Genomic DNA, 55,749 nt, shown 5'->3' with positions numbered 1-55,749 from the left:
GCACGGACCGCGTGGAGGCGCTGCGGAAGGCCGTGGGGCTGTAAGCCCTGCGTGGCTCGTCGACCAGGCCCGGCTTCCCTTCGGGGAGCCGGGCCCCGTCGTGCGGGGGGCTGGCCAGGGTGTCGCCAAACGGATCCGGCGGCGCTCACGGTCGGTCTCCAGGATCCTGACCGGAAGTTCCTGCCCCTCCCGGACGGCGCCTTTGGCCAGGTCACAGACGTGCACCAGTCCCTCCGTGTCCTCGGCGATGCACACGAACGCGCCGAACGGGACGAGCTTGGTCACCCGGCCGGGCAGGACGTCACCCACGCGCGCGGTCAGACGGTGCCAGGGGTCTTCCCGCAGGGCCTTGAGGGACAGAGGGCCACCTGTCCCTGCAGAGGTCCGCGGCGAGTACCTCGCCGGTGACCGGCTGCCCCGGTCCGGCCACGTTCTCCGGGTGATCGATGCGCGACCACGTCAGCTCGGGAACACGGATGAAACCCGTCCCGGGCCAGAGGGGGTGCACAGGCTCCCCGTCGAGGTGCACGAACACCCCGAAGTTCCGTACGGCGGACACCGTCCCCGTGAGGACGTCCCCGGGCTCGATGCCGAGCAGGAAGCGGCGCAGCGGCTCGTCCTCGCAGGCCTTGGCGGACAGCCAGACCCGGCCCTTGCCGTCATCGGGGCCCATGACCTCGGCCGTGATCCGCTGCCCGGGCGCGACGGCTTCCGACGGGTCCTCCATGTGAGCCCAGGACAGTTCGTGGCGAGGGATACGGCCCGCCGGAGCCTGCGGGCCGTCGCCGTCGAGGCGCACGACGACGTCCCGCCCGTCGAAGCCGGCCACCGTGCCGGTCCGCGCCTCCCCGCGCCGGACCGCCTCGAGGCGGGTGCGCAGCTGGTCGAACGGGGTCGGTGGCGGTTCGGTCATGGCCGTGAGCCTGGGCCCGGCCTCCCGGACGCCGGGGGCGTTTGTCAGTGCCGTTTGGTAAGAATGCAAGCGTGAGCAGCGAGAAGGGGCAGGGGGGCGGCGGGGCCGAGGGGGCCGCGGCGGCGGAGCAGCTCGCGCTTGTCCGGGAGGGTGTGCGGCAGGGGAAGGCCAAGGCGCCGCGGGCCAAACCGCGGACGTGGCGGGGGGCCGCGCTGGCCAAGGAGTTGCCGGTCGCGCGGGTGCTGGTGGACAAGGGGGTGCTGCATCTCGACCGGTACTTCGACTACGCCGTGCCCGAGGAGCTGGACGCCGAGGCCCAGCCCGGGGTGCGGGTGCGGGTGCGGTTCGGGGCCGGGCGGGGCCGGGTGCGGGAGGGGCGCCGTGAGGGCGGGGGGCTCATCGACGGGTTTCTGATCGAGCGGCGGGCCGAGTCCGACTACTCCGGGCCGCTGGCGGCACTGGCCCAGGTGGTGTCGCCCGAGCCCGTGCTGAGCGGGGAACTGCTGGGGCTGGCGCGGGCCGTCGCCGATCGGTACGCGGGGAGCCTCGCCGATGTGCTCCAGCTGGCCGTGCCGCCGCGCAGCGCGCGGGCCGAGCAGCGGCCGTCGCCCGCGCCGCTGCCGCCTCCGCCGGCCCCGGACCCCGGGGCGTGGGCCCGGTACGAGCGGGGGGCGGCGTTCATCGAGTCGCTGGCCTCGGGCGGGGCGCCCCGCGCCGTGTGGAACGCGCTGCCCGGGCCCGGCTGGAGCGAGGAGCTGGCGCGGGCCGTCGCCGCGACGCTCGCCTCGGGACGCGGCGCCCTCGTCGTCGTACCGGACGGGCGGGCCGCCGCCCGGGTCGACACCGCGCTGACCGCACTGCTCGGCGCGGGGCGGCACGCGCTGCTCACCGCCGACGCCGGGCCGGAGAAGCGGTACGCGCAGTGGCTCGCCGTGCGGCGCGGGTCGGTGCGGGCCGTGGTCGGGACGCGGGCCGCCATGTTCGCGCCGGTGCGGGACCTCGGGCTCGTCGCCATCTGGGACGACGGGGACGACAGCCACAGTGAGCAGCACGCCCCGCAGCCGCATGCCCGGGACGTGCTGCTGCTGCGTGCCGGACTGGACAAGTGCGGCTTCCTGCTGGGCGGTTGGAGCTGCACCGTGGAGGCGGCGCAGCTCGTGGAGAGCGGCTGGGCCCGGCCCCTGGTCGCGGGGCGGGAGCAGGTGCGGCGGACCGCGCCGCTGGTGCGGACCATCGGGGACGGCGACCTCGTGCGGGACGAGGCCGCCCGGGCCGCCCGGTTGCCGACGCTCGCCTGGCAGGTGGCCCGCGAGGGACTCCGGCACGGGCCGGTGCTGGTGCAGGTGCCCCGGCGGGGGTACGTGCCGCGTATGGCCTGTGCGCAGTGCCGGGCGCCCGCGCGCTGCCAGCACTGCTCCGGCCCGCTCCAGGCGCAGGACGCCGGGGCGCTCCGGTGCGGCTGGTGCGGGCGCGAGGAGGGTGCCTGGCACTGCCCCGCGTGCGGGGGCTTCCGGCTGCGCGCCCAGGTGGTCGGGGCGCGGCGGACCGCCGAGGAGCTGGGACGGGCCTTTCCCACCGTGCCCGTGCGGACCTCCGGCCGCGAGCATGTCCTGGACACGGTCCCGGCCACCCCCGCGCTGGTCGTGAGCACACCGGGGGCCGAGCCGGTCGCCGAGGGCGGCTACGCGGCGGCCCTGCTGCTGGACGGCTGGGCCATGCTCGGGCGGCCCGATCTGCGCGCCGGTGAGAACGCGCTGCGGCGCTGGATCGGGGCCTCGGCGCTGGTACGGGCGCAGGGCGAGAAGGGGACCGTGGTGGTCGTCGCCGAACCCACCCTGCGGCCCGTGCAGGCGCTGGTGCGGTGGGACCCGGTCGGGCACGCGGCGCGGGAGCTGGCCGAGCGGGCCGAGCTGGGGTTTCCGCCGGTGTCGCGGATGGCGGCCGTGTCAGGGACGGCGCAGGCCGTGGCGGAGTTCCTCAATACGGTCGAACTGCCCTCCGATGCCGAGGTGTTGGGGCCCGTGCCGATTCCGGTCACGCTCCCGGGAGGGCCCCGGCGTCCCGGGGCACCGCCCCCCGGGGAGCACTGGGAGCGGGCACTCGTCCGGGTGCCGCCCGGCAGCGGGGCCGCACTCGCGTCCGCGCTGAAGGCGGCGCAGGCCGCGCGCATGGCGCGGGGCAGCGGGGAGGCGCCGGTACGGGTGCGGATCGATCCGCCGGACATCGGGTGAGCCCGGAGGCGGGGTCGTCGTGGCCCCGGCATGCGGCCGCCCTCCCGGATGCATGTGCCGGGAGGGCAGGGTGAGGGTGGGGCCGGACGCCCGGGCGTCAGCCGTTGCGCGGGCCGGGGAAGGCCGTGGGCCTGGCCTCGTCGCGGAGGGTGGGGCTGCCCGCGGTCGGCTGGGTCGGCATCGAACGGGCCGCCGGGACCGTCGGCACCGTGGGCAGGCCGGTGTTCACGTTGAGCGTGCGCGTGCCCGACGGTTCCGTCGCGCGCTCGGCCTCCGCGGCGGCCTGGGCCGCGGCGCGGCGGGCGCCGTAACGGCGGTGGACCGCCTGCTTGGTGACCCCGAGGGCGGAGCCCACCGCGTCCCACGAGAAGCCGAGTGAGCGGTCGAAGTCCACGGCGGCCGTGACCAGGGTTTCGACACTGTCCCGGAGTTCCTGGGCCAGACGGACCGTCGGGGCGGGGGCGCGTCCGTAGACGACGAAGCCCGTGGAGGGGCCGGAGCGGCGCGGGCGGTAGACGTTGCCCAACTGGGCGGTGAGCGTGCGCAGTGCGTCCACCTGCCGGCGGACCCGCTCGATGTCCCGCACCAGCAGATGCAGGCTGGCCCGGGCCTGGGCGTCGTGGGTGGCGTGGTCGGCCATGAACAAGCCTCTCGAACCGGCGTTGAAAGGAATTGGGCCGCGAAACGGCCCGATGTGGTCAACTCTCTCTTGACCAACGCGTGTGCGCTCCGCTGGTAACGGGGTGGGGGCGTGTGGGCTTGGGCGTACGCCGTTCTCCCACCCCCGCGCCACCTGTTTCGAGTTGGTCGAGAGGCCGGGCGCTCCCTGGGAGTCGCTCGCCGTCGATGGCTTCCCGTTCGCGGTCGGTGATACGGCATAGACTTGTGCGTTGCCCGTCAATCACCGCCCGAGAGGCCCGTTGCCACCCATGAAGCTGGTCTTCGCCGGTACCCCCGAGGTCGCCGTTCCCGCCCTGGACGCCCTCCTGACCGCCGGGCGGCACGAGGTGGCCGCCGTCGTCACACGGCCCGACGCCCCGGCCGGGCGGGGACGCAGGCTGGTCGCCTCTCCCCTGGCCGAGCGGGCGGCGGAGGCGGGGATCGAGGTGCTGAAGCCCGGCAAGCCGCGGGACCCGGAGTTCCTGGAGCGGCTGAGGGAGATCGCGCCCGACTGCTGCCCCGTCGTCGCCTACGGCGCCCTGCTGCCCAGGGCGGCCCTCGACATCCCCGTCCACGGCTGGGTCAACCTGCACTTCTCGCTGCTGCCGGCCTGGCGCGGGGCGGCTCCCGTGCAGCACGCCATCATGGCGGGGGACGAGATCACCGGCGCCTCCACCTTCCTGATCGAGGAGGGGCTGGACTCGGGGCCGGTCTACGGGACGGTCACCGAGGAGATCCGGCCCACCGACACCAGCGGTGACCTGCTGACCCGGCTGGCGTTCGCGGGCGCCGGACTGCTCGCCGCCACCATGGACGGCATCGAGGACGGCACGCTGAAGGCCGTACCGCAGCCCGCCGAGGGCATCACCGTCGCCCCGAAGATCACCGTCGAGGACGCCCAGGTCGACTGGTCGGCCCCCGCGCTGCGCGTGGACCGGGTGGTGCGCGGCTGCACCCCGGCGCCGGGCGCCTGGACCACCTTCCGCGGCGAGCGGCTCAAACTCATCCAGGTCAGGCCCGTGCCGGAGCGGACGGACCTCGCGCCGGGACAGCCGGCGGCCGGCAAGAACAGCGTCCACGTCGGTACGGGCTCGTACGCCGTCGAGCTGCTGTGGGTACAGGCCCAGGGCAAGAAGCCGATGCGGGCGGCGGACTGGGCCCGGGGCGTGCGGATCGCGGACGGGGAGACACTGGGCGGCTGAGGCCCCCGGCCACGACGTACGCTGGGCATCGCACCCCGACCCACACCCGGAGCACCTTTTTCGTGAGTGACCAGCCGCGTCGGCCCCGTAAGCCCGCCAAGCCCTATCGCCGGCCCCAGAAGGACCCCGTCCGCATCCTTGCCTTCGAGGCGCTGCGTGCCGTGGACGAGAGGGACGCGTACGCCAATCTCGTCTTGCCGCCGCTGTTGAGGAAGGCGCGGGAGAAGGGGGACTTCGACGCCCGGGACGCGGCGCTGGCCACGGAGTTGGTGTACGGGACGCTGCGGCGGCAGGGGACGTACGACGCCGTGATCTCGGCCTGTGTCGACCGGCCGCTCAGGGAGGTCGACCCGCCGGTCCTCGACGTGCTCAGCCTCGGGGCACACCAGTTGCTCGGGACGCGGATTCCGACGCACGCCGCCGTGTCCGCCTCCGTCGAGCTGGCCCGGGTCGTGCTCGGTGACGGCCGGGCGAAGTTCGTCAACGCGGTGCTGCGGAAGGTGGCCCAGGACGACCTCGACGGGTGGCTGGAGAAGGTCGCGCCGCCGTACGAGGAGGATCCCGAGGACCATCTCGCCGTGGTGCACTCGCATCCCCGCTGGGTCGTCTCCGCCCTGTGGGACTCGCTGGGCGGCGGGCGCGCCGGGATCGAGGACCTGCTGGAGGCCGACAACGAGCGGCCCGAGGTGACGCTCGTCGCCCGGCCCGGGCGGTCCACCACCGAGGAACTGCTCCGCGAGGACGCCGCCGTACCCGGCCGCTGGTCGCCGTACGCCGTGCGGCTCACCGAGGGCGGGGAGCCGGGGGCCGTGGAGGCCGTGCGGGAGGGCCGGGCCGGGGTGCAGGACGAGGGCAGCCAGCTGGTCGCCCTCGCGCTGGCGGGCGCGCCGCTGGAGGGGCCCGACGAGAAGTGGCTCGACGGGTGTGCGGGCCCCGGCGGCAAGGCCGCGCTGCTCGCCGCGCTCGCCGCCGAACGCGGGGCGGTGCTGCTCGCCTCCGAGAAACAGCCGCACCGCGCCGGGCTGGTGGCCAAGGCGCTGGCCGGGAATCCCGGGCCGTACCAGGTGATCGCCGCCGACGGCACCCGGCCGCCGTGGCGGCCCGGCAGCTTCGACCGGGTGCTGGTGGACGTGCCGTGCACCGGTCTCGGCGCTCTGCGCCGACGGCCCGAGGCCCGGTGGCGGCGCCGTCCGCAGGACCTGGAGAACTTCGCACCGCTGCAGCGCGCCCTGCTGCGCGGCGCGCTGGACTCGGTGCGGGTGGGCGGCGTCGTCGGCTATGCCACCTGCTCGCCGCACCTCGCCGAGACCCGGGCCGTCGTCGAGGACGTCCTCAAGCAGCGCCGGGACACCGAACTCCTCGACGCCCGCCCCCTCCTGCCGGGGATCCCGGCGCTGGGCGAGGGCCCCGACGTGCAGCTGTGGCCGCATCTGCACGGCACCGACGCCATGTATCTGGCGCTCCTTCGCCGGACGGGCTGACCTGCGGCCGGGGCGGGCGCGGGGCTGCCCCGGCCGGTTCCGGCAGCCGTACCTGGTGTACCGGGGCGAACAACCGTGCCAGAACATGGCAGGCTTGGGTCATGGCCGTGCAGATCAACCCCAGCATCCTGTCCGCCGACTTCGCCCGCCTCGCGGAGGAGGCCAAGGCGGTCCAGGGAGCCGACTGGCTCCACGTCGACGTCATGGACAACCATTTCGTCCCGAACCTCACGCTCGGCGTGCCGGTCGTAGAGTCCCTGGCCCGCGCCACGGACACCCCGCTGGACTGCCATCTGATGATCGAGGACGCCGATCGCTGGGCGCCCCAGTACGTGGAAGCGGGTGCCTCGTCCGTCACGTTCCACGTCGAGGCCGCCGCCGCCCCCGTGCGGCTCGCCCGCGAGATCCGCGCCAAGGGTGCCCGCGCATCCATGGCGCTCAAGCCCGCGACGCCGATCGAGCCGTACGAGGACCTGCTCCCCGAACTCGACATGCTGCTGATCATGACGGTCGAGCCGGGCTTCGGCGGTCAGGCGTTCCTGGACATCATGCTTCCCAAGATCCGCCGCACCCGCGAGCTGATCGACAAGCACGGCCTCGAGCTGTGGTTGCAGGTCGACGGAGGCGTCTCGGCGTCGACGATCGAGCGGTGCGCGGACGCGGGAGCGGACGTTTTCGTCGCCGGTTCGGCCGTGTACGGGGCAAAGGACCCGGCGGAAGCGGTACGTGCACTACGCACCCAGGCCGAGGCGGCGACCGCCAAGGCGTCCTGGGCCTGCGACCACTAGACGGCCCTTGGGCCACAGCTACGTGAACGGCGCCCATCAGGGCAGTTCAAGCGCGCCGGATCTGCAAGGATGAACGGCGAATCCAGAGTGTGAACAGCAGTGAGGAGATCGCCGTGTCGGGTATGTCGGCGGGCCGGTCAGCCATGCGGATGGGACCCGCTGAGCTGGTGCAGGCGGCGGCCATGGCCCGCCGCTTCTACCTCGAGGGGAAGTCCAAGATCCAGATCGCGGAGGAGTTCGGCGTCAGCCGCTTCAAGGTGGCCCGGGTCCTGGAAACCGCCCTCGAACGGGATCTCGTACGCATCGAGATCCGCGTCCCGGCCGAACTGGACGCCGACCGCTCCGACGCGCTCCGCGCCCGTTACGGCCTCAGGCACGCCGTCGTGGTCGAGTCCCCGGCCGAGGCCGAGGAGACTCCCGACCCCGAGAACCTGGGGGAGGTCGCCGCCGACCTGCTCGGTGAGCTCGTCAACGAGGGGGACGTGCTGGGCCTGGCCTGGGGCCGGTCCACCATTCACATGGCGGCGGCGCTGGACCGGCTGCCGCCCTGCACGGTGGTGCAGCTGACGGGCGTGTACGACGCCGGGACCGCCGAGCGCGGCTCGGTCGAGGCCGTCCGCCGCGCCGCCCAGGTCTCCGGCGGCGACGCGCACCCCATCTACGCGCCCATGCTGCTGCCGGACGCGGCCACCGCCGAGGCGCTGCGCCACCAGACCGGGATCGCCCGGGCCTTCGAGTACTTCGACAAGGTCACGGTCGCCTGCGTCTCCATCGGCTCCTGGGAGCCCGGTATCTCCACGGTGCACGACATGCTCAGTGACGAGGAGCGGGCGCACTACGCCTCGCTCGGCGTCGCCGCCGAGATGTCCGCGCACCTCTTCGACACCGAGGGCCGCCGGGTCGGCCGGGACCTGGGGGAGCGGTGCATCACGGTCAAGGCCGACCAGCTCCGCCGTATCCCCGAGGTCGTCGCGATAGCGGGCGGACAGCGCAAGGCGGCAGCGATCGACGCGGTGCTGCGCTCCGGGCTCGTGACCAGCCTGGTGACGGACACCTCCGCGGCGGACTACCTGATGACCGCGGGCCCGACGCCGAGGCCCGCCCTCAACCGCGCGGACCCGGACGGGCCCTGACATGACCGACGACCTGGCCGGCCGGCACCTGGTCGTCCTGGACCTCGACGGGGTCACGGACAAGGCGGGGCTGATGGACCGGTGCGTCCGCGCGCTGGACCTGCCCGGGTGGTTCGGCCGCAACTGGGACGCGCTGGCCGACAGCCTCTGCGACCTCTCCGTCTGGCCCGAGGAGGCCGTGGGCAAGGGGCTCCTGGTTGTCGTACGGGGCTGGCAGGCGTATGCGAAGGCTCGTCCGGAGGAGTGGGAGACCGCCCAGGAGGTGTTCTCCCACGCCGTCGGACTGACGCCGTCGCTCGCCGTCGTGCTGGCCCTTGGAGGTTCCTCCTAAGGCCCTCTGACCAGCCTGGATGTTCTGTCGGGGCAGGGAACGGCGGACGTCATGGGAGAATGAAGTACGTGCTCTTTCCCCCTGGCTGACCTGTCCGGGGGCCACCTCTGATCAACTGGGATGTGCAGCACGTGCGTTTCCTCAATGACATCCGGCCCGCGTACGACCTGACATACGACGACGTGTTCATGGTGCCGAGCCGCTCGGCGGTCGGCTCGCGCCAGGCCGTGGACCTCGCCTCCCCGGACGGCACGGGCACCACCATCCCGCTCGTCGTCGCCAACATGACCGCCATCGCCGGCCGCCGCATGGCCGAGACGATGGCCCGCCGCGGCGGCCTGGTGGTCATCCCGCAGGACATCCCGATCGACGTGGTCACCGACGTCGTCTCCTGGGTCAAGAGCCGCCACCTGGTCCTCGACACCCCCATCGTGCTGGCCCCGCACCAGACCGTCGCCGACGCGCTGTCCCTGCTGCCCAAGCGCGCGCACAACGCCGGTGTCGTCGTCGACGACGACCACCGGCCCATCGGCGTCGTCACCGACCGGGACCTGACCGGCGTCGACCGCTTCACCCAGCTCGAAGTGGTCATGTCCAAGGACCTGCTGCTGCTCGACGCCGGCATCGACCCGCGCGAGGCCTTCAACCGGCTCGACGCCGCCAACCGCCGCTACGCCCCGGCCGTCGACCAGGACGGCAGGCTGGCCGGCATCCTCACCCGCAAGGGCGCCCTGCGCGCGACCCTCTACACCCCGGCGACCGACGCGAAGGGGCGGCTGCGCATCGCCGCCGCCGTCGGCATCAACGGCGACGCGGCGGGCAAGGCCGAGCAGCTGCTGGACGCGGGCGTGGACACGCTCGTCATCGACACCGCGCACGGCCACCAGGAATCGATGATCGGCGCGATCAGGCTGGTCCGCGCTCTCGACCCGCAGGTGCCGGTCGTCGCCGGCAACGTTGTGGCGGCCGAGGGCGTGCGCGACCTCATCGAGGCGGGCGCCGACATCGTCAAGGTCGGCGTCGGCCCCGGCGCCATGTGCACCACCCGCATGATGACCGGCGTGGGCCGCCCGCAGTTCTCCGCCGTCCTGGAGTGCGCGGCCGAGGCGAGGAAGTACGGCAAGCACGTGTGGGCCGACGGCGGTGTCCGGCACCCGCGCGACGTGGCGATGGCACTCGCGGCCGGTGCGTCCAACGTGATGGTCGGCTCGTGGTTCGCGGGCACCTACGAGTCGCCGGGCGACCTCCAGCACGACGCGGACGGCCGCCCGTACAAGGAGTCGTTCGGCATGGCCTCCGCGCGCGCGGTGCGCAACCGCACCTCCGAGGAGTCGGCCTACGACCGTGCCCGCAAGGCGCTGTTCGAGGAGGGCATCTCCACCTCCCGCATGTTCCTCGACCCGGCCCGCCCGGGCGTCGAGGACCTGATCGACTCGATCATCGCGGGCGTCCGCTCCTCCTGCACCTACGCCGGCGCCGCCTCCCTGGAGGAGTTCGCCGAGAAGGCCATCGTCGGCGTCCAGAGCGCGGCCGGCTACGCCGAGGGCATGCCGCTGCACGCCAGCTGGAGCTGAGCATCCTCCGTCCGTACGGCCGTGCGGCATGCCCGGGGTCCTTGCTGCCGCAACAGCCGACAGCCGATGCGCAACGAATGGGCACCCGTCCCCGATGAACGCAATGATCTTGCGGGTATGCGCAAGGTTGCTGCATTACGCCCGTGAACGGATGGCTCATAGGGTGCTCACCTGTACGTGGTGTGGCGGGGACCCCGCTCGTCGGGTCCCTGCCCTCGCAGGGATGCCGCCGGTCCCCGCCGCCCTGACCGGCAGCGATGAAGGAGCCAGCGCGTGCTCGACCAAGGCGCACCCCCGCACAACCGCAGAGCCACCGCCCCCGCGTCCCCGGGCGTCGCCGCGCGCCTGATGCGTCGCAAGCCCGTGGAACGCCTGGTCGCGGAGGGCGGCCAGGGTGAGGGAGGCACCCTCAGGCGCTCCCTCGGGCTGTGGCAGCTGACCATGATCAGTATCGGTGCCACGCTCGGCACCGGCATCTTCGTGGTCCTCGGCGAGGCCGTCCCCAAGGCCGGTCCGGCCGTCACCCTCTCCTTCGTGATCGCCGGTCTCACGGCGCTCTTCTCGGCCCTCTCCTACGCCGAGCTGGCGGGCACCATCCCGGTCTCCGGCTCCTCGTACTCGTACGCATACGCAACGATGGGCGAGCTGATCGCCTGGATCTGCGGCTGGTGTCTGGTCCTGGAGTACGGCGTGTCGGTCGCCGCCGTGGCCGTCGGCTGGGGGGAGTACCTCAACGAGCTGCTCGACGGCACCATCGGCGTCACCATCCCGGACGCGCTGTCGGCCCCGCCCGGCGACGGCGGCGTCTTCAACCTGCCCGCGCTGATCGTCGTACTCCTCGCCATGGCGTTCCTGCTCGGCGGCGCCAGGGAGTCCGCGCGCGCCAACACCGTCATGGTCTGCGTGAAGATCGCCGCGCTGGTGCTGTTCTGCGCCATCGGCCTCCAGGGCTTCCGCTCGGGCAACTACGAGAACTTCATGCCGCTGGGCATGACCGGGGTGAGCGCGGCGGGCGCGACGCTCTTCTTCTCGTACATCGGCTTCGACGCCGCCTCCACCGCCGGTGAGGAGGCGAAGGACGCCCAGCGCGACCTGCCGCGCGCCATCATGCTGTCGCTGGTCATCGTGACCGCGCTGTACGTCCTCGTCGCGGCCGTCGCCGTCGGTGCCAAGCCCTGGCGGCGGTTCAACGACTCGGAGGCCGCGCTCGCCCAGATCATGCGGGACGTGACCGGGGAGAGCTTCTGGGGCACCCTGCTGGCCGCCTGCGCGGTCATCGCCATCGCGAGCGTCGTGCTGACCGTCCTGTACGGGCAGACCCGCATCCTCTTCGCGATGTCCCGGGACGGCCTCGTGCCCAAGGTGTTCGCCAAGGTCCACCCGAAGACCGGCGCGCCCCGCGCCAACACGGTGATCGTCTCGCTGTTCTGCGGTGTCCTCGCCGCCGCCATCCCGCTGGGCCAGCTCGCCGACGCCACCAGCATCGGCACGCTGTTCGCCTTCGCGCTGGTCAACATCGCCGTCGTCGTGCTGCGCCGGACCCGCCCGGACATGGCCCGCACCTTCCGGGTGCCGCTGTCGCCGGTGCTGCCCGCGCTGGGCTTCGCCTTCTGCGTCTGGATGATGGGCAGCCTGTCGGCCGTCACCTGGGTGGTCTTCGGGGTCTGGATGGCGGTCGGGCTCGTGTTCTACTTCGTATACGGCTATCGCCGCTCCCGACTCGCCACACCCGCACCGTCCGAGAAGTGATCGACCCACTGTGCTGAACGATCTCGACGAACGCATCGTGCACGCCCTCGCCGAGGACGCCCGCCGCTCCTACGCGGACATCGGGCAGCTGGTCGGCCTGTCCGCGCCCGCCGTGAAGCGGCGCGTGGACCGGCTGCGCGCCACCGGGGCCATCACCGGATTCACCGTCCGGGTGGACCCGGCGGCGCTCGGCTGGGAGACCGAGGGGTTCGTCGAGATCTACTGCCGGCGCAACACCTCCCCGGAGACCATCCAGCGGGGCCTGGAGCGCTACCAGGAGGTCGTGGCGGCGTCCACCGTCACCGGGGACGCGGACGCGATCGTCCAGGTCTTCGCCTCCGACATGCGCCACTTCGAGCGGGTGCTGGAGCGGATCGCGGGGGAGCCGTTCGTGGAGCGGACCAAGTCGGTGCTGGTGCTGTCGCCGCTGCTGAGGCGGTTCTCCTCGGGATCGCCGACCTGACTGAGCCCCGCCGGCCGGTGTCGAGGGCCGGATGGGCCGCCCGGGCCGCCGGACGCCTCACACCGCCCGGCGGCCGACCGCCCCAGCGCCGCGCGCCCGGCCTCGAGGAGCTGCGGGCCATGGTCGCTCGCGGTGACCTGTGATTACCCCAGGTCACCCTTGCGGGCGGCAGGAAGATCCCCTAGGTTGTGCCGGACTTCCTACTGACTGGTAACACCGGCAGGTAACCATGCGCTGGCCCGTCGGCCGTCCCACCACCGTCCGCGCGCGGATCGTGGCGCTCGCGCTCGCGCCGGTCCTCGCGCTGATGACCATGTGGAGCTTCGCCATGGTGTCGGTCACCGGCGACCTGCGCGCGCTGATCCGGCTGCAGAGCGTGTACGAGGACTTCGGCACCCCCGTCGACACGGCCGTCGGCCAGATCCAGATCGAGCGGCGGCTGTCGGCCGCGTACCTGGGCGGCGACCGGGACCCGGCCGCCGCCGGTGACCTGCTGGCCCAGCAGCGCCGCACCGACCACGCGGTGAACGCCATGCGCGAGGCGATCCGGGGCGGCGACCGGGACCGGCTCACCGGCCGGCAGCGGCAGGTGCTCGACGCGATGACGCACGCCACCGACGGGCTGGAGAAGCTGCGGGGGCGGGTGCTGTCCCGCTCGGTCTCCTGGGACCGGGCGGTCACCGAGTACGGCGCCCTCGTGGAACCCGGCTTCGACGTCCAGTCCACGCTCACCGCGCTCCAGGCCGGGCAGCTGGCCCGGGAGGCGCAGGTCGTCATCGAGCTGGTGCGGGTACGGGAGTTCGTCTCCCGCGAGGACGCCCTGGTCGCCGGGGCCCGCGCGGCCGGCATCCTGACCGACCGCCAGTACGACACGCTCACGGCGACGATCGAGGACCGGCGTGTCTTCGAACGAACGTACGTGTCGGACCTGCCGTCCGACTCGCGGGCGCTGTTCGAGGAGTTCCAGCGCGGAAATCTGCACCGGGACCTGGAGCGCGGCGAGGACGCCCTGCTGCGGGCGGGCGCGGCGCACGCCGGGGAGGCGGTCGCGGCGGACACGTGGCGGACGACCGCCGACCGGGCCGTGAAGCAGTACATGCTGCGGTGCACCCGGTCGGCGGAGAACTCGGCCGCGCGCGGACGGGCCTTCGCCTACCGGGAGCTGGCCAAGGCGGCGGTGGTCGGCGTGGCCGGGCTGGCCGCCGTGGGACTGTCGCTGTGGTTCGCGGTGCGCGGTGCCCGGCGCATCTCGCGCCGCCTGGAGACGCTGCGGGACGCGGCCGATCTGCTGACCGCCCGCCAACTGCCCGAAGTGATGCGGCGGCTCAGCGCGGGCGAGGACGTGGACGCGGTGGCCGAGGCGCCGCCGCTGGCCGCCGACGAGGTACGGGCCGACGAGATCGGCCAGGTCGGCCGGTCCTTCAACACCGCGCGCCTCGCGGCGGTCGAGGCCGCCGTCCAGCAGGCCACCCTGCGGCGCGGGCTGTTCGCGGTGCTGCTCAACATCGCCCGCCGCAACCAGGCGCTGGTGCACCGGCAGCTGAAGCTCGTCGACACCCTGGAGCGGCGCACCGACGACCCCGACGTGCTGCGCGAGCTGTTCCGCATCGACCACCTCACCACCCGCATGCGGCGGCACGCGGAGAGCCTGATCATCCTCTCCGGCGCGGCACCCGGCCGCCGGTGGCGGCGGCCCGTGCCCCTCGCGGACGTCGTGTCCTCGGCGGTGAGCGAGATCGAGGACTACGCGCGGGTGGTCGTGCCGCCGATGCCCGAGGCCGGCGTCGCGGCGGTCGCGGTCGCCGACGTGGTGCACCTGATCGCCGAACTCCTCGAGAACGCCACGGTGTTCTCTCCTCCGCACACCCAGGTCACCCTGCGCACCGGACGAACCCGGGGCGGCTTCCTGCTCGAGATCGACGACCGGGGCCTCGGCCTCGACCCCGACCAGCGCGAGGCGGCCCACCGCACCCTCACCGACCCCGACGCCTTCGACCCCACCCGGCACGACCGCCTCGGCCTGTACGTCGTGGGCCGCCTCGCGGCCCGCCACGGCATCGAGGTCACCCTGCGGGACTCGCCGTACGGCGGGACGACGGCGGTGGTGTGGTTGCCGCCGGGGGTGTTGGCGCAGATGGAGCCGGGGGTGCGGGACCACGGGGCGGGGGTGCTGCCGTCCAGGGCGCCGGCGGAGGCTGAGCCGGCGGAGCCGGGGGCGGGGGAGCGTGGGCTGGATCCCGGGATGGGGAGGCGCCCCGCTACCAGCAGCGCCGCCGCCGACACCGCCACCCCCAAGACCGCCACCCCCCACACCCCCGCGCTCCCCACCCGCATCCGCCGAGCCTCCCTCGCCGCCCTCCTCCGTGAGGACACCCCACCCGGCGAAACGCCCCCGCGGCGTGAGATCGACGCCGAGGAGATGCGGGCCGTCTTCGGTGCCTTCCAGCGTGGTCTGGACCGTGGCCGCCGGGGACTGTCGGCCGGGGACGGGCGCGGGCCCGCCAGTCCTGACGCCGCCGAGGGGCGGACCGACCCCGACGAAGGGACGTATGCCGACGATGCCCGATGACCAGCAGAACCCCGAGCCCTCCATCACGGTCCCCGGCGGAGCCCCTGGCGCGGATCTGGGATGGCTGCTCGACGACCTCGTGGCGCGGACCGAGCACGTCCGGCAGGCCGTGCTGCTCACCGCCGACGGGCTCCCGCTGAGCTGCTCGGAGGGCATGCGCAGACGGGACGTCGAGCACCTCGCCGCCGTCTGCTCCGGTTTCCACGGCCTGGCCCGCTCGGCGGGGGAGCGGTTCGAGGCCGGCGAAGTGCGGCAGACCATGGTGATGCTCGACGACGCCTACCTGTTCATCACCCCGGCAGGGCACGGCAGCCGCCTGGCCGTGCTCAGCGAGGCACAGAGCGATGTCGGACAGCTCGGCCACGAGATGGCCCTGCTCGTCCGCCGCCTCGGCCGCCACCTGGACGCCGCCGCACGATCGGCGACCTGACTCCCGGTGACCGACGACCACTGGTACGAGGACGAGACCGGGTCGATGGTGCGCCCCTACACGGTGACCCGGGGCCGCACCCGGCCCGCGGGCCGGCACACCATCGACCTGATGTCCCAGGTCACCGCCGTTCCGGCGGATGTGGCACCGCCCGGCGTCGACCATGCCCGCGCCGCCCTGCTCGACCTGGTGCGCCGCGGCCCGCGCCCGGTCGTCGAGCTGGCCGCGGACGCCGACCTCCCCCTCACCGTCGTCCGCGTGCTGCTCGGCGACCTGGCCGAGGCCGGGCTGGTGCGCATCGACGAGCCGCGCCGCCTGCTGCCGACGGGCCCGTCCGCCGACCCGGAGCTGCTGCGGGAGATCGTCGAGCGCTTGAGGGAGCTGTAGAGCGGGCTCTGCAACGGCGGGTTCCAGGGCACCACCCGGAAGTCCCCCGTCCCCTTCTTCACCCGCTCGAACGGCGCCGACCCCACGCACCTGGGCAGGTCCTTCGGCCCCATGTCCTCGGTCGCGGCCCAGCTGTGGCCGAGCCGGTCGGTGCCGCCGGTGTCGTGGACGGTGATGCCCACCCGGTGGCCCAGGACGTCCTTCATGTCGGTGTCGGTGATCACCCCGGACACCACGGCGACCTTGCCGCCGTTGACCAGGCAGTCGACCCTGGCCCTCGCCCAGTGGCCGACGCCGCCCAGGTGGTGGCTGAACCGGAAGGTGCCGGTCGCCTTCACCGGGTTGTCGTTCTCCTTCGCCGCCAGGTGCGCGTCGAAGGAGAAGGTGATGTCGTCCCCGGCCGTGCGGTACAGCTTCGCGGTTCCGGTGAGTGCGGCGGCCTCCCGGGGCGGACGCCCACCGCCGCCCGAGGCCGCCGCGGAGCCCGTTGCCCCCGCGGTGATCAGCAGGGCGGAGGCAACGGCGGCGATCTTCGCAGGAGGCTTCACACGACGCTTCACAACGGTCCTTCCCGCAGGTCAAGCAGGTGAACTGGATGCCCACCACTCTCCCCGCGACGGGCGCGCGCCACATCGGGCCGAGGACGTCACCGCGCCTCCCCCGTCCGGCGGGGGACGCCGCCCGTGACGTGCGCCCCAGGGATGACGGGGGTACGACCTCGGGGCGCGCAACGAATCGCCGCCCGGCCTCCGGCGCGCGCAACGATCCGCTCAAGGGCGCGCAACGGCTTCTTCTTGTCCGGCCGAGGCGGCCGACCGTACCGTCTAAATGACCCCCGAACCCTTCGTACCGGCGAGGATCCGCATGCGTACCGCCCTCCTCCAGAGCTCCGGCCGCCCCGGCTCCACCGTCGAGAACCTCAAGGTCCTCGACGAGGCCGCGGGCCGGGCCGCCGCCGCGGGTGCCGCGCTGCTCGTCGCGCCGGAGATGTTCCTCACCGGGTACGCGATCGGCGACGCCATCGGGCGCCTGGCCGAGCCCGCCGACGGCGACGCGGCGGACGCGATCGCCGAGCTGGCCTCCCGGCACGGCCTGGCGATCGCCTACGGCTACCCCGAGCGGGACGGCGACACCGTCTACAACTCCGCCCAGCTGATCTCCGCCGACGGCACCCCGCTCGCGAACTACCGCAAGACCCACCTCTTCGGCTGCTTCGAGCGCGACCACTTCACCCCGGGTGACCAGCCGGTGGTGCAGGCCGAGCTGGACGGCCTCACCGTCGGCCTGATGATCTGCTACGACGTCGAGTTCCCGGAGAACGTCCGCGCCCACGCCCTGGCGGGCACGGACCTCCTTCTCGTCCCGACCGCGCAGATGCACCCCTTCCAGTTCGTCGCCGAGTCGATGATCCCGGTGCGTGCCTGGGAGAACCAGATGTACGTCGCGTACGTCAACCGGGTCGGTCCCGAGGGCGAGTTCGAGTTCGTCGGCCTGTCCGCCCTGGCCGGCCCCGACGGAGTCGCCCGCACCCGTGCCGGCCGCGGCGAGGAGCTCGTCCTCGCCGACGTCGACCCCGCCTTCCTGGCCGCCTCCCGCGAGGCGAACCCGTACCTGAAGGACCGCCGCCCCGGCCTGTACGGGTCGCTCGCCTGAGCAGCCTCACCCCCCGAAAAGCCTCCCCCCGAGTTCTTCCGCGCAAGGAGTCCGTACCCCATGACGTCCACGGTGCCCAACGCCGTCCAGCACGCCGACGAGCAGCAGCCGCCGATCACCATGTTCGGCCCGGACTTCCCCTACGCCTACGACGACTTCCTCGCCCACCCGGCGGGCCTCGGCCAGATCCCCGCGACCGAGCACGGCACCGAGGTGGCGGTCATCGGCGGCGGCCTGTCCGGCCTCGTGGCCGCGTACGAGCTGATGAAGATGGGCCTCAAGCCGGTCGTCTACGAGGCCGACCAGCTCGGCGGCCGGCTGCGGACGGTGGGCTTCGAGGGCTGCGACCCCTCGCTCACCGCCGAGATGGGCGCGATGCGCTTCCCGCCGTCCTCGACGGCCCTCCAGCACTACATCGACCTGGTGGGACTCGAGACCCGGCCCTTCCCCAACCCGCTCGCGGAGACGACGCCTTCGACCGTCGTCGACCTCAAGGGCGAGTCGCACTACGCCGAGACGATCGACGACCTGCCGCAGGTCTACCGCGATGTCGCCGAGGCCTGGAACAAGTGCCTCGAAGAGGGCGCCGACTTCTCCGACATGAACCACGCGATGCGCGAGCGGGACGTGCCGCGCATCCGGGAGATCTGGTCGAAGCTCGTCGAGAAGCTCGACAACCAGACCTTCTACGGCTTCCTCTGCGACTCCGAGGCGTTCAAGTCCTTCCGGCACCGCGAGATCTTCGGCCAGGTCGGCTTCGGCACCGGCGGCTGGGACACCGACTTCCCCAACTCCATCCTGGAGATCCTGCGCGTCGTCTACACCGAGGCCGACGACCACCACCGCGGCATCGTCGGCGGTTCCCAGCAGTTGCCGCTGCGCCTGTGGGAGCGCGAGCCGGAGAAGATCGTGCACTGGCCGTACGGGACGTCCCTCAAGTCCCTGCACGTGGACGGCGAGCCGCGCCCGGCCGTGACCCGGCTGCACCGCACCGCGGGCAACCGGATCACCGTGACGGACGCGAACGGCGACATCCGCACGTACAAGGCGGCCATCTTCACCGCCCAGTCCTGGATGCTGCTGTCCAAGATCGCCTGCGACGACTCGCTCTTCCCTATCGACCACTGGACCGCGATGGAGCGAACCCACTACATGGAGAGCTCCAAGCTCTTCGTCCCGGTCGACCGGCCGTTCTGGCTCGACAAGGACGAGGAGACCGGCCGGGACGTCATGTCGATGACGCTCACCGACCGCATGACCCGCGGCACCTACCTGCTCGACAACGGGCCGGACCAGCCGGCCGTCATCTGCCTCTCCTACACGTGGTGCGACGACAGCCTCAAGTGGCTGCCGCTGTCCGCGAACGAGCGGATGGAGGTCATGCTGAAGTCGCTCGGTGAGATCTACCCGAAGGTCGACATCCGGAAGCACATCATCGGCAACCCGGTGACGGTCTCCTGGGAGAACGAGCCCTACTTCATGGGCGCGTTCAAGGCCAACCTGCCGGGCCACTACCGCTACCAGCGGCGCCTGTTCACGCACTTCATGCAGGACCGGCTGCCCGAGGACAAGCGGGGCATCTTCCTGGCCGGCGACGACATCTCCTGGACGGCCGGCTGGGCCGAGGGCGCGGTCCAGACCGCGCTGAACGCGGTCTGGGGCGTCATGCACCACCTCGGCGGCGCCACGGACCCGGGCAACCCCGGTCCGGGTGACGTCTACGACGAGATCGCGCCCGTCGAGCTGCCGGAGGACTGACCGGGTTTCACACGCCGGCCGCGCGCGCCTTCTCGTACACCTCCGCGGCGACGTCCTTGAGCTCCTGGGCGTCCTGGGTGCCGTGCTGGAGGTCGATGAAGATCTCGTCGAGGCCGACCTCGGCGTGCGCGGCCAGGTCCTCCACGATCTGGTCGACGCTGCCCTGGAAGGGCCGCCGGTCGGCGCCGTCGTATCCCTGGGCCCGGTAGTCCGCGTTGGTGCGCAGGACCGTCCGGATCGGCTCGGTCCGCCCGCGTTCGGCGGCCAGCTCCCGCAGTCCGCGCCACTGCGCGGCGAGGGCCTCGGCGCCCATGCCCACCGGCATCCAGCCGTCGGCGTGGTCGACGAGGCGGCGCTGGGCCTTCTTCGACGCCGCCGCCAGCAGGATCGGGATCGGGCGGGCGGGCTTGGGGCCGACCACGGCAGACGCGATCTTCGTGACGCGTCCGTCGTACGCCACCGGGTCCGGACCCCACACGGCCCGGCACACCTCGATCAGCTCGTCCAGGACCTGCCCACGCTCCTCGAAGGGCCGTACGGACGCGGCCGCGTACTCGTCCAGGGACCAGCCGGTGCCCAGGCCCGCCACCACCCGGCCGCCGCTCGCCGCGTCCAGCGTGGCGAGGGCCTTCGCGAGCTGGAACGGCACGTGCAGCGGAGCGACCAGCACACTGGTGCCCAGCCGCGCCCGCTCGGTCGCCGCGGCGGCGAGGGTGAGGGTGACCAGCGGCTCGGCGACACCCCGGTAGCCGTCCGGCCAGGGCAGGCCGTCGATGCCGTACAGGCCCTGCGTCGCGGGGTCGGGGACCAGAAGCCGCTCGTACACCCAGAGGCTCTCGTAGCCGATCCGCTCGGCGGCGCGCGCCACGTCGGGCACGTCTCGTCCGAGGTTGTACTGCTTGTTCTGGGGAAGGCCGAGTCCGAGCCGCGTCGCCATGCCCTGTGCTCCTTCGCAAGAGGTCGGTTCGTGTCGAACGTACAAGGTTCACACACGAGTTGAGGGGGACGAAGCACCGGAGTGGCCGGATCAGTCCGGTAGCGGCGTGAGCAGCATGCGGCCCGCGAAACCGACGGCCGCGTCCAGGCGCTCGGTGACCTCCTCGGCGAGGTCCTCGAACCGGCGCAGTGCCCACAGCGCCCGCGCCGCCGACCAGGTGGCCTCCCGGGCGCGCTCCAGGCTCCAGGAGCCGAGGAGGTGGGTGAGCGGGTCGGCGATCTGGAGCAGGTCGGGACCCGGCATCAGATCCTCGCGGATGCGTTCCTCCAGCGATACGAGGAGCTCACCCACGCGGTCGAACTCGTCCTCCAGGTCGGCCGGTTCGCAGCCGAGGGTGCGACAGGTGTCCACGACGGCCAGCGCCAGGTCGTGGCCGATGTGCGCGTTGATGCCCGCGAGGGCGAACTGCAGCGGGCGTACGCCGGGATGGCGGCGGAGCTGGAACAGCGGCCGCCAGCAGGCCGGCGGACGGCGGTCGTCCGCCACCGCGTCGACCGCGGCGAGATACCGCTCGGCGAACCGCACATCCAGCGCCGTCGCGGCCCGGGGATCCGTGAACCCACCGGCGTGCAGGCGCCGTTCCACCTCCTCGGTGACGGCCAGGTAGACGCGGTTGAACACCGCGACCCCGTCGCTCGCGGGCAGGGCCGTTTCCAGGGCGCGCATACGGCGGACGACGGCGTCGACGGACGGGGTGAGGTGTTTCAACTGCGCCATGGGGGAAGGGTCCCAGCCCTGGACCGACGGGCGTGCCGACGGGCCCGGCGCTTCCCCGGAACGGGGGAACGCGGACCCGTTGCGGGGGGAGGGGGCGCTTCACCGTGTCAGGCTCACGTGCCCGGCGGCTGGCCGCCCGCAGGGCCGAGCGCAGGCGCGCCGCCCGGCGCATGGCGATGGTCGTGGCGGCCTCGGTGGTGGCCGCCGTCGGCACCGTGACCGGCATGATCTCGGCGCTCGGCCAAGGGCACCACGCGGCCGGTGCCGGGCCCGCGGTGACCCCCGCGCCGACGCAGGCACCCCTGCCCGACGTGCCCCGGCCGTCGGTGACCGGCGAGCCGGCCTCCACCTCCCCGTCCGCCACCGCGCAGCCGACGACCCAGAGCCCGTCTCCCACCCGCACCGACCGGCGGCGTCCGACCGCGGCCGTCGCCGGTCCGCTGCTGTACCGGCATCCCGACTCCCGGGTGGCCGACTGGGTCCGCGCCCATCCCGACGACCCCCGCACCCCGCTCATCGAGTCCCGCATCGCCGGCCGGCCGGCCGCCGTCTGGTTCGCGGACCACACGCCGGCGACCATCGCCTCGCGGGTCCGCGCGGTCACCTCCGGCGCCGCCGCGCAGCGCCGGGTGCCGGTGCTCGTGCCGTACGCCATCCCGCACCGGGACTGCGGCGGGGCCTCCCAGGGCGGGGCGCCCGACCTCGCCGCGTACGACGCGTGGATCGACGCCTTCGCCGCGGGACTGGGCTCCGGCGAGGTCATCGTCGTGCTGGAGCCCGACTCGGTCGCCCAGTCCGGCTGCCTGCCGTCCGGCGACCGCGCCGCCCGCTTCACCGCGCTGGCCCGCGCGGGGCGGGTCCTGAAGGCCGCCAACCCCGCGGCCCGGGTCTACTACGACGCGGGCCACTCCGGCTGGAACCCCGCCGGCCGGCAGGCGGCCCTGCTGAAACAGGCGGGTGCCGCCTCCCCGGCCTCCTCCGACGGGATCTTCAGTAACGTCTCCAACTTCCACACCACCACCGACGAGATCGCCTACGACCGCCAGGTCCTCGACGCCCTCGGCGGCCCCGCAGACCTGGGCGCCGTGATCGACACCAGCCGCAACGGCAACGGCGCCCCACCCGACGGCGCGTGGTGCGACCCGTCCGGCCGCAGGATCGGCCGGTCACCGACCCTCGACACCGGCGAGCCCGGCATCGACGCCTACCTGTGGGTGAAACCGCCGGGGGAGTCGGACGGCTGCAAGGGGGCGGCGGGGGCGTTCACGCCGTCGTACGCCTACGACCTGGTCCGCTGACCGCCGGCCTCAGCGGGCCGGCCGCAGCCCGAGGCGTACGCGCGGTGCCAAGGGGATGCCGTGGCGATCCGGCCACCCGGGCGACGCGTACGTGAAGACAAGCGCCGCAGCCGGGGGTCGCCGCGGGCCAGGGCGCTGCGGCCCGCCGCCGAGCAGCTCGACTCGACAGCGGCCTGACCTGGGGCTTCCCGGCCGGGGCTGCTGAGCGCTCGCTTAGGATGGAGATTCCCCGGGGTGCCCGCCACCCCGTCCAGCGACGCCCAGGAGCCCCACCCGTGACCGCCGAAGCCCCGCCGGCCCCCGCCCTGCCGTACGGCCGGCTGATCCCCGTCACCGTCCACTTCGACGACCTGGACGCGCTGGGGCTGCTGCACAACGCCCGCTACCCGCTGATGGCGGAACGCGCCTGGGCCGAGCTGTGGCACGCCCACGGCATCCGCTTCGACGGGGACTGGGCGGCCGCGGGCGACGCCTGCAACGCGGTCAAGGAGCTGCGGATCACCTATGAGGCGCCGGTGACCAGCCCGGGCGCGTACGCCGTCCACCTGTGGCTGGAGCGGCTCGGCACCACCGGCCTGACCTACGGCTTCCGCTTCTGCTCGGCCGACGGGACGGTCACCTACGCGCACGGCACCCGGGTCCTGGTCCGGCTGGACGCCGGGACTCTGCGGCCGGCCGCGTGGAGCGAGGACTTCAGGACTGCCGGTCGGGAACTGCTGCGGCCCGCGGACTGACCTCGCGCGGACTGCGCCCACCGCCGCGCAGCACCCCCGCGAAGACCGCGAGCCCGCACGCCAGCACCGTCACCAGACCGAACGACACCATCAGGCTGGTGGCCTGCGCGACCCCGCCGATCAGGCTGGGCGCGATCAGCCCGGAGGTGTAGGTGATGGTCGCGACGCCCGCGATGGCCTGACTGGGGTTCGGGCCGTTGTGGCCGGCCGCCGCGAAACACAGCGGGACGACGACCGCGATCCCGAGGCCCATCAGCGCGAACCCGCCCGTCGCCACCGCCGGATGGCCCGCGACGACGATCAGCAGCCCGCCGAGGACGGCGAGCACGCCACCGGCTCGGACCGTGCGGACCGCCCCGAAGCGGTTCACCACCGCGTCCCCGGCGATCCGGGCCACCGCCATGCTCAGCATGAAGCCGGTCGTCGACGCCGCCGCCAGACCGGCGGAGCTGTCCAGCCGGTCGCGCAGGAAGACCGCCGACCAGTCGAGGCCGGCGCCCTCCGCGAACACCGCGCAGAAGCCGACCGCACCGATCAGCAGCGCCGACCTGGGCGGCAGCGCGAACCTCGGCGGCGGCTCCTCGTCCTCGGCGGGCTGTACGTCCAGCACCCAGCCGCACGCGAGGACGCCGAGCAGGGTGAGCGCGGCGGCCGCCAGCGCGAAGTGCAGCCGGGCGTCCGAGCCGAGGTGCGCGGCGAGCGTGCCGGCCGCCGAGCCGAACAGGGCGCCCGCGCTCCACATGCCGTGCAGTCCCGACATGATCGACCTGTCCAGCAGGCGCTCGACCTCGACGCCGAGGGCGTTCATGGCGACGTCGGCCATCCCGGCGGTCGCGCCGTAGGTGAACATCGCCAGGCAGAGCGTCACCAGGTCCGGCGCGAGGGAGGGCAGGACCAGGGACAGCGTCCACAGCGCGATCAGGCCGCGCAGGGCCGTACGGCTGCCGAAGCGGTGGCTGATCCGGCCGGCCAGCGGCATCGAGCAGGAGGCGCCGAACGCCGTGAAGGCCAGGGCGAAACCGAGCTGTCCCGCGCCGAGCGCGGCGTGGTCCTGGATCCAGGGCACGCGGGTCGCGAAGGATCCGGTGACGGCGCCGTGCACGGCGAAGACGGCCGCTACGGCGTACCGGGCGCGCGGTACTGTTCGCCGGTCGTGTTGCTCGTTGAACACGTCACTCATGTTCCGGCCCCTCCCTGGGGGGACGCACCCCCGCCGATGCTTCGCCGTAAACTATCAGGGACCCTTCCTGATAGATAGCGCGTATTCCGCGCCGTCCGGTCCCGCGGATCTGGAAGGATTCCGGTCATGCCCGCATCACCGAGTACCGCCCGGGCCATCAACGACCGGCTCGCCCTACGGCTGTTGCAGCAGGAAGGCCCTCTGACGGCAGGGCAGTTGAAGCAGTTGACGGGACTCTCCCGGCCGACGGTCGCCGACCTCGTCGAACGCCTCACCGTCTCCGGTCTGATCACGGTGGTCGGGGAGTCCGGCGAACAGCGCCGCGGCCCGAACGCGCGGCTGTACGGCATCGTCGCCGACCGCGCCCACCTCGCGGCGCTCGACGTCCGCACCGAGAGCGTCTCCGTGCTCGTCTCCGACCTGCTCGGCCGGGTGCTCGCCGAGGCGTCCGCGCCGATCGGCGGGAACACCGGGGCCGAGCCGGCCGAGGAGCGGGCGGTGGCGCTCGTGGAGCGGGCGGTCAAGGAGGCCGGGGCCGACCGGCCGCACACCGTCGGCATCGGCGCGCCGGGCCTCATCGACCCGGGCACGGGCGAGCTCCGCGACTCGGCGGGCCTGCCCGGCTGGCACCGCAGCCTGGTCGCCGCGCTCCAGGAGCGGTTCCCGGAGGCCCGCGTCAGCGTCGAGAACGAGACCAACCTCGCCGCCCTCGCCGAACAGCGGGAGGGCGCCGCCCGGGACCGGGACACCTTCGTCCTCCTCTGGCTCGGCCACAGCCCCGGTGCCGCCGTCGTCCTCGACGGCACCCTGCGCCGCGGCGCCTCCGGAGGCACCGGCGAGATCGGCTTCCTGCCGGTCCCGGGCACGGCCGCGCTGCCCTCGGCGACGGACTGCTCGGGCGGCTACCACTCCCTGGCCGGAGCGGACGCGATCGCGGAACTGGCCCGGGAATACGGGTTGTCGGGACCCGGCAGGGAGGAGACCGGCGCGGCCCTGGTGGTGCGGGAGGCGGCGAAGGCGGCCGGCAGGCACGGCGCCGGGAGCGGCCCGGGCGACGGCACCGCGGAGGCCCGCCCCGCCGCCCGTTTCCTCGATGCCCTGGCCGACCGGATCGCCCTCGGCGTCGCCTCCGTCGTCGCCATCCTCGACCCGGGGTGCGTGGTCCTGGGCGGGGAGATCGGCCAGGCCGGGGGCGAAGCGCTGGCCGCGCGCGTGGAGGAACGCATCCGCCGGATGTCCCCCCTGCTCACCGAGGTACGGGCGAGCGACCTCGGCGGCACGGCCGTGCTGCGGGGGGCCCTGCTGACGGCCCGGGAGGGGGCACAGGACGAGTTGTTCGCGCCACGGGGGCGCTAGGGATGTCCTTTGGACCACCCCGGGTCCGCGACGCCTGGCACGGCACCTCGCACGGAGAAGGCCTTCTCGCCCGGAGTGCCGACCACCGCCCCGGCCCCCGTGTGCGTCGCCGGTGCGCCCCCCGACCGGCGCCCGAATCCACGCCCCCGGCCCTCTAGCCCGCCGAGCCGCCCCCGAACCGCCGTCCCAGGTACTCCTCGAAGGTCCCCTTGCCCACTGCCCGCTCCGGCGTGAGGTGGCCGCCCTCGCGGAAGGCGCGGCAGGTCCTTCCGGGCAGCGGGAGGTTCAGCGTGGGCCGTCGCCGGCCCGTCGCCTTCAGGTAGGCGCGGGCCAGGGACTCCAGCGTGCGCACCTCCGGGCCGCCCATGTCCGGGACCCGTCCCGCCGGCGCCCCGGCCGCCAACTCGGCCAGGCGGTCCGCGACCTCGGCCACCTCGATCGGCTGGTCCGACACCCCGGCCGGGAGCGGCAGGACGGGCGACCTGGAGAGGGTCTCGAACAGCTGCACGGGCAGATCGTGGAACTGGGTCGTCCGCAGCACCGTCCAGCCCAGGCCCGACTCCTCCACCAGCTTCTCCACGGCGAGCTTCGACTTGTAGTAGCCGAGCGGCACCCGGTCGACGCCCACGATGGAGATGTAGACCAGGTGGCCCACCTCCGCCCGCCGCGCCGCCGCGATCAGGTTCGCCGCCGCCTTCTCGTCACCGCCGCGCGGCGAGCTCGCGCAGTGCACGATCGTGGCCGCGCCGGCGACGGCCGCGTCCAGCCCCGCGCCGCCCTCGCGCAGATCGACGGCGTACGGCTGGGCGCGGCGGCTGAGCACCCGCACGTCGTGCCCGCCCGCGCGCAGCCGCTCTGCGACGAGCCGGCCCAGGGTTCCGGTACCGCCGGTCACCAGGATCGTGGTCATGCTGCTTCAGCCCCTCTTCACACCGCGCCCCCGGGCGGGGCGCTCTTCGTCAAATGAGACCCCGCAGCCCGCGGGAAGGGAATTCGAAGGTATCCGGTGGGCCAGGCCGAACGACGGGGGCGGTGGTCTCCGAACGTCAGCGGGCCGGTGCGGTCATGCGATGACCTTGCCAGAGCGAGACCCGGCGGCGGGCAAGGGCCGTCGTCACCGCCGCCGGGCGCCCGTCGGCACGATAAAAGGACTAGACCAGTCCGTCAATAGTATGGACCATTCCGCTGTGAGGCACCCCACAGGGATCACCCGCATGGACGACGATCAGGCGTGGCAGACTGGCCCTGTACCAGAAGCAGCGCACTCCGGGGTCGGTGAAAGTCCGAACCGGCGGTTACAGTCCGCGACCCGTCCGCTTCCAGTGGCCGGTTGACCAGGTGAAATTCCTGGACCGACGGTTAAAGTCCGGATGGGAGGCAGTGCGCGGCGGGCGGGCATGCACGTGTGCGCGCCGCCGTCTGGACTCGTCCGTCGCGGGCGGGTCCCGTCCGGCGATGACGTCCCCAGTGTGCTCATCCGTTCATTCTGTCGTCATCGACAGCCCCGGAGTCCGTGCCCGAAGAGGCAGGAGGACCCGGGAAGTGTTCACCGGAATCGTCGAAGAACTGGGCGAGGTCACGGCCGTCGAGAACCTCGGCGACGCCTCCCGCTTCCGGCTGCGCGGCCCCGTCGTCACCCAGGGCGCGAAGCACGGCGACTCCATCGCCGTGAACGGGGTCTGTCTCACCGTCGTCGACCACGAGGGCGACGAGTTCACCGCCGACGTCATGGCGGAGACCCTCAAGCGGTCCAGCCTGGGCGCCCTGACCGCCGGCTCCCGCGTCAACCTCGAGCGCCCCACCGCCGTGGGCGCGCGCCTGGGCGGGCACATCGTGCAGGGACACGTCGACGGCACGGGCACGGTGCTGGAACGCACGCCCTCCGAGCACTGGGAGATCGTCAGGATCTCGCTCCCGGCCGAACTCGCGCGCTACGTCGTCGAGAAGGGCTCCATCACGGTCGACGGCATCAGCCTCACCGTCGTCGAGGCAGGCGCGGACTACTTCACCGTCAGCCTCATCCCCACCACCCTCGCGCTGACCACCCTCGGCCTGAAGCAGCCCGGCGACCCGGTCAACCTCGAGGTGGACGTCGTCGCCAAGTACGTCGAGCGGCTGCTCGCGGCGGGCCAGGGGGCCGCGAAGTGAACGGGCTGAACTCCGAGGCGTTCACCCTCTTCGGCCAGCACATCCTGTGGTCGGACATGATCGGCAACATCCTCGGCCTGATCACCCTGGCGCTCGGCTGGCGGCGCTCGCTGTGGACCTGGCCGGTCCAGTTCCTGTCCGGTCTCGTCCTCTTCGGGGCCTTCTTCGGCCACCTGACCGGCAGCGCCGGCAAGCAGGCCGTCGTCATGGCCGTCGCCCTGTACGGCTGGTGGCAGTGGAACCGCGACAAGGACCGGTCCGAAAACGGCCACATCACCCCGCGGTTCGCCACCCGGCCCGAGCGCGCCGCCATGATCTGCGCCGCCGCCGTCGGCACGGTCGCCGTCGCCCTGCTCTTCAAGGCCTACCCGTCCCTGTCGTGGGACCCCTGGCCGGACGCCTACATCTTCGTCGGCACCATCGTCGCCATGTACGCCCAGGCGCGCGGCATGGTCGAGTTCTGGTTCGCCTGGCTGCTCGTCGACCTCGTCGGCGTGCCCCTGAACTTCGCGAACGGCTACGCCTTCTCAGGCTTCGTCTACGTCATCTACGGCGCGCTCGTCCTGTGGGGCATGCGCGACTGGTGGCTGCGCTCCCGCGAGGCCTCGCAGCCCGCTCTGGAAGGAGCTCCCGCATGACCGCGGCACCGATCCTGTACAGCACCGACGGCTTCGAGGACTTCGCTCTCGACCCCGTCGAGCAGGCCATCGCCGACATCGCGGCCGGGCGTCCGGTCGTGGTCGTCGACGACGAGGACCGGGAGAACGAGGGCGATGTCGTCATCGCCGCCGAGAAGGCCACACCCGAGATCGTCGCCTTCATGATGAGCGAGTGCCGCGGACTGATCTGCGCCCCCATGGAGGGCGCGGAGCTGGACCGGCTGAAGCTCCCCCAGATGGTCGAGGACAACACCGAGTCGATGAAGACCGCGTTCACGGTCTCCGTGGACGCCTCGGCCGCCCACGGCGTGACCACCGGCATCTCGGCCTCCGACCGGGCGACCACGCTCCAGCTGCTCGCCGGCGGCGACGCCGAGCCGACCGACTTCGTCCGCCCCGGCCACGTCTTCCCGCTGCGCGCCAAGCCCGGCGGCGTCCTGGTCCGCAACGGCCACACCGAGGCCGCCGTCGACCTCGCCCGCCTCGCGGGGCTCCGCCCGGCCGGCGCGATCGTCGAGATCGCCGGTGAGGACGGCCGCATGCTCCGCCTGCCCGAACTGATCCCGTTCGCCCGCAAGCACGGCCTGACGATCATCTCCATCGAGGACCTGATCGCCTACCGCCGCGGCTGCGAGCCCACCGTCCGGCGCGAGGCCGAGACCCGCCTGCCCACCGCCCACGGCACCTTCACGGCGTACGGCTACCGCTCCACCGTCGACGGCGTCGAGCATGTCGCCCTCGTGCACGGCGAGATCGGCGACGGCGAGGACGTCCTGGTCCGCGTCCACTCCGAGTGCCTCACCGGCGATGTGTTCGGCTCCCTGCGCTGCGACTGCGGCCCCCAGTTGGACACCTCCCTGGAGCGGATCCAGGCCGAGGGCCGGGGCGTCGTGGTCTACCTGCGCGGTCACGAGGGCCGCGGTATCGGTCTGCTGTCCAAACTGAGGGCGTACGAGCTGCAGGAACGCGGCCACGACACCCTCGACGCCAACCTCGAACTCGGCCTGCCCGCCGACGCCCGCGACTACGGCGCGGGTGCCCAGATCCTGGCGGACCTCGGCGTCCGCAGCCTGCGCCTGATGACCAACAACCCCGAGAAGACCGAGGCGCTGCTGCGGCACGGGCTCAAGGTCACCGGACGCGAGCCGATGCCCGTACAGGCGGGCGAGCACAACCTCCGCTACCTGCGCACCAAGCGGGACCGGATGGGACACGACCTGCCCTGGCTGGACACGCCCGCCGTGTCAGCCTCTGCGGCCGCGTCCGCGGCCACCTGCGGCAACCAGTAAGCGAAAGCACTTAGGAGAGACGTGAGCGGCAAGGGTGCACCGGAACTGTCTGTTCGCAACGCCAGCGACCTCAGGGTCGCGGTCGTCGCGGCGCAGTGGCACGACAAGGTGATGGACGGTCTGGTGAACGGCGCCCTGCGCGCCCTGCACGAGCTGGGGATCGACGAGCCCACGCTGATCCGGGTCCCCGGCAGCTTCGAACTTCCGGTCGCCGCCAAGGTACTGGCCGGCCGCGGCTACGACGCGGTCGTCGCCCTCGGCGTCGTCATCCGCGGCGGCACCCCCCACTTCGACTACGTGTGCCAGGGCGTCACCGTCGGCCTCACCCAGGTCTCCGTCGAGACCGGCGTCCCCGTCGGCTTCGGCGTGCTGACCTGCGACACGGAGGAGCAGGCCCTGGACCGGGCCGGCCTGGAGGGCTCGAACGAGGACAAGGGGCACGAGGCGGTGACGGCCGCGGTGGCGACCGCGGTCACGCTCCGCTCAGTATCCGAACCCTGGCACTGAGGCACGGCCCGGAGCGCGTAGGGTAAGGACCACCATGTCCAAGAAGACGTTCGAGGAGCTCTTCACCGAGCTCCAGCACAAGGCCGCCCACGGCGATCCCGCCACCTCCCGCACCGCAGAGCTGGTCGGCAAGGGCGTCCATACCATCGGCAAGAAGGTCGTCGAGGAGGCCGCCGAGGTCTGGATGGCCGCCGAGTACGAGGGCAAGGAGGCGGCCGCCGAGGAAATCTCGCAGCTGCTGTACCACGTCCAGGTGATGATGGTCGCCCGCGGGATCTCCCTGGACGACGTCTACGCCCACCTCTGAGCCGTACCCGCACACAGTTCCGTACAGAACGAGCAAAGGAAGCCGACCTCATGCTGCGCATCGCCGTCCCCAACAAGGGTTCGCTCTCAGGCCCTGCGGCGGAGATGCTGCATGAGGCCGGTTACCAGCAGCGCCGGGAGTCCAAGGAACTGCGGATCGTCGACCCGGAGAACGAGGTCGAGTTCTTCTACCTCCGCCCCCGCGACATCGCGATCTACGTCTCCTCCGGCCGCCTCGACATCGGCATCACCGGCCGCGACCTGCTCATCGACTCCGGCGCCAACGCCGAGGAGATCCTCCCGCTCGGCTTCGCCCGCTCCACCTTCCGTTACGCCACCAAGCCGGGCACGGCGAAGGGCGTCGAGGACCTCGGCGGCATGACGGTCGCCACCTCCTACGAGGGCATCGTCGCCAAGCACCTCGCCGACCACGGCATCGACGCCTCCGTCGTCCACCTGGACGGCGCGGTCGAGACCGCCATCGAGCTCGGTGTCGCCGAGGTGATCGCGGACGTCGTGGAGACCGGCACCAGCTTGCGCAACGCGGGCCTGGAGGTCATCGGCGAGCCGATCATGAAGTCGGAGGCGGTCGTCATCCGCCGCACCGGCGCCGACGGCGAAGAGCCCAAGGTGCAGCAGTTCCTGCGCCGTCTCCAGGGCGTCCTGGTGGCCCGGACGTACGTGATGATGGACTACGACTGCCGCGTCGAGCAGCTCGAGAAGGCCGTCGCGCTCACGCCGGGCCTGGAGTCGCCGACCGTCTCCCCGCTGCACAACGAGGGCTGGGTCGCCGTCCGCGCCATGGTCCCGGCCAAGGTGGCCCAGCGGATCATGGACGATCTGTACGAGATCGGCGCCCGGGCCATCCTGACCACCGCCATCCACGCCTGCCGCCTCTGAGGGGTAAGCAGAGATGCCCGACAGTCCTGACCTCCCCGCCCTTCCCGTCACCTTCCGGCCGGGTCACACCCGCGTGATCCTGCTCACCGCCGGCCTCGCGATCTTCCTGGTCATCTCCGGGATCGCGATGCTGCTGGAGCATCTCGGCCCGGGGGAGCGGCTCAGCTTCATCATCACCGGCGCCCTCATCTTCGGCGTGCTGGCGCAGCTCGCCCGGGTGAAGGTCGTCGCCGACGAATCCGGCGTCACCGTCGTCAACATCGCCAGCAGACGCCGTCTGGACTGGGCGGAAATCCTCCGGGTGAACCTCCGTCCGGGCGATCCCTGGGTGTTCCTCGACCTCAGCGACGGCACCAGCCTGCCCGCGCTCGGCATCCAGCCGGGCATCGCCAAGCAGCGCGCCATCGCCGACGCGCGCACCCTCCGGGCGCTCGCGGAGGCCCGCTCCACCGCACACGCCACGGAAGATCAGGACTGACTCGGAGACGTCCACCCTGCCGGAGTGGCCGGTGTCTTGATTAATCTGGTGGCGGAGGCGTTTTCGCTGCGCCTCCGCCCCTGCGTGCCAGCCGGTGCACAGGGGTTCCTGCTACGCGAGGAGTGACCCTCTCCGGCGATGGACGGATCGTCCTGTAGTACCTGCGCCGCCCCCTCCCGACATCGCGCGGAGGCGGCGGCATCATGAGCATCCCCCTGCTGCTCCTCGGAGCGGCGTTCCTGCTGATTCTCGCCAACGGTTTCTTCGTGGCGGCCGAGTTCGGCCTGGTGACGGTCGAGCGCCCGGACGCCGAGAAGGCCGCCGCCGAGGGCGACAAGCGCGCCCGTACGGTCGTCGAGTCGCTCAAGGAGCTGTCCTTCCAGCTCTCCGGCACCCAGCTCGGCATCACCATCACCTCCCTCGTCGTCGGCATGCTCGCCGAACCGGCCCTGGCCGAGCTGCTGCACGGCCCGTTCGCCGCGGTCGGCATCCCCGAGAGAGCCGTCTCCGGTGTCGCCGTGGTCGTCGGCATGCTGCTCGCCTCGGCGATCCAGATGGTGATCGGCGAACTGGTGCCCAAGAACTGGGCGGTGTCCAAGCCGTTGCAGGTGGCGCGCTTCGTGGCCGGTCCGCAGCACCGCTTCGCCCGCCTGTTCCGCCCGGTGATCTCCGTGCTCAACACGGTCGCCAACCGGCTCGTACGGGCCCTGGGCGTCGAGCCCGCCGAGGAACTGGCCTCCGCCCGCACCCCCGGCGAACTCGTCTCCCTGGCCAGGCACTCCGCCCGGGCCGGCGCTCTGGAGCAGGACACCGCCGATCTGTTCGTCCGCACCCTGTCGCTGGGCGAGCTGACCGCGCAGCACGTCATGACCCCGCGCGTGAAGGTGAGCGCCCTGCAGTCCTCGGCCACCGCCGAGGACGTGGTCAACCTGACCCGGGCCACCGGCCTGTCCCGCTTCCCCGTCTACCGGGAGAAGATCGACGAGATCGTCGGCATGGCCCACCTCAAGGACGCGCTGGCGGTCCCGGTCCACGACCGGCTGCGCACGCCCGTCGGCCGCATCGCCCGCCCGGCCCTGCTCGTCCCCGAGACGCTTCCCGTGCAGGACCTGCTGGCCCGGCTGCGCAGCGAGCAGCCCATCGCCGTGGTCGTCGACGAGTACGGCGGCACGGCGGGCGTGGTCACCCTGGAGGACATCGTCGAGGAACTGGTCGGCGAGGTCCGCGACGAGCACGACGGCCAACTGGTGCCGGAACTCGCCGCCGCCCTGCCCGAGGACGGCAAGCCCGCCTGGGACGTCGACGGCAGCTGCCGCGTCGACATCCTCCTGCGCATAGGCCTCGACGTGCCCGAGGGCCCGTACGAGACCGTCGCCGGACTGGTCGCCGATCTGCTCGGCCGCATCCCGGCCCCCGGCGACAAGGCCGAACTGCCCGGCTGGCGGCTCTCCGTGCGCCGGGTCGGCCACTACCGCGCCGAACGGGTCCGCCTCGTCCGCACGACCCCCGCGGTGAACGCCATGGAGGCCGCCCGATGAGCGTCCTCCAACTGGTCTTCGCCGCGCTGCTCGTGCTCGCCAACGGCTTCTTCGTCGGTGCCGAGTTCGCGCTCGTCTCCGTTCGCCGCAGCCAGATCGAACCGCTCGGCACCGCGCGCTCCCGCCAGGTGCTGTACGGCCTGGAGCGGCTGCCGCAGATGATGGCCGCCGCCCAGTTCGGCATCACCGTCTGCTCGCTGACGCTGGGCGCGGTCGCCGAGCCGACGTTGGCCCATTTGCTGGAACCGGTGTTCGAGTGGATCCACCTGCCGCACGGCGTGATCCACCCGCTCGGCTATGTGATCGCCCTCGCCGCGGTCGTCTTCTTCCACCTCGTCATCGGCGAGATGGTCCCGAAGAACCTCGCGATGGCCGCCCCCGAGAAGGCCGCGCTGTGGCTCAGCCCCGGCCTGGTCACCTTCGCCCGCCTCTGCCGGCCCATCACCGTGGCCCTCGGCGCCTGCGCCCAGGGCATCCTGCGGCTCTTCCGCGTCGAGCCCAAGGACGAGGTGGAGGCCGTCTTCACCAGCGAGCAGCTCAACAGGCTCGTGGAAGATTCCGGCCAGGCCGGCCTCCTGGACCCCGAGGAGCAGGAGCGCCTGGAGGACGCGCTGGAACTGGGCTCCCGCCCGGTCACCGATGTGCTTCTGGGGCGCGAGTCGCTGGTGACGGTGGCTCCGTCGGTCACGCCGGGGGAGATCGTCGAGCTGACCGCGCGCACCGGGTACTCCCGCTTCCCGGTCGCGGCGGAGACCGGCGCCTTCATGGGCTATCTCCACGTCAAGGACGTACTCGACCTGGAGGAGTCGGAACGGGCCGTCCCGCAGCAGATCTGGCGCCCGATGACGACCCTCCGGGCCGAACTGCCGCTCGACGACGCCCTCACGGTGATGCGCCGCGCGGCCACCCACCTGGCCCAGGTGGCCGACGCGTCCGGCAAGGTCCTCGGCCTGGTCGCGCTGGAGGACGTACTGGAACTGCTGGTCGGCGAGGTACGGGATCCGGCCCACCGGCAAGCGCCCAGGCTCAGCGAGCCGAGGGTGAGCGGAGAGCCGGAGGAGGCGCTGGCGAGCTGAGCCGGGGTGCCGCTGCGCGGTCGAGCACGCGCCGCTGCGAGCAGTCGTGCCTCCCCAGTGCCTCAAGGGGCCGGGGGCACCCTGGGCGGCACGGGTGGGCGATGGAGGTCCCCCGCTCGAGCGAAACCGAGAGTGGGGGAGGCACCCGGCCGGCGCGGGCGAGCGGCACCCCCGCCAGCGCCGCCCGCAGTACCTACAGGGCCGACGGATCCTGCGGCCCCCGACCCGACAGCACTTCTCCATACGCCTGCATGAGATCCGGCAGCCGAAGAGTCGCCAGGTCGTCCCGGGTCAGCATCCCCGGATACGTCGACAACCGCAGATCCCGGTACGCGCAGCTCTTCTCGTACAGCGTCCGCAGAAACCGCCCGTTCCCCAGCTCGTCGATCCACCCCTGATCGACGACGTGCCCGGCGATGGACCGCAGCTCGTCCAGTGCCTCCTCGTCCCACATGTCACCGTTCTCCGCGGCGAGCACCTCACCGATCGCGGTGAGTTCGAGCGGCCGGTAGGAGGGAAAGTCGACGCGGGTGGTGAAGCGGGAGGACAGCCCGGGGTTGGCGGCCAGGAGCCGGTCCATGCCCTCGGGGTAGCCGGCCAGGATCACGACCAGATGGTCGCGGTTGTCCTCGGCCCGCTTCAGCAGCACCTGCAGGGCCTCGTCGCCGTACGCGTCTCCCTTGCCGTATCCGGAGTTGGACAGCGAGTACGCCTCGTCGACGAACAGCACCCCGCCGATCGCGGAGTCGATCAGCTCGTTGGCCTTCACGGCCGTCTGGCCCAGGTACTCCCCGACGAGATCGGCCCGCTGCGCCTCCACGAGGTGATCGCCGCCGAGCAGGCCGAGGGCGTAGAAGACGCGGCCGAGGATGCGGGCGACGGTGGTCTTGCCGGTGCCCGAGGGGCCGGAGAAGACGAAGTGCCGTTTGGGCGGCTGGACCGGCAGGCCCTGTCCGGCCCGCAACCGGGCCATGTTCAACTGCGCGGACAGCGCCTTGACCTGCCGCTTCACCGGCTCCAGCCCCACCATGCGCTCCAGCTCGGCGAGCGCCTCCTCCAGCAACGCGGGGTCCGTCGGCCCGGCGGGCAGCGTCGACGACGCCGGAACGGTCTTCGCGCGCACCGCCGGGTCGGTCACCGACGGCATCGCACCGGCCGACGGCAGGTCGGTCTCGGTCAGCCGCAGGTCGCGGCCCTCGGCGCCGAAGAGCGGGTCCAGCGTGTCGGGGCCGTCGACGGTGTCCTGGCCGACTCCGGTGAGGGAGATCGCCGCGAAGCCGGCCGCGTCGTCGTACCCGTCGCCCTCGGCGATCGCCGCGAGCCGGGCCGAGGTGTCCATGAACGCGGGGTCGACCCGGTGCACCGCCCGGTACAGGGGGAGTGCGGCGGCGCTGCGGCCGGTGCCCTCGTGCGCCCGGGCCAGCCAGTACCTGAGCTCCTTGCGCTGCGGCTGCTCGCTGCGGCAGCGCATCAGGGCCGCCGACAGCAGCGGCTCGGCCTGCCCGTACATCTCCAGGCGGACCCGGGCCATGCCGCCGAACAGGCCCGCCTCGATACCGAGCAGGGGATCGTCGAGCAGCGGGTCGGTGTGCCGGACCAGCTGCTCCCAGTCCTTGACCAGGTAGGCGCGGCAGGCGTGCAGGAAGCGGACCTGCGGGTCGGCGTCCACCGGTGGCAGTCCGGCCAGGGCCCGGTCCAGTTCCGGGACGTGCCGGCCGTCCAGCCAGTGCGAGGCGTGCGCGAGCAGCAGGTCGCGCGGGCTTTCGAGGACCGGCTGCACCCACCAGCCCAGCCAGTACCAGGAGTTGAGGGTCCGGCGGTGCCGGGCGCGCTGCTCCCCGAAGCGGTCCCGGTGCCGGAACATCCTCAGCAGGGCGGTCGTCGTGTCGACCCGCAGCGCGTGCAGCCCGAGCCAGCCGTCGGCCATCCCGGCATCCATCCGCACCGCGGCGCGGAACTCCTCCTCCGCCTGCGGATAGGCGCCCACGGTGTAGGCGTCCACACCTCGCAGCCAGGCGAGGTCGGCCGGGGCCTCGGGGCCCTGCGTGCCGAAGTCCATCACGTCCCCCACAGACCGTGCCCCCGTAGGTTCACCGCCGGACCGTCACCCGGCGGCGCCTTGGTCGAACCGCTGTGCCGCGGACCGGAGTTGCAGGTGCGCGAAGCAGCCGTTCGATGGTCGCACCGAGGGCATCGTACCCGCGCGGTACGCACCCGCCGAAGGGTGCCGCACGAGCCGTTCGACGAGGTGGGAGCAGACGGGGCGCACAGGGCGCGGTGACCGAGGGTGAGCGGATGGCGGCGCAAGGCGGCCGGAAACGGACCGCGGGCAGAACGAAGCCCCCGATCACGGGGGAACAACCGGGGGCTTCGCGCGTGTGGGCGGCTCCCAAGGGCCGCACATTGAGAACGTAAGACCTGTACGGTCCCCGGGTCAAGCCGAGTTGAAGCACTCGGAAAAGTTCTCGGACAAGGGTCTTCACACGTTCAGCACATCGCGGACGGTCCATCACCCAGGGTGACACCCTGGTCCGGTCCAGCAGGCGCGGTGGGCCCCGGCAGCACCTCGTACCCCTTCTGTGACTGCCGTACCAGAAGATCGGCGTACGGCCGCGAGGGGTCCCCGGCGAAGTGCGCGCGTTCCGCCTCGACCCATCCGGCCCAGAACTCCCGCTGTTCCGCCCCGTCCCGCAGTTGTCCGCGGGCCCAGGACTCCTCGTGCGGCAGCTCCATCCACAGCAGCCGCGCCAGGTGCGGGCGCAGGGCGCGGCGGCCGGCGCCGACTCCCTCGACGAGGAGCACGGGCGCGGGTGGCAGCGGGCGGGGTGCGCTGAAGCGCCGGGCGCGCCAGTCGTACGGCGCGTAGTACGCGGTCTCGCCGCGGCCCAGCGGCTCGATCACCTGGGCCAGCAGGCGCCCGGTCCAGTCGAAGAGCTCCTCGTGGGTCGCGATGTCGTCGAGGTGCAGCACCGGCGCCCCGCCCAGCGCGGCGGCCAGCCGTCCGGAGAACGTGGACTTCCCCGAGCCGGCGTGCCCGTCGACGCCGACGAGCCGGACCGGCCCGCAGGACGGGGGCAGTGCGCGCAGCCGGGCGGCGAGGTCGTGAATGGCGATTCCCGAGGTGTGGTGCGGTGTGGGGGGTTTTCCGGAAACATTCTAGTAGTGACCTGTGACGGCCGGGCGCGCGGACCGGGAGAAACGTATCGTCTTGAACGAGTCCCGCGGCGTGTGCCAATCGTTGCATTGACTTCCCGGATCGGCTGACCGATTTGTCGAATTCGGCATTCCCGCTGTGCCCGCCGCTGAGTAAGGTGCCTCCTGCGCAACCGCGAAACGTCGTACGGGGACGGACAGGGGTAGATGGCCGCGGAGTTATTCGAAGGGCAGTATGTGTGGCATCCGGCGGCCGACGACCGTCTGCTCGCGAGCGTATGCGTCGACGTGCGGGCCGGACGTTATCGGAGTGCCCGTGAAGCCCTGGCGGAGACGGGCACGGACTTCGGCCTGCGCGCCCACCGCTCCCTGGTCCTGGCCTCCGAGGCAGCCGGAACCGACCTCGTGGAACGCTGGCTGGCGGAGGAGCCGACGCCCGAGGCGGCGCTGATGTGGGCCCGGGTGGCCGTGCAGCGGGCGCTCAGGGCCGCCGACGCCCGGGACGAGCGGGCCGAGGCCCTGGAGCGGATCGCGCTGACCGCCTGCGACCGGGCCACCGCCATGGCCCCGGCCGACCCCACGCCCTGGGTCGCCAAGCTGGCCATGGCCCGGCTGCACCGGCTCCGCGACCCCGCGCCCAACGGACTGCTCACCGCCCCGCCCGGCCCCTGGCGGCTGTTCGCGCACATCCTGTCCCTCGACCCGTGGCACCGCGAGGCCCACCACCGCTTCCTGTCGTGCTTCTTCACGCGGTACGGCGGCTCGGTCAACGCGGCCTGGGACGTGGCCGCCTTCCTCAGCCAGCGGGCGCCCGCCGACTCCCCGCTGCGGCTGCTGCCGCTGGTCGCCCTGGTGGAGAGCTACAACCCGACCCAGCTGCTCGCCGACCGCGTCTGGGAGCAGCCCCAGTGGCGCTCCACGGCGCTCGCGATCTACCACAACTGGCTGCCCACCGTGGCCGGTTACCGCTTCACCCCGGTGCTCGACCTGGCGTACCTCGCGCACGCGCTGGTCATGGCCCAGCGCGAGTTCGAGGCACGGGCGGTCTTCACGGCGATGGGCCCCTACGCCTCCCGCATGCCCTGGAGCGCCTTCGGTGACCCCGCCGAACAGCTCTCCCGGGCCCGGCGCTCCTGCGGCCTGCCGGTGCCGGGGCCCGCCTGACCCGCCCGACTCCCTGCTCCTCCCCCTACCGAGAGAAAGGTCGATCTGTGTCGGAACGGATGTCGACCCCACGGGCCAGAGCCCGCGGGAAAGAGGACCCGGTCGTGCTCGACGACGACGCCACCCTGCATGCGATGGGTTATCCGCGGAAACTCACCCGCCGTTTCCAGGCGTTCGACAATTTCGCGATCTCCTTCACCATCATCAACATCATCTCGGGTATTTTCTCGTCCTTCGGCTACGGCATGAACGCGGGCGGCCCCCGCATTCTCGTGTTCGGCTGGATCGGTGTTTCCGTCATGGTGCTGTTCATCGGCGCGGCCATGGCGGAAGTGGCTTCGGCCTATCCGACGAGCGGGGCGCTGTATTTCTCCGCCGGTAAACTCGCCAAGCGCCACAGGGGCGCCTGGTCGTGGTACACGGGCTGGCTGAACTTCGTGGGACAGATCGGCGGCACCGCCGCCACGGGATACGCGGCCGCCACCTTCATCCAGGCCTTCATCGCCCTGCAGTGGGACTCCTACGAGCCCACCGCCCACCAGACGGTCCTGATCACGGCCGTGATCATCGTGCTGCAGGGGCTCGCCAACACCTTCACCGTCCAACTGGTCGCCCTCCTCAACCGGATTTCCGTGTGGTGGCTGCTGATAGGACTCGTGGTGATCGTCAGCACACTGATCGTGATGCCGGACCACCACCAGTCGGCGTCCTTCGTGACGCATTTCGTGAACAACACCGGCTTCACCAACGGCCTTTACGGCGGGATGCTCGGCCTGCTGGTCACCAGTTGGACCTTCACCGGCTTCGACGGCAGCTTCCACATGTCCGAGGAAACGGTCCGGGCGACGGTGAACGCACCGAAGGGGATCACCCGCTCGATCGGGTATTCGGCGCTCACCGGGCTGATCCTGATGCTCGCATTGGTCTACAGCATTGGTGACTACGGCCAGGTGGCGAGTTCCTCCGCGCCGCCCGTCCAGATTCTCATCGACGGTCTCGGCATGGGCTGGGCGAAAGCGCTGCTGCTCGTCGTCATCGGCGCGATGCTCTTCTGCGGCCTCGCCAACCTCACCAGTAACACCCGGCAGATCTTCGCCTTCTCCCGGGACGGCGCCATGCCCGGCTCCCGCTGGTGGCACTCGGTCTCGCCGCGCACCCGTACCCCGGTCAAGGCGGTGTGGCTGGCGGTGGGCTGCTCGCTCGCGCTGGTGCTGCCGGGCTGGTGGTCGCACACGGCGTTCACCGCGATCGTCAGCGTCAACGTCGTGGGGCTGTTCCTCGCCTACGCGGTGCCGATCTTCCTCAGGCTGCGGCTCGGCGACGAGTTCCAGCCGGGGCCCTGGCACCTGGGCCGCTGGGGCCGGCCGATCGGCTGGCTGGCCGTGGTCTGGATCCTGCTCAGCAGCGTGCTGTTCATGCTGCCGCAGGCCTCTCCGATCACCGTCGACTCCTTCAACTACGCGCCGATCGCACTGGCCGTCGTCCTGCTGGTGGCCACGGTGTGGTGGTTCGCCGCCGCCCGCCGCCGCTTCCAGGGCCCGGTCAGTTACGGCCGCCCGGACGAGGTCGCGGCGATGGACCTCGTCTGACCCTCGCGTCACCGGCCCCGGTGCGCGTGCCTCACGGGCGTGCGCGGGGGCCGTTCGTGTGCCGTGGGACGCCGCCAGTGGCTCAGACCAATATTGGTGGGCGTGGCACGGGCCGAAGTGCTGGCAGGGGCATGCCGCCTGCTCCATAGTTGGCGCACGGCCGTGCAACGGACCGCCCGACTCGGACACCTGGGGGTCTTCCGCCCATGAACAGAGCCGAACAGCCGTCCCGCAGAACCGTCCTGGCCGCGGCCGTCGCCGCCGCGATGGTCTCCGGCGCCGGCCCCGCGGCCGCAGCGACGGGAGCCGACGGCGAGGACGCCGGCCACACTCCGGCCCGCCCTGTCGACTACCGCGCCTGGACGACGTACTCCGACTGGCGCGGTGGCACCGCGAAGGGCACCCGTGCCGTTGCGGGCATCCGCCCCGGGCTCGTGATCGGCGCCCCCGCCGGCACCACCGAGTACACCGACCCGCACACCGGGACGACCGCCGCCTGGGAGTACGCCACCTGGACCTCGCCGGTGCACCGGCTCGCCGTCCCCGCCACCGAGGCGATCGCTTCCTGGAACGCGCAGACCCCGGCCGGCACCTGGCTCCAGGTCGAGCTGCGGGGCACGTACTCGGACGGCACCGACACCCCTTGGTACGTGATGGGCCGCTGGGCGGCCGGCGACCAGGACATCAAGCGGACCTCGGTGGACGACCAGACCGACGGCAAGAGCACCATCTGGACGGACACCTTCGCCATCGACGACGCCGCCACCGGCCTGCGCCTGGCGTCGTACCGGCTGCGGCTGACCCTCTACCGCAAGCCCGGCACCAAGGTCACCCCCGTCGTCCGGCGGCTCGGGGCCATGGGCTCCGACATCCCGGACCGCTTCACCGTCCCGGCGTCCGCACCCGGCCTGGCCCGGGAACTGATCGTCCCGCGCTACTCGCAGGAGATCCACAAGGGCCAGTACCCCGAGTACGACAACGGCGGCGAGGCCTGGTGCAGCCCCACCTCCTCGCAGATGATCATCGAGTACTGGGGCGGCCGGCTCACCCCCGAGCAGCTGTCCTGGGTGGACCCGTCCTACGCCGACCCGCAGGTGTGCCACGCGGCCCGCCACACCTACGACCACCAGTACGCCGGCTGCGGCAACTGGCCGTTCAACGCCGCCTACGCGGCCACCTACCGGGGGCTCCAGAGTGTGGTCACCCGACTCGGCTCGCTCACCGACCTGGAGACGCTGATCGCGGCCGGCATCCCGGCCATAACGTCCCAGTCGTTTCTGAAGACCGAGCTGACGGGCGCCGGTTACGGCACCTCGGGCCACCTGATGACGGTGATCGGTTTCACCGCCGAGGGCGACGTGATCGCCAATGACCCGGCCTCGCCGGACGACGCGGCGGTGCGGCGCGTGTACCTGCGGCGGGAGTTCGAGAACATCTGGCTGAGGACCAAGCGGTACAACGCCAGTGGCAAGGTCGTCTCCGGCACGGGTGGCGTCTGCTACCTGTACTTCCCGGCCCGTCCGAGCCCCCGCCGGCGCAGGGCGCTCGCCGCGGTGGGCGTGTGCTGAGCGGCTGCCTGTGACCAACGTCTCTGCCATAAAAGCCGCCATGGGTGGCAAGGTGGACGAAACGGTGGGGGGAGTCCACCCGGCCCAGCAGACCTCAGTGAGACACCATGACCGCACACTCAGCCACCGCCGCCCGCACCCGTACCGGCGGCCCCCAGGACGACGGCCCCAAGATCGTCGAGCATGTCATGGGCTGGATCCTGGTCGCGGTGATCGCGATGCTCGTGACCCAGCTCGGGCTGCTGTGATCCTGACGCCCGTGCCCTGAAGCCGACGGAGCGGTCGCAGTTGTTCTGACATACTGCCGATGTCCCGCAGCCCGTTGAGACCAGGGTTCGAATTGAATAGAAGTCAACAAGGTGCCGCCGCCCGTCCCCGGGTGCGCGGTACCGAGCGTTCCGCGGCGCGTCGTGCCGAACTCATCGCCATCGGGCGGAAATTGTTCGCCGACACGTCCTACGACGCACTGTCCATGGACGACATCGCCCGGCAGGCGCATGTCGCCAAGGGCCTGATCTACTACTACTTCCAGTCCAAGCGCGGCTACTACCTGGCGATCATCCAGGACTCCGTCGCCGGCCTGGTCACCCACGCGGCGAGCGGTCTCGACCTGCCGGCCGTGGACCGCGTACAGCGCACCATCGACAGCTACCTGCGCTACGCCGAGCACCACCAGGCCGCCTACCGCACCATCGTCAGCGGCGGCGTCGGCTTCGACGCCGAGGTGCACGCCATCCGGGACGGCGTGCGCGAGGCGATCGTGGCGGCCATCGCCGAGGGGGCGTACGGGCGAAGAGACATCGCTCCGCTGGCCCGCATGGGCCTGCTCGCCTGGGTGTGCAGCGTCGAGGGCGCCACCCTCGACTGGATCGACCACCCCGGCCTGTCCCACGAGACCATGCGGGCACTGCTGGTGAAGACCCTGGGCGGCGCCCTGCGCGCCATCGAGGAACTGGACCCCGCCTACCCGGCCCCCGCCGCGGCCCGCCGACAGGCCTGAGGCGACGGGCGGAGGCCCGCTGAGCCTCCGCCCGATCTGCCCCTGGGTGACGCCTAGTTGATCGTCTTGATCAGCTCCCCGCTCGCGGTGTCACCGCTGAGCTCCCAGAAGAACGTGCCGCCAAGGCCCTGCTGGTTCTTGTACGTCATCTTCGTCGCGATGGTCGACGGGGTGTCGTAACTCCACCAGTCGCTGCCGCACTTGGCGTACGCGGTGCCCCCCACCGTGCCGTTCGCCGGGCACTTGGTCCTGAGCACCTTGTAGTCCTCGATGCCCCGCTCGTACGCGCCCGCCGCCGGGCCGGTCGCCGTGCCGCCGGGTGCCGTCTGGGTGACGCCGGTCCAGCCGCGGCCGTAGAAGCCGATGCCCAGCAGCAGCTTGGAGGCGGGGACGCCGAGACCCTTCAGCTTCGCGATGGTCGCCGAGGTGGTGTAGTTCGCCTTCGGGATGCCGGAGTAGGAGGTCAGCGGCGAGTGCGGGGCGGTCGGGCCGGTCGCGTCCCAGGCGCCGAAGTAGTCGTAGGTCATCGGGTTGTACCAGTTGACGTACTGCGCCGCGCCCGCGTAGTCCGCCGCGTCGATCTTGCCTCCGCTGGTGGCGTCCGCCGTGATCGCGGCGGTGACCAGCGCGCTGCTGCCGAACTTCGAGCGCAGCGCCGCCATCAGGTTCCTGAACGCCTCCCGCCCGCTGGTGTCGCAGGTGTTGCCGCAGGCGTTCGGGTACTCCCAGTCGATGTCGATGCCGTCGAAGACGCCCGCCCACTTGGAGTTCTTCACCAGGTCGTAGCAGGACTGGGCGAACGCGGCCGGGTTCTTCGCGGCCTCGCCGAAGCCGCCGGACCAGGTCCAGCCGCCGAAGGACCAGAGGATCTTCAGGCCCGGGTGCTTCTTCTTCAGCTTCAGCAGCTGGTTGAAGTTGCCGCGCAGCGGCTGGTCCCAGGTGTCGGCGACGCCGTCCACGGACTCGGCGGCGGTGTAGGCGCGGTCGGTCGCCGCGTAGGAGTCGCCCATCGCGCACTTACCGCCGGTGACGTTGCCGAAGGCGTAGTTGATGTGGGTGAGCCGGGCCGCCGAGCCCGAGGTTTCGATGTTCTTGACGTAGTACTTGCGGTCGTAGGTGCCCCATTCGGTGAAGTAGCCGACGACCTTCGAGCCGGCGGCGGCCTGCTGCGCGGCGGGCTTGGCGATGGCGGTGCCCGTGCCGGCTCCGGCGAGCAGTCCGGCACCGAGGGCGGCGCAACACGCGGCGGAGAGCAGCGCCCGGCGGCGCGGGCGGCGGGGAGTGTGCATCGGTGGCTCCTCGTGGGGGAGAGGGAAACGCGCGCCGATTGGCATGAACGCGGTCAAGCGGTGGTCCGAGAGCGTAGGAGGACTAGACCACTCGGTCAATGGTTCGGACCAATTTCGGGGTGTCCGAAGTCTGGGGTGGACTTCTTGAAGTGAGCGGTCGTTAACTGGTGACGAGAGGTCGCCGATCGGGCATACTCACAGCGCACAGCCGCTGGTCAGCGACTTCCGAGACCCGGGAGCGCGCGCATCGGCCGGCTCAGACAGACCAGGCGGCGCCGCCCCACCCAAGGCGCACGTCCGCCGATGCGCCCGACAGGGAGGAGAGCGTCGCCATGCCCGACCGCGCCCCGCAGCCGGTGGACCGGCAACTGCCCACGGACGAGGCCAGGGACCTGATCTCACTCGTCCGCGACATCGCGCAGCGCGAGATCGCACCCACGGCGGCCGACGAGGAGGACGCCGGACGCTTCCCGCGCGAGATATTCACCCTGTTGTCGCAATCGGGGCTGCTGGGTCTGCCGTACGACTCCGAGTACGGCGGCGGCGACCAGCCGTACGAGGTCTACCTGCAGGTCCTGGAGGAGCTCGCCGCGGCCCGCCTCACCGTCGGTCTCGGCGTCAGCGTGCACACCCTTTCCTCCTACGCGCTCGCCACCTACGGCACCAAGCAGCAGCAGGTCGAGCACCTGCCCGCGATGCTCGGCGGCGGACTGCTCGGCGCGTACTGCCTCTCGGAGCCGTCCTCGGGGTCCGACGCGGCCTCCCTGCGCACGAAGGCGGTCCGGGACGGCGACGACTGGGTGATCAACGGGACCAAGGCCTGGATCACGCACGGCGGCGTCGCCGACTTCTACACCGTCATGGCGCGCACCGGCGAGGAGGGCCCGCGCGGCATCACCGCGTTCCTGGTGCCCGGCGACGCGGAGGGCGTGAGCGCCGCCGCGCCCGAGAAGAAGATGGGCATGAAGGGCTCGCCCACCGCCCAGGTCCACTTCGACGGCGTACGGGTCTGCGACGAGCGGCGCATCGGCGAGGAGGGCCAGGGCTTCGCCATCGCCCTCGCCGCGCTCGACTCCGGGCGCCTGGGCATCGCGTCCTGCGCGATCGGTGTGGCCCAGGCGGCGCTGGACGAGGCGGTCGCCTACGCCACCGACCGCCGGCAGTTCGGCCGCCCGATCGCCGATTTCCAGGGCCTGCGCTTCATGCTCGCCGACATGGCCACCCAGATCGAGGCGGGCCGCGCCCTGTACCTGGCGGCGGCCAGGCTGCGCGACGCCGGCCGGCCGTTCGCCAAGCAGGCGGCCATGGCCAAGCTGCACTGCACGGACACGGCCATGCGGGTGACCACCGACGCCGTCCAGATACTCGGCGGCTACGGCTACACCGCGGACTTCCCGGTGGAGCGCTACATGCGCGAGGCCAAGGTCCTGCAGATCGTGGAGGGCACCAACCAGATCCAGCGGATGGTCATCGCCCGTCACGTAGCGGGGTCCGAAGGCCGCTGAACTGCCCGAGGGTGACCCTCGGGGCCGCCAGCCTGACCCATTCCGGGTCGTGGCGGCCCGGCAGGGTGCGGCCCCGCTCGGCCCAGGCGCGCAGCAGGTCGCGGTAGATGGGGGGATCCTGCGGGGGCGGGGGAACCGATCCTGCGGGCGGGGGGACGAACACGCGGTACTGACGCCCGGTCGCCGAGTGTGTGGGGGTCATACCAGGGCAACGCCCGCACCGGCGGACAGGTCACCCCTCCCGGGAATCGGGCGTGAGTTCGCGGCCGTCCCACCCGGGGGCCGGCCTCCTCCTCCCCGCTCGCCGTCGGCGCCGGCTACCCGCCCGCCGACGACTGGCAGCACGGCACCTGGCGCGGACGCGGCTGGACCGACCGGCGTACGTACGACCTCTCGGATCCCTCGGCGCATCCCCTGGCCGCCTACGCAGTCACCGACCACGCGGCCCGCTTCCGCCTGGACGGGCAGGTCGGTCACGGGATCTTCGAGCACGGCTCGTTCGGCCGGCACGACCCGAGCGGCTTCACCGGCTTCGCCCCGGTCGCCCGTTGAAGGGGGGCATGACCTCGGCACCCCCCGCACCACCACCCGCGCGACCCGCAGGACCTCGCCCGCCGCCTCACTGGCTCGGCACCCGCCTGCCCGGCGCCAGGGTCGTCGGGGTCACCGTCCCGGCCTCCAGCGGCATGTCCAGCGAGACCCTGCTCTTCGGCATCGCACCCCGAACCGCCGGCTCCTGCCTGCGCGTTGAGGCTCGCCGCGGATCCGGCGGCGTACACCGTCTTCCCGGAGTACGACTTGGTGCGCCAGTACCGCACCCTGCGCCTGGTCGCGGAGCACACGGACGTACCCGTGCCGCGCCTGCTCTGGCTGGAGGAGGACCCCGGGCCGCTCGGTGCCCCGTTCTTCGTCATGGAGCGCGTCGAGGGACGGGTGCCGTCCGGCGTCATGCCGTACACCTACGCGGGCAACCGGCTGCACGCGGCCGGCGACGAGGAGCGCGAGCGGGTGGAGGCGGCCACCGTGGGGATCCTCGCCCGACTGCACGACCAAGTGCCGGCCGGGGAAGCCGGGTTCCTCGCGTTACCGGGCGAGGGGGACGCGCTTCGGCGGCACGTCACCGCCCAGCGCGCCTCCCACGAGTGGATCGTCGACGGCGTCACCCGCTCACCACTGATCGAGGACGGCTCGGGCCGGATTGCGGACCTCTGGCACGCGATCCGGGCGTACCCGTGCTCAGCTGGGGCGACGCGCGCATCGGGAACGTGCTGTCCGACGGTTTCGCACCCGCGGCCGTCCTCGACTGGGAGATGGCCGCCCTGGCCCCGCGCGAGGTCGACCTCGGCCGGCTGATCTACCTGCACCGCTGCTTCCAGGACCTCACGGTCGCCTCCGGACAGCGCGGCCTGCCGGACCTCCTGCGCCGCGACCGGTCGAGGCCCGCTCCGCGGACCTCACCGGCCACCCGCCGCGGGACATGGACGTCCACATCCTGTACGCGGCCCCGCGGCACGCGATCGTCATGCTGCGCGTGGCCCACCGCCAGGTGCACTTCGGCGAGGTGCCCCTCCCGGCGGTTCCGGACACGCTGACCCTGCACCACGGCGGTCTGCGTGCCATGGCGCAGGGCAGCTACTGGGAGGCGGTGCGGTGACTCAGGCGGCCCGGCGCATCGCCGGCATGCGCATCGGGCGCGAGCCCGGGCCGCCGACGTGCGAGAAGGGCTGCGTCCGCCAGTTCAGCTCCTGCGGAAGCGTCAGCAGGAGCGCGGTGTCCTGCTCGTGGGGCTGGACGGACTCGTCCGCGGGGCGGGCGTCGGCCGCCGCACGGCCCGTACCGGCACACACCGTGAGGCCGAACGGGTTCCACGGCGAGGCGCACAGCGCGTGCTCCGGCAGGACCTCCTCGTCCGCGAGCAGGGCGATGGGCTGCGCGCAGTCCGGGCAGATCACCCGGTACATCTCGAAGGTGTCGTAGGCGTCGAGTTCCTCGGCGTCCGAGTCCTCGAAGGCGTCGGGTTCGACGCCCTCCGGCTCGGGCTCGACGACCGGCTGCTGCCGCTTGGGCATGCTACGACCAGGGCGCTTAAGATTCTGCATGGGATTCTCCCCCTCGGGCTGGGCCGTGAAGGCGCTGCGGCCTCGACCACAGCAAGCACTTCCCGTCCGCTCTCGGCGGTAATCACGAGGACATCACGGAGCCTGTTCGGTACGTGTGGTGTTCGTCACATGCCACCCGCAGATGCCCGGTGCGGTGTGTTTGTCCCCCAGATGGCCCACAGCGGCTGTCGGGGACATCACGAACCGGGTATGACCTGGGGTGCTCAGGTATCCGAGGAGATCAAGCGCACTGTAGGTTTTGGCGCCATGGAGGAGCTGGACCGTCAAATCGTGCAGCTGCTCGTCAAGGACGGGCGGATGAGCTACACAGACCTGGGCAAGGCCACGGGCCTGTCCACGTCGGCCGTGCACCAGCGGGTGCGCCGGCTGGAACAGCGTGGCGTCATCCGGGGCTACGCCGCGGTCGTCGACCCGGAGGCCGTGGGGCTGCCCATGACCGCCTTCATCTCGGTGAAACCCTTCGACCCCAGCGCGCCCGACGACATCGCGGACCGGCTCGCCGACGTCCCCGAGATCGAGGCCTGCCACAGCGTGGCGGGCGACGAGAATTACATCCTCAAGGTGCGCGTGGCCACCCCGCACGAGCTGGAGGAACTCCTCGCCCGGCTGCGGACCCTGGCCGGCGTGTCCACCCGTACGACGGTGGTGCTGTCGACACCGTACGAGGCCCGGCCGCCGAAGATCTGAACCGGCCGCCCCGCGTGCGGCGTACCCGGTCCCGCGCGAGACACTGTCGGTCATGAGTGAACGACCCGCCGACCCCGAGACCGTCCTCCTGCGCCGCGGAGAGGTCCACAGCCCCGCCGACCCCTTCGCCACCGCGATGGTCGTGGAGCGCGGCCAGGTCGCCTGGGTCGGCTCCGAGGGGGCCGCCGACGCCTTCGCGGACGGCGTCGACGAGGTGGTCGACCTGGACGGGGCCCTGGTCACCCCGGCGTTCACCGACGCCCATGTGCACACCACGGCCACCGGCCTCGCGCTGACCGGCCTGGACCTGTCCGGCACCCCCTCCCTGGAGGCGGCCCTCGCCCGCGTACGGGACTTCGCCGCCGCCCGCCCGGACGACCGCGTCCTGCTCGGGCACGGCTGGGACGCCGCCCGCTGGCCCGGAGGCCGCCCCCCGGCCCGCGCGGAGCTCGACGCGGCCACCGGTGGGCGCCCGCTGTACCTCTCCCGGATCGACGTCCACTCGGCGGTCGTCACGACGGCCCTGCTCGACCTGGTCCCGGGCGAGGTGTCCCGCGCCGACGCCCCGCTCACCCGCGACGACCACCACGCCGTCCGCGCCGCCGCGTTCGCCGCCATCACCCCCGCCCAGCGCGCCGAGGCCCAGCGGGCCGCCCTCGCGCACGCCGCCTCCCGCGGCATCGGGTCCGTGCACGAGTGCGGAGGACCGCGGATCTCCTCCGAGGAGGACTTCACCGGCCTGCTGCGGCTCGCCGCCGAGCAGCCCGGACCGCGCGTGCTCGGCTACTGGGCGGAACGGGCCGACGAAGGTGTCGCCAAGGCGCGGGAGCTGGGCGCGCTCGGCGCGGGCGGAGACCTGTTCGTCGACGGCGCCCTCGGTTCGCACACCGCCTGCCTGCACGAGCCGTACGCCGACGCCGGCCACACCGGTACCGCCTACCTCGACGCGGCCGCCGTCGCCGAGCACGTCGCCGCCTGCACCGAAGCGGGCCTCCAGGCGGGCTTCCACGCCATCGGCGACGCCGCCGTCACCGCCGTCGTCGAGGGCGTACGGGCCGCCGCCGAGAAGGTCGGGCTCGCCCGCGTGCGCGCCGCCCGGCACCGCGTCGAGCACGCCGAGATGCTCACCCCCGAGACGATCGCGGCCTTCGCCGAGCTCGGCCTGACCGCCTCCGTCCAGCCCGCCTTCGACGCGCTGTGGGGCGGCGAGGACGGCATGTACGCCCGGCGTGTGGGTGCGGAGCGGGCCCGCGCGATGAACCCCTTCGCCGCTCTGCTGCGGGCCGGCGTGCCCCTCGCCTTCGGCTCCGACAGCCCGGTCACGCCCCTCGACCCGTGGGGCACGGTCCGCGCGGCCGCCTTCCACCGCACACCCGGGCACCGGATCTCCGTACGCGCCGCGTTCACCGCCCACACGCGCGGCGGCTGGCGGGCCGTCGGGCGGGACGACGCGGGTGTCCTGGTGCCCGGCGCGCCCGCCGACTACGCCGTCTGGCGTACCGACGCGCTCGTCGTCCAGGCCCCCGACGACCGCGTCGCACGCTGGTCGACCGATCCCCGTTCGGGCACCCCCGGACTGCCCGATCTGACCCCTGGCCGCGACCTGCCGGTCTGCCTGCGGACCGTTGTGGGCGGACGGACGGTGTTCGTACGGCCGGGCGAGTGATCTCCCGGGGTGGCGCGGCGGCGATCGGCCGCCGCTGCTGCGTCGCGCGACCTGCGCATCCTCGGCTCTGACCCGGCGATTGATCGTGTCTGCGCAGGTCAGACGGCTGTTGACAGCCAGCGGCGGCGGGCCGGTAGGTTCGGCCGAGTCCACCACCGGACGCCCGACCGGGGAGCATTTCGCGCACGCGTCGCAGCGCCGCTGGGTCAGGGACGGTGTGCCGCACCGGGCACCGTCGCTGGGAGCCAGGCTCAGCGCCCGCGCGGACGCGGGAACGCTTCCGACCGGGTCGGGAAGGTGTGACCCGGGTGGGGCCCGGGCGCTCAGTAGACAACGGCTTTCGGTCGATCCGCAGCCAGCGGGTCCCAGGTCGGCCCGAAGGGCGCCGGGCCCCCATCCGCAGCGGGGCGTAGACCGAAAAGCACATTCTTACCCCGCTCTTTGGGAATCGACACCACCATACGAACGAGCTGTCACGTCGGCGCAGGCGGCGGCCACTATGGTGGACCCTGCGTACGACATGTGAAGGGGCAGCAGTGAACGACGGCGACGGGACCCGCGCGGCACAGGACCGGGGGAGGCAGTTCGGTCCGCTCGGCACGGCCTTGGTGATCATCCCGACCTACAACGAGGCGGAGAACATCAAGTCCATCGTCGGCCGGGTGCGCAAGGCCGTCCCCGAGGCGCACGTGCTGGTGGCGGACGACAACAGCCCCGACGGCACGGGCAAGCTCGCCGACGAACTGGCCGCCGAGGACGACCACGTCCAGGTGCTGCACCGCAAGGGCAAGGAGGGCCTCGGCGCCGCCTATCTCGCGGGTTTCCGCTGGGGCCTGGACAACGGCTACGGCGTGCTGGTCGAGATGGACGCCGACGGCTCGCACCAGCCCGAGGAACTGCCCCGACTGCTCACCGCCCTCAAGGGCGCCGACCTCGTGCTCGGCTCCCGCTGGGTGCCCGGCGGCCGGGTGGTGAACTGGCCGAAGTCCCGCGAGTTCCTCTCGCGCGGCGGCTCCACCTATTCGCGGCTCATGCTCGACGTGCCGATCCGCGACGTGACCGGCGGCTTCCGCGCCTTCCGCCGCGAGACCCTGGAGGGTCTCGGCCTCGACGACGTGGCCTCGCAGGGGTACTGCTTCCAGGTCGACCTGGCCCGGCGTGCCGTCAAGGCCGGTTACCACGTGGTCGAGGTGCCGATCACGTTCGTCGAGCGGGAACTCGGCGACTCCAAGATGAGCCGCAACATCGTCGTGGAGGCGCTGTGGCGGGTCACGGCGTGGGGCGTGGGGGAGCGGCTGGGCAGGATCACGGGCAAGGGCGAGCAGGCCCGGTGACCGGTCCCTGTTGATCAGCCCCTTATCCCGCGCTGAGCAGGGTCCGGGCACACTGGTCGCATGACGACTGGCGCTTCGACCCCTCCGCACCCCACCGCCCGGCCCCGGCGCTCCCGGCTGCGTACGTTCCTGCCGCTGGGGATCGCCGCCTGGCTGGTACTGGAGATCTGGCTGCTGTCCGTGGTCGCGGGCGCGGCGAGCGGCTTCGCCGTGTTCCTGCTGCTGGTGGCGGGCTTCGTGGCCGGCTCCGTGGTCATCAAGCGGGCGGGCCGCCGCGCCTTCCAGAACCTCAACGAGGCGTTGCAACGGGGCGGCTCGCTCTCGAAGGGCTCCGGCAACGGGCTGATGATGCTCGGCGGCCTGCTGCTGGTGATCCCGGGGCTGATCTCGGACGCGGTGGGCTTGCTGCTCCTTGTCCCGCCGGTCCAGAAGGCCCTGAGCCGCTACGCCGAGCGCACCTTCGACCGCAAACTCCGCGAGGCCGCCCCCGGCAGCCTGGGCGACGCCTTCCAGCAGGCGCGCATGCACCACCCCGACGGCAAGGTCGTCCAGGGCGAGGTCGTCAGGGACGAGCCGGGGGACGCCCCGCGGGAGCAGCGGCCGCCGTTGACTCGCTGAGGGCTCCCTCGGGGGGCTGTGCAGCACAAAAACCGCGGGCGCCGTACGCCGACTTCACGTACGGCGCCCGCGGTTGCTCACGTGCGCTGAAAAACCGCCCAGTCCCGCAGGGACTAGGCGCTCTTGCGGCTGTCCCGGGGATGAACCGCGATGTTCATCGCCCCGGAGCGCAGTACCGCAAGACGCTCCTCGAGGACCTCTTCGAGTTCCTCGCGGGTGCGCCGCTCCATCAGCATGTCCCAGTGCGTACGCGCGGGCTTGGCCTTCTTCTCCTCGGGGCCGTCGCCGTCCACCAGGAGTGCCTGGGCCCCGCAGACCTTGCACTCCCACTCCGGCGGGATCTCCGCCTCGACCGAGAAGGGCATCTCGAATCGGTGCCCCTTCTCACATGCGTACTCCACGGCCTGGCGCGGCGCCAGGTCGATGCCGCGGTCCGTCTCGTAGCTGGTCACCACGAGGCGCGTACCGCGAAGAGCTCGCTCACTCATGAATCGTGCCTCCCGGGCTTGTCGCCCACAGGACAGGTGTCGCTGTCGTCGTCATCCGGTCAACGTCCGGTCGGCGGTAAAGATTCCCGTTCCGAGTCCCGTTCCGGGTCATGCGTCGCCGTCGTAGCCGCCCCTTGTTGTACCCACCGGCGCCCGGTTTGTCACATCTGATAGCAGATGTCACCCAGCGTTTCGGCTTCTTTGACGCGCAGTAACGGTACGCCTGGCAGGCCAAACGCGTACACTACCGCCCTTTCGTGTTGAGCGCTAAATCTTCTCCGGAACCGGGTTGCCCGCCTCGCCGATCGCCCGCCGCACCGGGACCCGCGCGAGGAGCGTGAACCCGATGACGAAGAAGGCAACCAGCGAGATGATCGCCGAGCGATAGCTCCCGGTCAGCTGGTAGGTGACCCCGAACAGCAGCGGGCCGAGCCAGCTCATCCCGCGGTCGCTCATCTCGTACGCCGAGAAGTACTCGGCCTCCTTCCCGGGCGGAACCAGGTGCGAGAACAGCGACCGGGAGAGCGCCTGGCTGCCGCCCAGCACCAGCCCGATCCCCGCGGCCAGCACGAAGAACCACACCGGAGCCCCGGCGGGAAGGAAGTACCCGGCGCCCAGGGTGACCGTCCAGGCGACCAGCGACCCGAGGATCGTCCGCTTGGCGCCGTACGTGCGGGCCAGCCGCCCCATCGCCACAGCACCCGCGACGGCCAGCATCTGCACCAGGAGCACGGCCGTGATGAGGGTCGACTGCCCGAGGCCCAGTTCCTCGGAGCCGTAGACCGAGGCCTGGGAGATCACGGTCTGGATGCCGTCGTTGTAGACGAGGTACGCCAGCAGGAAGGCGAGCGTCAGCGGGTGGCGGCGCATGTCCCGGACGGTGGCCGCGAGCTGCCGCAGCCCGGGCGCCGTGGCTTGCCGCGCCGTTTTGGTCCGGCGGTCGCGCAGCCGCCGCAGCGGTACGAGCGTGAAGGCGCCCCACCACAGGCCGGCCGACGCCAGACAGACCCGGACGGCCGCCGTCTCGGAGAGCCCGAAGGTGTCGTGCGCGGAGTACAGCACCAGGTTGGCGATCAGGACCAGGGAGCCCGCCGCGTAACCGAAGGCCCAGCCCCGGGAGGAGACCGCGTCGCGTTCCGCGGGCGGGGCGATCTGCGGCAGGTAGGAGTTGTAGAGCATCATCGCCACGGACTGCGCCGCGTTCGCGACGACGAGCAGGACGCCGCCCAGCAGATAGCGGTCGCCGTCGAGGAAGAACATGCCGGTCGTCGCCGCGGCCCCCACGTAGGCGGCTGCCCCCAGGAGGGGCTTCTTGCGGCCCGTGCGGTCGGCCGCGCTGCCCACCAGGGGCATCACCACGACCGCCAGGACCACCGACAGGGACACCGAGTACGCGAAGAAGGACCCGGCCCGGACCGGCACCCCCAGGGGATGGACGAATTCGTCCGCGTCCGCCGCCGACTCGGCGACCGACGTCAGGTAGGGGCCGAGGAACACGGTCAGCACGCTCGTCGAGTAGACCGAGCACGCCCAGTCGTAGAAGTACCAGCCGTGCTGTTCGCGCCGTCGCTCGCCGGCCTCGTCGGCCGGCTGGGTCCGCACGGTGTCGGTGCCCACCCGTGCCCTCGCTTCCCCGCTGATGGTGCCGCGCGAAGGGCTCGGGCCCGGCGGCCGGGTGCTCAGACCGCTGAGACCCAGACGCCCCGGTCCTCCATGACCTTGCGCAACATCTCGATGTGATCGGTCATGATGCCATCGACACCCAGGTCCAGAAGCCGGTGCATCCGCTCGGGCTCGTTGATCGTCCACACGTGCACCTGCAGCCCGCGCGCGTGGGCGACGCGGACGAAGCGGTGGTCGACCACCTGGACACCCGACTGGGACTCGGGCACCTGCGCGGCGACCGCGGACCGGCGCACCGCGGCGGGCAGCCCCCAGGAGCGCAGCCGGAGGCTGAGCACCCCGCGCGTGCCGAAGGACGTGGCCAGACGCGGTCCGGCCAGCCGCTGGGCGCGCAGCACCCGTGCCTCCGAGAAGGAGCCGACGCAGACGCGGTCCCAGGCGTTCGTGCGCTCGATCAGCGCCAGCAGCGGCCGCAGAGCGGGCTCCGCCTTGACGTCGACGTTCCAGCGGACGTCCGGGAAGGTCTCCAGCAGTTCCTCGAAGAGCGGCACCGGCTCGCGGCCCGCCACGCGCGCGTGCCGGACGTCGTCCCAGGGCAGGTCGGCGATCCGGCCCGCCCCGTCCGTGATCCGGTCCAGGGCCGCGTCGTGGAAGGCGACCAGCTTGCCGTCCGCCGTGGCGTGCACGTCGGTCTCGATGTACCGGTAGCCGAGCTCCACCGCGCGGCGGAACTGCGCCACGGTGTTCTCCAGTCCGTCGGCGGCCCCGCCCCGGTGGGCGAAGGCGATGGGGCCGGGATGGTCCAGGTACGGGTGGCGTACGAGCGTGCTCACGGACGCAGTATCACCCTCTCCGCTATCCCCTTGGCAACGACCGTGCTGCCTCCGGATGCCGACGGAACGGCGAACACGCGCAGGAAGAGCTGGGCCAGCGGGCCGATGGACAGCGCGTACAGGACGGTGCCCACACCGACGGTGCCGCCCAGGACGAAGCCGGTGGCGACGACGGTGATCTCCACCGCGGTACGGATCAGGCGGATCGAGCGGCCCGTGCGCCGGTGCAGCCCGGTCATCAGGCCGTCGCGGGGGCCGGGGCCGAAGTTCGCGGCGATGTAGAGGCCGGTCGCCGCGCCGTTGAGCACGATGCCGGCGAGGAGGAGCGGTATCCGTACGGCCAGGACGTGCGTGTGGGGCAGCGCCGACAGACCGGCGTCCATGGCGGGACCGATGACCAGGACGTTGGAGACGGTGCCCAGGCCCGGGCGCTGGCGCAGCGGGATCCACAGCAGCAGGACGGCCGCGCCCAGGATCGTCAGCACCACGCCCATGCTCAGTCCCGTGAGTTCCGCGAGGCCCTGGTGCAGGACGTTCCAGGGCTCGAGACCGAGACCGGCCTCCACGAGGAGCGCGGAACTCACGCCGTACAGCACCAGCCCGGCGT

General features: G+C 72.4%; 53 protein-coding genes, 3 pseudogenes and 1 riboswitch (3 of these 57 only partly in view). Of the genes and pseudogenes, 40 read left to right on the top strand and 16 right to left on the bottom strand.

The window, feature by feature from the left end; translation table 11 throughout:
* Window positions 1-44: the 3' end of a methionine adenosyltransferase gene (gene metK, locus ACIBBH_RS20820; RefSeq protein WP_399406623.1), read on the top strand. It extends 1,165 nt beyond the left edge of the window; only the last 44 of its 1,209 coding nucleotides appear in the window; its start codon lies beyond the left edge, outside the window; it ends in the stop codon at window positions 42-44.
* On the opposite strand, the gene ACIBBH_RS20815 is transcribed toward metK, so the two are convergent.
* Window positions 1-255, bottom strand: partial view of a hypothetical protein gene (locus tag ACIBBH_RS20815; RefSeq protein ID WP_399406850.1) — the 5' portion only. 12 nt of this gene lie to the left of the window's left edge; only the first 255 of its 267 coding nucleotides appear in the window; it begins with the start codon at window positions 253-255; its stop codon lies off the left edge, out of view. The two genes, metK and ACIBBH_RS20815, sit on opposite strands and share 56 nt — an antisense overlap.
* A 46-nt stretch (window positions 256-301) precedes the next feature.
* On the bottom strand, window positions 302-913 hold the full coding sequence (locus ACIBBH_RS20810) for a S1 RNA-binding domain-containing protein (protein ID WP_399406621.1): 612 nt from the start codon (window positions 911-913) through the stop codon (window positions 302-304).
* 71 nt (window positions 914-984) lie between these two features.
* Between ACIBBH_RS20810 and ACIBBH_RS20805 the strand changes: the two genes are divergently transcribed.
* Window positions 985-3,144: a primosomal protein N' gene (locus ACIBBH_RS20805; RefSeq protein WP_399406619.1), complete on the top strand. Its 2,160-nt coding sequence runs from the start codon at window positions 985-987 to the stop codon at window positions 3,142-3,144.
* Between the two features lie 97 nt (window positions 3,145-3,241).
* On the opposite strand, the gene ACIBBH_RS20800 is transcribed toward ACIBBH_RS20805, so the two are convergent.
* Entirely contained in the window at window positions 3,242-3,784 is a 543-nt protein-coding gene (locus tag ACIBBH_RS20800; protein WP_399406617.1) for a hypothetical protein, read from the bottom strand.
* A gap of 289 nt (window positions 3,785-4,073) precedes the next feature.
* Between ACIBBH_RS20800 and fmt the strand changes: the two genes are divergently transcribed.
* The 11 genes from fmt (at window position 4,074) to ACIBBH_RS20745 (ending at window position 15,911) form a co-directional block, all read left to right on the top strand.
* On the top strand, window positions 4,074-5,006 hold the full coding sequence (gene fmt / locus ACIBBH_RS20795; protein ID WP_399406615.1) for a methionyl-tRNA formyltransferase: 933 nt from the start codon (window positions 4,074-4,076) through the stop codon (window positions 5,004-5,006).
* A gap of 62 nt (window positions 5,007-5,068) precedes the next feature.
* A complete protein-coding gene (locus ACIBBH_RS20790; protein WP_399406613.1) occupies window positions 5,069-6,487 on the top strand; it encodes an RsmB/NOP family class I SAM-dependent RNA methyltransferase in 1,419 nt (472 codons plus the stop codon).
* A 101-nt stretch (window positions 6,488-6,588) separates the two neighbouring features.
* Window positions 6,589-7,275, top strand: a complete 687-nt coding sequence (gene rpe / locus ACIBBH_RS20785; protein WP_399406611.1) for a ribulose-phosphate 3-epimerase — start codon at window positions 6,589-6,591, stop codon at window positions 7,273-7,275.
* Between the two features lie 89 nt (window positions 7,276-7,364).
* Window positions 7,365-8,408: a sugar-binding transcriptional regulator gene (locus ACIBBH_RS20780; protein ID WP_399406609.1), complete on the top strand. Its 1,044-nt coding sequence runs from the start codon at window positions 7,365-7,367 to the stop codon at window positions 8,406-8,408.
* Window position 8,409: 1 nt separating this feature from the next.
* Window positions 8,410-8,739 carry a barstar family protein gene (locus tag ACIBBH_RS20775; protein WP_399406607.1) on the top strand — a complete coding sequence of 110 codons (330 nt, stop codon included), beginning with the start codon at window positions 8,410-8,412 and terminating at the stop codon, window positions 8,737-8,739.
* A 131-nt stretch (window positions 8,740-8,870) separates the two neighbouring features.
* On the top strand, window positions 8,871-10,313 hold the full coding sequence (locus ACIBBH_RS20770) for a GuaB1 family IMP dehydrogenase-related protein (protein WP_399406605.1): 1,443 nt from the start codon (window positions 8,871-8,873) through the stop codon (window positions 10,311-10,313).
* 273 nt (window positions 10,314-10,586) lie between these two features.
* A complete protein-coding gene (locus ACIBBH_RS20765; RefSeq protein WP_399406603.1) occupies window positions 10,587-12,062 on the top strand; it encodes an amino acid permease in 1,476 nt (491 codons plus the stop codon).
* A 10-nt stretch (window positions 12,063-12,072) separates the two neighbouring features.
* Complete coding sequence (locus tag ACIBBH_RS20760) at window positions 12,073-12,525, top strand: Lrp/AsnC family transcriptional regulator (RefSeq protein ID WP_004002713.1); 453 nt, start codon at window positions 12,073-12,075, stop codon at window positions 12,523-12,525.
* 229 nt (window positions 12,526-12,754) lie between these two features.
* Complete coding sequence (locus tag ACIBBH_RS20755; protein WP_399406602.1) at window positions 12,755-15,094, top strand: nitrate- and nitrite sensing domain-containing protein; 2,340 nt, start codon at window positions 12,755-12,757, stop codon at window positions 15,092-15,094.
* A complete protein-coding gene (locus ACIBBH_RS20750) occupies window positions 15,084-15,524 on the top strand; it encodes a roadblock/LC7 domain-containing protein (RefSeq protein WP_399406601.1) in 441 nt (146 codons plus the stop codon). The genes ACIBBH_RS20755 and ACIBBH_RS20750 overlap by 11 nt, the downstream gene beginning before the upstream one ends.
* Before the next feature lie 6 nt (window positions 15,525-15,530).
* Window positions 15,531-15,911, top strand: coding sequence for a DUF742 domain-containing protein (locus ACIBBH_RS20745; protein ID WP_399406600.1), 381 nt, complete (start codon window positions 15,531-15,533; stop codon window positions 15,909-15,911).
* 11 nt (window positions 15,912-15,922) lie between these two features.
* Here the strand turns inward: ACIBBH_RS20745 and ACIBBH_RS20740 are convergent.
* A pseudogene (locus ACIBBH_RS20740) lies at window positions 15,923-16,459 on the bottom strand (hypothetical protein); the annotation flags it as partial.
* A 316-nt stretch (window positions 16,460-16,775) separates the two neighbouring features.
* On the opposite strand from ACIBBH_RS20740, the gene ACIBBH_RS20735 reads away from it, so the two are divergent.
* On the top strand, window positions 16,776-17,564 hold the full coding sequence (locus tag ACIBBH_RS20735; RefSeq protein WP_399406848.1) for a carbon-nitrogen hydrolase family protein: 789 nt from the start codon (window positions 16,776-16,778) through the stop codon (window positions 17,562-17,564).
* Window positions 17,565-17,624: 60 nt separating this feature from the next.
* On the top strand, window positions 17,625-19,322 hold the full coding sequence (locus ACIBBH_RS20730; RefSeq protein ID WP_399406598.1) for a flavin monoamine oxidase family protein: 1,698 nt from the start codon (window positions 17,625-17,627) through the stop codon (window positions 19,320-19,322).
* A gap of 7 nt (window positions 19,323-19,329) precedes the next feature.
* Here the strand turns inward: ACIBBH_RS20730 and ACIBBH_RS20725 are convergent, their stop codons facing one another.
* Both ACIBBH_RS20725 and ACIBBH_RS20720 read right to left on the bottom strand, forming a co-directional pair.
* A complete protein-coding gene (locus ACIBBH_RS20725; protein ID WP_399406596.1) occupies window positions 19,330-20,259 on the bottom strand; it encodes an LLM class F420-dependent oxidoreductase in 930 nt (309 codons plus the stop codon).
* 90 nt (window positions 20,260-20,349) lie between these two features.
* Window positions 20,350-21,036, bottom strand: coding sequence for a DUF5995 family protein (locus tag ACIBBH_RS20720; protein ID WP_399406594.1), 687 nt, complete (start codon window positions 21,034-21,036; stop codon window positions 20,350-20,352).
* 176 nt (window positions 21,037-21,212) lie between these two features.
* On the opposite strand from ACIBBH_RS20720, the gene ACIBBH_RS20715 reads away from it, so the two are divergent.
* Both ACIBBH_RS20715 and ACIBBH_RS20710 read left to right on the top strand, forming a co-directional pair.
* Window positions 21,213-22,334: a glycoside hydrolase family 6 protein gene (locus tag ACIBBH_RS20715; protein WP_399406846.1), complete on the top strand. Its 1,122-nt coding sequence runs from the start codon at window positions 21,213-21,215 to the stop codon at window positions 22,332-22,334.
* 275 nt (window positions 22,335-22,609) lie between these two features.
* The gene (locus ACIBBH_RS20710; protein WP_399406592.1) at window positions 22,610-23,068 is read left to right on the top strand and encodes an acyl-CoA thioesterase; all 459 of its coding nucleotides are present in this window, start codon (window positions 22,610-22,612) and stop codon (window positions 23,066-23,068) included.
* Here ACIBBH_RS20710 and ACIBBH_RS20705 read toward each other — a convergent pair.
* On the bottom strand, window positions 23,028-24,248 hold the full coding sequence (locus ACIBBH_RS20705) for an MFS transporter (RefSeq protein ID WP_399406590.1): 1,221 nt from the start codon (window positions 24,246-24,248) through the stop codon (window positions 23,028-23,030). The genes ACIBBH_RS20710 and ACIBBH_RS20705 overlap by 41 nt on opposite strands.
* 126 nt (window positions 24,249-24,374) lie before the next feature.
* Between ACIBBH_RS20705 and ACIBBH_RS20700 the strand changes: the two genes are divergently transcribed.
* Window positions 24,375-25,604, top strand: coding sequence for an ROK family transcriptional regulator (locus ACIBBH_RS20700; protein ID WP_399406588.1), 1,230 nt, complete (start codon window positions 24,375-24,377; stop codon window positions 25,602-25,604).
* Between the two features lie 154 nt (window positions 25,605-25,758).
* Here the strand turns inward: ACIBBH_RS20700 and ACIBBH_RS20695 are convergent, their stop codons facing one another.
* Window positions 25,759-26,514: an SDR family oxidoreductase gene (locus ACIBBH_RS20695; RefSeq protein WP_399406586.1), complete on the bottom strand. Its 756-nt coding sequence runs from the start codon at window positions 26,512-26,514 to the stop codon at window positions 25,759-25,761.
* 347 nt (window positions 26,515-26,861) lie between these two features.
* Window positions 26,862-26,992, top strand: a riboswitch (FMN riboswitch).
* A 154-nt stretch (window positions 26,993-27,146) separates the two neighbouring features.
* On the opposite strand from ACIBBH_RS20695, the gene ACIBBH_RS20690 reads away from it, so the two are divergent.
* From ACIBBH_RS20690 to ACIBBH_RS20650, 9 genes are all read left to right on the top strand, one after another.
* Window positions 27,147-27,752, top strand: coding sequence for a riboflavin synthase (locus tag ACIBBH_RS20690; RefSeq protein WP_399406584.1), 606 nt, complete (start codon window positions 27,147-27,149; stop codon window positions 27,750-27,752).
* A complete protein-coding gene (gene pnuC, locus ACIBBH_RS20685) occupies window positions 27,749-28,390 on the top strand; it encodes a nicotinamide riboside transporter PnuC (RefSeq protein ID WP_399406582.1) in 642 nt (213 codons plus the stop codon). Before ACIBBH_RS20690 ends, pnuC begins: the two co-directional genes overlap by 4 nt.
* The gene (locus ACIBBH_RS20680; RefSeq protein WP_399406580.1) at window positions 28,387-29,700 is read left to right on the top strand and encodes a bifunctional 3,4-dihydroxy-2-butanone-4-phosphate synthase/GTP cyclohydrolase II; all 1,314 of its coding nucleotides are present in this window, start codon (window positions 28,387-28,389) and stop codon (window positions 29,698-29,700) included. The genes pnuC and ACIBBH_RS20680 overlap by 4 nt, the downstream gene beginning before the upstream one ends.
* Before the next feature lie 21 nt (window positions 29,701-29,721).
* A complete protein-coding gene (ribH, locus tag ACIBBH_RS20675) occupies window positions 29,722-30,207 on the top strand; it encodes a 6,7-dimethyl-8-ribityllumazine synthase (protein ID WP_399406578.1) in 486 nt (161 codons plus the stop codon).
* Window positions 30,208-30,241: 34 nt separating this feature from the next.
* Window positions 30,242-30,514, top strand: a complete 273-nt coding sequence (locus ACIBBH_RS20670; RefSeq protein WP_030221505.1) for a phosphoribosyl-ATP diphosphatase — start codon at window positions 30,242-30,244, stop codon at window positions 30,512-30,514.
* 50 nt (window positions 30,515-30,564) lie between these two features.
* Window positions 30,565-31,413, top strand: coding sequence for an ATP phosphoribosyltransferase (gene hisG, locus ACIBBH_RS20665; RefSeq protein ID WP_399406576.1), 849 nt, complete (start codon window positions 30,565-30,567; stop codon window positions 31,411-31,413).
* A gap of 13 nt (window positions 31,414-31,426) precedes the next feature.
* Window positions 31,427-31,891, top strand: a complete 465-nt coding sequence (locus ACIBBH_RS20660; protein WP_399406574.1) for a PH domain-containing protein — start codon at window positions 31,427-31,429, stop codon at window positions 31,889-31,891.
* Window positions 31,892-32,094: 203 nt separating this feature from the next.
* A complete protein-coding gene (locus tag ACIBBH_RS20655; RefSeq protein ID WP_399406572.1) occupies window positions 32,095-33,429 on the top strand; it encodes a hemolysin family protein in 1,335 nt (444 codons plus the stop codon).
* Window positions 33,426-34,505: a hemolysin family protein gene (locus ACIBBH_RS20650; protein ID WP_399406571.1), complete on the top strand. Its 1,080-nt coding sequence runs from the start codon at window positions 33,426-33,428 to the stop codon at window positions 34,503-34,505. Before ACIBBH_RS20655 ends, ACIBBH_RS20650 begins: the two co-directional genes overlap by 4 nt.
* A 193-nt stretch (window positions 34,506-34,698) precedes the next feature.
* On the opposite strand, the gene ACIBBH_RS20645 is transcribed toward ACIBBH_RS20650, so the two are convergent.
* Together ACIBBH_RS20645 and ACIBBH_RS20640 are read right to left on the bottom strand one after the other, a co-directional pair.
* On the bottom strand, window positions 34,699-36,564 hold the full coding sequence (locus ACIBBH_RS20645; protein ID WP_399406569.1) for an AAA family ATPase: 1,866 nt from the start codon (window positions 36,562-36,564) through the stop codon (window positions 34,699-34,701).
* A 428-nt stretch (window positions 36,565-36,992) separates the two neighbouring features.
* Window positions 36,993-37,613 (bottom strand): uridine kinase, encoded by a 621-nt coding sequence (locus ACIBBH_RS20640; protein ID WP_399406844.1) that lies wholly within the window; start codon window positions 37,611-37,613, stop codon window positions 36,993-36,995.
* Between the two features lie 252 nt (window positions 37,614-37,865).
* On the opposite strand from ACIBBH_RS20640, the gene ACIBBH_RS20635 reads away from it, so the two are divergent.
* From ACIBBH_RS20635 to ACIBBH_RS20615, 5 genes are all read left to right on the top strand, one after another.
* Window positions 37,866-38,822: a hypothetical protein gene (locus tag ACIBBH_RS20635; protein WP_399406567.1), complete on the top strand. Its 957-nt coding sequence runs from the start codon at window positions 37,866-37,868 to the stop codon at window positions 38,820-38,822.
* A 59-nt stretch (window positions 38,823-38,881) separates the two neighbouring features.
* On the top strand, window positions 38,882-40,411 hold the full coding sequence (locus tag ACIBBH_RS20630) for an amino acid permease (RefSeq protein ID WP_399406842.1): 1,530 nt from the start codon (window positions 38,882-38,884) through the stop codon (window positions 40,409-40,411).
* Window positions 40,412-40,617: 206 nt separating this feature from the next.
* Window positions 40,618-41,979: a peptidase C39 family protein gene (locus tag ACIBBH_RS20625; protein ID WP_399406565.1), complete on the top strand. Its 1,362-nt coding sequence runs from the start codon at window positions 40,618-40,620 to the stop codon at window positions 41,977-41,979.
* A gap of 107 nt (window positions 41,980-42,086) precedes the next feature.
* Window positions 42,087-42,227, top strand: coding sequence for an SCO1431 family membrane protein (locus tag ACIBBH_RS20620; protein ID WP_399406563.1), 141 nt, complete (start codon window positions 42,087-42,089; stop codon window positions 42,225-42,227).
* 92 nt (window positions 42,228-42,319) lie between these two features.
* Window positions 42,320-42,979, top strand: a complete 660-nt coding sequence (locus ACIBBH_RS20615) for a TetR/AcrR family transcriptional regulator (protein ID WP_399406561.1) — start codon at window positions 42,320-42,322, stop codon at window positions 42,977-42,979.
* A gap of 53 nt (window positions 42,980-43,032) precedes the next feature.
* On the opposite strand, the gene ACIBBH_RS20610 is transcribed toward ACIBBH_RS20615, so the two are convergent.
* Window positions 43,033-44,268, bottom strand: a complete 1,236-nt coding sequence (locus tag ACIBBH_RS20610) for a glycoside hydrolase family 18 protein (protein WP_399406559.1) — start codon at window positions 44,266-44,268, stop codon at window positions 43,033-43,035.
* 332 nt (window positions 44,269-44,600) lie between these two features.
* On the opposite strand from ACIBBH_RS20610, the gene ACIBBH_RS20605 reads away from it, so the two are divergent.
* From ACIBBH_RS20605 to ACIBBH_RS20590, 4 genes and pseudogenes are all read left to right on the top strand, one after another.
* Complete coding sequence (locus ACIBBH_RS20605; RefSeq protein ID WP_399406557.1) at window positions 44,601-45,773, top strand: acyl-CoA dehydrogenase family protein; 1,173 nt, start codon at window positions 44,601-44,603, stop codon at window positions 45,771-45,773.
* 288 nt (window positions 45,774-46,061) lie between these two features.
* Window positions 46,062-46,325, top strand: a pseudogene (locus ACIBBH_RS20600) (hypothetical protein); the annotation flags it as partial.
* Between the two features lie 249 nt (window positions 46,326-46,574).
* Window positions 46,575-47,092: pseudogene (locus ACIBBH_RS20595) on the top strand (phosphotransferase family protein); the annotation flags it as partial.
* Between the two features lie 158 nt (window positions 47,093-47,250).
* Window positions 47,251-47,427, top strand: coding sequence for a hypothetical protein (locus tag ACIBBH_RS20590; RefSeq protein ID WP_399406862.1), 177 nt, complete (start codon window positions 47,251-47,253; stop codon window positions 47,425-47,427).
* 1 nt (window position 47,428) lies between these two features.
* Here the strand turns inward: ACIBBH_RS20590 and ACIBBH_RS20585 are convergent, their stop codons facing one another.
* Window positions 47,429-47,872 (bottom strand): hypothetical protein, encoded by a 444-nt coding sequence (locus ACIBBH_RS20585; protein WP_399406555.1) that lies wholly within the window; start codon window positions 47,870-47,872, stop codon window positions 47,429-47,431.
* A gap of 267 nt (window positions 47,873-48,139) precedes the next feature.
* On the opposite strand from ACIBBH_RS20585, the gene ACIBBH_RS20580 reads away from it, so the two are divergent.
* The 4 genes from ACIBBH_RS20580 (at window position 48,140) to fxsA (ending at window position 52,198) form a co-directional block, all read left to right on the top strand.
* On the top strand, window positions 48,140-48,580 hold the full coding sequence (locus ACIBBH_RS20580; protein ID WP_399406553.1) for an Lrp/AsnC family transcriptional regulator: 441 nt from the start codon (window positions 48,140-48,142) through the stop codon (window positions 48,578-48,580).
* 52 nt (window positions 48,581-48,632) lie between these two features.
* Window positions 48,633-50,246 (top strand): amidohydrolase, encoded by a 1,614-nt coding sequence (locus tag ACIBBH_RS20575; RefSeq protein ID WP_399406551.1) that lies wholly within the window; start codon window positions 48,633-48,635, stop codon window positions 50,244-50,246.
* Between the two features lie 536 nt (window positions 50,247-50,782).
* The gene (locus ACIBBH_RS20570) at window positions 50,783-51,580 is read left to right on the top strand and encodes a polyprenol monophosphomannose synthase (protein WP_399406549.1); all 798 of its coding nucleotides are present in this window, start codon (window positions 50,783-50,785) and stop codon (window positions 51,578-51,580) included.
* 60 nt (window positions 51,581-51,640) lie between these two features.
* Window positions 51,641-52,198 (top strand): FxsA family membrane protein, encoded by a 558-nt coding sequence (fxsA, locus tag ACIBBH_RS20565; protein ID WP_399406547.1) that lies wholly within the window; start codon window positions 51,641-51,643, stop codon window positions 52,196-52,198.
* Between the two features lie 113 nt (window positions 52,199-52,311).
* Here fxsA and ACIBBH_RS20560 read toward each other — a convergent pair whose 3' ends face one another.
* The 4 genes from ACIBBH_RS20560 to ACIBBH_RS20545 form a co-directional block, all read right to left on the bottom strand.
* Window positions 52,312-52,686 (bottom strand): RNA polymerase-binding protein RbpA, encoded by a 375-nt coding sequence (locus tag ACIBBH_RS20560; protein WP_003977404.1) that lies wholly within the window; start codon window positions 52,684-52,686, stop codon window positions 52,312-52,314.
* Between the two features lie 267 nt (window positions 52,687-52,953).
* A complete protein-coding gene (locus ACIBBH_RS20555; RefSeq protein ID WP_399406545.1) occupies window positions 52,954-54,303 on the bottom strand; it encodes an MFS transporter in 1,350 nt (449 codons plus the stop codon).
* Between the two features lie 62 nt (window positions 54,304-54,365).
* The gene (locus tag ACIBBH_RS20550) at window positions 54,366-55,142 is read right to left on the bottom strand and encodes a glycerophosphodiester phosphodiesterase (protein WP_399406543.1); all 777 of its coding nucleotides are present in this window, start codon (window positions 55,140-55,142) and stop codon (window positions 54,366-54,368) included.
* Window positions 55,139-55,749: the 3' portion of a YitT family protein gene (locus tag ACIBBH_RS20545; RefSeq protein ID WP_399406541.1), read on the bottom strand. 103 nt of this gene lie beyond the right edge of the window; the window shows 611 of its 714 coding nt (coding positions 104-714); its start codon lies beyond the right edge, outside the window; the stop codon is at window positions 55,139-55,141. The genes ACIBBH_RS20550 and ACIBBH_RS20545 overlap by 4 nt, the downstream gene beginning before the upstream one ends.

It is taken from the genome of Streptomyces sp. NPDC051636, assembly GCF_044453765.1.
In the GTDB taxonomy this organism is placed as follows: domain Bacteria; phylum Actinomycetota; class Actinomycetes; order Streptomycetales; family Streptomycetaceae; genus Streptomyces.
Note: the sequence above shows the minus strand (reverse complement) of the source record. Positions and strands in the feature narration are given on the sequence as shown.

What these genes read in the sequence shown, in the direction of transcription:
- ACIBBH_RS20810 (WP_399406621.1), bottom strand. Translation starts at nt 913, where the DNA reads ATGACCGAACCGCCACCGACCCCGTTCGACCAGCTGCGCACCCGCCTC.
- ACIBBH_RS20800 (WP_399406617.1), bottom strand. Translation starts at nt 3,784, where the DNA reads ATGGCCGACCACGCCACCCACGACGCCCAGGCCCGGGCCAGCCTGCAT.
- fmt (WP_399406615.1), top strand. Translation starts at nt 4,074, where the DNA reads ATGAAGCTGGTCTTCGCCGGTACCCCCGAGGTCGCCGTTCCCGCCCTG.
- rpe (WP_399406611.1), top strand. Translation starts at nt 6,589, where the DNA reads ATGGCCGTGCAGATCAACCCCAGCATCCTGTCCGCCGACTTCGCCCGC.
- ACIBBH_RS20775 (WP_399406607.1), top strand. Translation starts at nt 8,410, where the DNA reads ATGACCGACGACCTGGCCGGCCGGCACCTGGTCGTCCTGGACCTCGAC.
- ACIBBH_RS20755 (WP_399406602.1), top strand. Translation starts at nt 12,755, where the DNA reads ATGCGCTGGCCCGTCGGCCGTCCCACCACCGTCCGCGCGCGGATCGTG.
- ACIBBH_RS20750 (WP_399406601.1), top strand. Translation starts at nt 15,084, where the DNA reads ATGCCCGATGACCAGCAGAACCCCGAGCCCTCCATCACGGTCCCCGGC.
- ACIBBH_RS20735 (WP_399406848.1), top strand. Translation starts at nt 16,776, where the DNA reads ATGCGTACCGCCCTCCTCCAGAGCTCCGGCCGCCCCGGCTCCACCGTC.
- ACIBBH_RS20730 (WP_399406598.1), top strand. Translation starts at nt 17,625, where the DNA reads ATGACGTCCACGGTGCCCAACGCCGTCCAGCACGCCGACGAGCAGCAG.
- ACIBBH_RS20725 (WP_399406596.1), bottom strand. Translation starts at nt 20,259, where the DNA reads ATGGCGACGCGGCTCGGACTCGGCCTTCCCCAGAACAAGCAGTACAAC.
- ACIBBH_RS20720 (WP_399406594.1), bottom strand. Translation starts at nt 21,036, where the DNA reads ATGGCGCAGTTGAAACACCTCACCCCGTCCGTCGACGCCGTCGTCCGC.
- ACIBBH_RS20715 (WP_399406846.1), top strand. Translation starts at nt 21,213, where the DNA reads ATGGTCGTGGCGGCCTCGGTGGTGGCCGCCGTCGGCACCGTGACCGGC.
- ACIBBH_RS20705 (WP_399406590.1), bottom strand. Translation starts at nt 24,248, where the DNA reads ATGAGTGACGTGTTCAACGAGCAACACGACCGGCGAACAGTACCGCGC.
- ACIBBH_RS20700 (WP_399406588.1), top strand. Translation starts at nt 24,375, where the DNA reads ATGCCCGCATCACCGAGTACCGCCCGGGCCATCAACGACCGGCTCGCC.
- ACIBBH_RS20695 (WP_399406586.1), bottom strand. Translation starts at nt 26,514, where the DNA reads ATGACCACGATCCTGGTGACCGGCGGTACCGGAACCCTGGGCCGGCTC.
- ACIBBH_RS20680 (WP_399406580.1), top strand. Translation starts at nt 28,387, where the DNA reads ATGACCGCGGCACCGATCCTGTACAGCACCGACGGCTTCGAGGACTTC.
- ACIBBH_RS20670 (WP_030221505.1), top strand. Translation starts at nt 30,242, where the DNA reads ATGTCCAAGAAGACGTTCGAGGAGCTCTTCACCGAGCTCCAGCACAAG.
- hisG (WP_399406576.1), top strand. Translation starts at nt 30,565, where the DNA reads ATGCTGCGCATCGCCGTCCCCAACAAGGGTTCGCTCTCAGGCCCTGCG.
- ACIBBH_RS20660 (WP_399406574.1), top strand. Translation starts at nt 31,427, where the DNA reads ATGCCCGACAGTCCTGACCTCCCCGCCCTTCCCGTCACCTTCCGGCCG.
- ACIBBH_RS20655 (WP_399406572.1), top strand. Translation starts at nt 32,095, where the DNA reads ATGAGCATCCCCCTGCTGCTCCTCGGAGCGGCGTTCCTGCTGATTCTC.
- ACIBBH_RS20650 (WP_399406571.1), top strand. Translation starts at nt 33,426, where the DNA reads ATGAGCGTCCTCCAACTGGTCTTCGCCGCGCTGCTCGTGCTCGCCAAC.
- ACIBBH_RS20645 (WP_399406569.1), bottom strand. Translation starts at nt 36,564, where the DNA reads ATGGACTTCGGCACGCAGGGCCCCGAGGCCCCGGCCGACCTCGCCTGG.
- ACIBBH_RS20635 (WP_399406567.1), top strand. Translation starts at nt 37,866, where the DNA reads ATGGCCGCGGAGTTATTCGAAGGGCAGTATGTGTGGCATCCGGCGGCC.
- ACIBBH_RS20630 (WP_399406842.1), top strand. Translation starts at nt 38,882, where the DNA reads ATGTCGACCCCACGGGCCAGAGCCCGCGGGAAAGAGGACCCGGTCGTG.
- ACIBBH_RS20625 (WP_399406565.1), top strand. Translation starts at nt 40,618, where the DNA reads ATGAACAGAGCCGAACAGCCGTCCCGCAGAACCGTCCTGGCCGCGGCC.
- ACIBBH_RS20620 (WP_399406563.1), top strand. Translation starts at nt 42,087, where the DNA reads ATGACCGCACACTCAGCCACCGCCGCCCGCACCCGTACCGGCGGCCCC.
- ACIBBH_RS20610 (WP_399406559.1), bottom strand. Translation starts at nt 44,268, where the DNA reads ATGCACACTCCCCGCCGCCCGCGCCGCCGGGCGCTGCTCTCCGCCGCG.
- ACIBBH_RS20605 (WP_399406557.1), top strand. Translation starts at nt 44,601, where the DNA reads ATGCCCGACCGCGCCCCGCAGCCGGTGGACCGGCAACTGCCCACGGAC.
- ACIBBH_RS20590 (WP_399406862.1), top strand. Translation starts at nt 47,251, where the DNA reads ATGGACGTCCACATCCTGTACGCGGCCCCGCGGCACGCGATCGTCATG.
- ACIBBH_RS20585 (WP_399406555.1), bottom strand. Translation starts at nt 47,872, where the DNA reads ATGCAGAATCTTAAGCGCCCTGGTCGTAGCATGCCCAAGCGGCAGCAG.
- ACIBBH_RS20580 (WP_399406553.1), top strand. Translation starts at nt 48,140, where the DNA reads ATGGAGGAGCTGGACCGTCAAATCGTGCAGCTGCTCGTCAAGGACGGG.
- ACIBBH_RS20575 (WP_399406551.1), top strand. Translation starts at nt 48,633, where the DNA reads ATGAGTGAACGACCCGCCGACCCCGAGACCGTCCTCCTGCGCCGCGGA.
- fxsA (WP_399406547.1), top strand. Translation starts at nt 51,641, where the DNA reads ATGACGACTGGCGCTTCGACCCCTCCGCACCCCACCGCCCGGCCCCGG.
- ACIBBH_RS20560 (WP_003977404.1), bottom strand. Translation starts at nt 52,686, where the DNA reads ATGAGTGAGCGAGCTCTTCGCGGTACGCGCCTCGTGGTGACCAGCTAC.